This window comes from Embleya sp. NPDC020886 (genome assembly GCF_044333915.1).
GTDB lineage: Bacteria > Actinomycetota > Actinomycetes > Streptomycetales > Streptomycetaceae > Embleya.
Genome location: NZ_JBIRRX010000011.1, coordinates 74,013 through 129,941 on the forward strand (window position 1 = coordinate 74,013; position 55,929 = coordinate 129,941).

The 55,929-nt window shown below is 72.1% G+C and carries 50 protein-coding genes and 2 pseudogenes (1 of these 52 cut by a window edge); 25 read left to right on the forward strand and 27 right to left on the reverse strand.

Going from position 1 to position 55,929, the window contains the following annotated elements; genetic code table 11:
- Positions 1-380 precede the first annotated feature (380 nt).
- A complete protein-coding gene (locus tag ACH4U8_RS31945; protein WP_395781858.1) occupies positions 381-1,148 on the reverse strand; it encodes an SDR family NAD(P)-dependent oxidoreductase in 768 nt (255 codons plus the stop codon).
- A gap of 182 nt (positions 1,149-1,330) precedes the next feature.
- On the opposite strand from ACH4U8_RS31945, the gene ACH4U8_RS31950 reads away from it, so the two are divergent.
- Entirely contained in the window at positions 1,331-2,386 is a 1,056-nt protein-coding gene (locus tag ACH4U8_RS31950; protein WP_360321201.1) for a 2-dehydropantoate 2-reductase, read from the forward strand.
- 132 nt (positions 2,387-2,518) lie between these two features.
- On the opposite strand, the gene ACH4U8_RS31955 is transcribed toward ACH4U8_RS31950, so the two are convergent.
- Positions 2,519-3,490, reverse strand: a complete 972-nt coding sequence (locus tag ACH4U8_RS31955; protein WP_395781860.1) for a LysR family transcriptional regulator — start codon at positions 3,488-3,490, stop codon at positions 2,519-2,521.
- A 101-nt stretch (positions 3,491-3,591) separates the two neighbouring features.
- On the opposite strand from ACH4U8_RS31955, the gene ACH4U8_RS31960 reads away from it, so the two are divergent.
- A complete protein-coding gene (locus ACH4U8_RS31960; protein WP_395781862.1) occupies positions 3,592-4,287 on the forward strand; it encodes a type 1 glutamine amidotransferase domain-containing protein in 696 nt (231 codons plus the stop codon).
- 379 nt (positions 4,288-4,666) lie between these two features.
- Here the strand turns inward: ACH4U8_RS31960 and ACH4U8_RS31965 are convergent, their stop codons facing one another.
- Positions 4,667-5,923, reverse strand: a complete 1,257-nt coding sequence (locus ACH4U8_RS31965) for an MFS transporter (RefSeq protein WP_395782116.1) — start codon at positions 5,921-5,923, stop codon at positions 4,667-4,669.
- A 218-nt stretch (positions 5,924-6,141) separates the two neighbouring features.
- Between ACH4U8_RS31965 and ACH4U8_RS31970 the strand changes: the two genes are divergently transcribed.
- A complete protein-coding gene (locus ACH4U8_RS31970) occupies positions 6,142-7,362 on the forward strand; it encodes an ROK family transcriptional regulator (RefSeq protein ID WP_360321213.1) in 1,221 nt (406 codons plus the stop codon).
- A 21-nt stretch (positions 7,363-7,383) separates the two neighbouring features.
- Here ACH4U8_RS31970 and ACH4U8_RS31975 read toward each other — a convergent pair whose 3' ends face one another.
- Positions 7,384-8,229, reverse strand: a complete 846-nt coding sequence (locus ACH4U8_RS31975) for a serine/threonine protein kinase (RefSeq protein ID WP_395781864.1) — start codon at positions 8,227-8,229, stop codon at positions 7,384-7,386.
- 838 nt (positions 8,230-9,067) lie between these two features.
- Here ACH4U8_RS31975 and trpS point away from each other — a divergent pair.
- A complete protein-coding gene (gene trpS / locus ACH4U8_RS31980; protein ID WP_395781866.1) occupies positions 9,068-10,219 on the forward strand; it encodes a tryptophan--tRNA ligase in 1,152 nt (383 codons plus the stop codon).
- Positions 10,220-10,289: 70 nt separating this feature from the next.
- Here trpS and ACH4U8_RS31985 read toward each other — a convergent pair whose 3' ends face one another.
- The gene (locus ACH4U8_RS31985) at positions 10,290-11,918 is read right to left on the reverse strand and encodes an MFS transporter (RefSeq protein ID WP_395781868.1); all 1,629 of its coding nucleotides are present in this window, start codon (positions 11,916-11,918) and stop codon (positions 10,290-10,292) included.
- Between the two features lie 195 nt (positions 11,919-12,113).
- Between ACH4U8_RS31985 and ACH4U8_RS31990 the strand changes: the two genes are divergently transcribed.
- Positions 12,114-12,851 (forward strand): TetR/AcrR family transcriptional regulator, encoded by a 738-nt coding sequence (locus tag ACH4U8_RS31990; RefSeq protein WP_395781870.1) that lies wholly within the window; start codon positions 12,114-12,116, stop codon positions 12,849-12,851.
- A 383-nt stretch (positions 12,852-13,234) separates the two neighbouring features.
- Positions 13,235-15,364, forward strand: coding sequence for an MMPL family transporter (locus ACH4U8_RS31995; RefSeq protein WP_395781872.1), 2,130 nt, complete (start codon positions 13,235-13,237; stop codon positions 15,362-15,364).
- A gap of 133 nt (positions 15,365-15,497) precedes the next feature.
- On the opposite strand, the pseudogene ACH4U8_RS32000 reads toward ACH4U8_RS31995, so the two are convergent.
- The 5 genes and pseudogenes from ACH4U8_RS32000 to ACH4U8_RS32020 all read right to left on the reverse strand — a co-directional run.
- Positions 15,498-15,623: pseudogene (locus tag ACH4U8_RS32000) on the reverse strand (MerR family transcriptional regulator); the annotation flags it as partial.
- A 9-nt stretch (positions 15,624-15,632) separates the two neighbouring features.
- Positions 15,633-17,273: an ABC transporter substrate-binding protein gene (locus tag ACH4U8_RS32005; protein ID WP_379990283.1), complete on the reverse strand. Its 1,641-nt coding sequence runs from the start codon at positions 17,271-17,273 to the stop codon at positions 15,633-15,635.
- Between the two features lie 243 nt (positions 17,274-17,516).
- Positions 17,517-19,073 (reverse strand): alkaline phosphatase D family protein, encoded by a 1,557-nt coding sequence (locus tag ACH4U8_RS32010; RefSeq protein WP_395781874.1) that lies wholly within the window; start codon positions 19,071-19,073, stop codon positions 17,517-17,519.
- Between the two features lie 57 nt (positions 19,074-19,130).
- Complete coding sequence (locus ACH4U8_RS32015; RefSeq protein WP_395781876.1) at positions 19,131-19,352, reverse strand: hypothetical protein; 222 nt, start codon at positions 19,350-19,352, stop codon at positions 19,131-19,133.
- 225 nt (positions 19,353-19,577) lie between these two features.
- Positions 19,578-20,513, reverse strand: coding sequence for an NADP-dependent oxidoreductase (locus tag ACH4U8_RS32020; protein ID WP_360321240.1), 936 nt, complete (start codon positions 20,511-20,513; stop codon positions 19,578-19,580).
- Between the two features lie 125 nt (positions 20,514-20,638).
- Here ACH4U8_RS32020 and ACH4U8_RS32025 point away from each other — a divergent pair, with 125 nt between their 5' ends.
- Positions 20,639-21,622 (forward strand): helix-turn-helix domain-containing protein, encoded by a 984-nt coding sequence (locus ACH4U8_RS32025; protein ID WP_360321243.1) that lies wholly within the window; start codon positions 20,639-20,641, stop codon positions 21,620-21,622.
- Positions 21,623-21,726: 104 nt separating this feature from the next.
- Positions 21,727-22,521: an SGNH/GDSL hydrolase family protein gene (locus tag ACH4U8_RS32030; protein WP_395781878.1), complete on the forward strand. Its 795-nt coding sequence runs from the start codon at positions 21,727-21,729 to the stop codon at positions 22,519-22,521.
- Between the two features lie 45 nt (positions 22,522-22,566).
- Here the strand turns inward: ACH4U8_RS32030 and ACH4U8_RS32035 are convergent, their stop codons facing one another.
- Entirely contained in the window at positions 22,567-23,550 is a 984-nt protein-coding gene (locus tag ACH4U8_RS32035) for a DUF5937 family protein (protein ID WP_360321249.1), read from the reverse strand.
- Positions 23,551-23,639: 89 nt separating this feature from the next.
- On the opposite strand from ACH4U8_RS32035, the gene ACH4U8_RS32040 reads away from it, so the two are divergent.
- The 4 genes from ACH4U8_RS32040 (at position 23,640) to ACH4U8_RS32055 (ending at position 27,617) form a co-directional block, all read left to right on the forward strand.
- Positions 23,640-24,983: an MFS transporter gene (locus tag ACH4U8_RS32040; RefSeq protein WP_395781880.1), complete on the forward strand. Its 1,344-nt coding sequence runs from the start codon at positions 23,640-23,642 to the stop codon at positions 24,981-24,983.
- A 294-nt stretch (positions 24,984-25,277) separates the two neighbouring features.
- Positions 25,278-25,640 carry a YciI family protein gene (locus tag ACH4U8_RS32045; RefSeq protein ID WP_360321255.1) on the forward strand — a complete coding sequence of 121 codons (363 nt, stop codon included), beginning with the start codon at positions 25,278-25,280 and terminating at the stop codon, positions 25,638-25,640.
- Positions 25,637-26,887, forward strand: a complete 1,251-nt coding sequence (locus ACH4U8_RS32050) for an RNA polymerase sigma factor (protein WP_395781882.1) — start codon at positions 25,637-25,639, stop codon at positions 26,885-26,887. Before ACH4U8_RS32045 ends, ACH4U8_RS32050 begins: the two co-directional genes overlap by 4 nt.
- A gap of 163 nt (positions 26,888-27,050) precedes the next feature.
- Positions 27,051-27,617: a dihydrofolate reductase family protein gene (locus tag ACH4U8_RS32055; RefSeq protein ID WP_395781884.1), complete on the forward strand. Its 567-nt coding sequence runs from the start codon at positions 27,051-27,053 to the stop codon at positions 27,615-27,617.
- A 26-nt stretch (positions 27,618-27,643) separates the two neighbouring features.
- On the opposite strand, the gene ACH4U8_RS32060 is transcribed toward ACH4U8_RS32055, so the two are convergent.
- On the reverse strand, positions 27,644-28,156 hold the full coding sequence (locus ACH4U8_RS32060) for a VOC family protein (protein WP_360321264.1): 513 nt from the start codon (positions 28,154-28,156) through the stop codon (positions 27,644-27,646).
- Between the two features lie 139 nt (positions 28,157-28,295).
- Positions 28,296-29,363, reverse strand: coding sequence for a hypothetical protein (locus tag ACH4U8_RS32065; protein ID WP_395781886.1), 1,068 nt, complete (start codon positions 29,361-29,363; stop codon positions 28,296-28,298).
- 146 nt (positions 29,364-29,509) lie between these two features.
- On the opposite strand from ACH4U8_RS32065, the gene ACH4U8_RS32070 reads away from it, so the two are divergent.
- Together ACH4U8_RS32070 and ACH4U8_RS32075 are read left to right on the forward strand one after the other, a co-directional pair.
- Positions 29,510-33,916 carry a hypothetical protein gene (locus tag ACH4U8_RS32070; protein WP_395781888.1) on the forward strand — a complete coding sequence of 1,469 codons (4,407 nt, stop codon included), beginning with the start codon at positions 29,510-29,512 and terminating at the stop codon, positions 33,914-33,916.
- The gene (locus ACH4U8_RS32075; protein ID WP_360321273.1) at positions 33,913-34,782 is read left to right on the forward strand and encodes a hypothetical protein; all 870 of its coding nucleotides are present in this window, start codon (positions 33,913-33,915) and stop codon (positions 34,780-34,782) included. The genes ACH4U8_RS32070 and ACH4U8_RS32075 overlap by 4 nt, the downstream gene beginning before the upstream one ends.
- Here the strand turns inward: ACH4U8_RS32075 and ACH4U8_RS32080 are convergent.
- The 3 genes from ACH4U8_RS32080 to ACH4U8_RS32090 form a co-directional block, all read right to left on the reverse strand.
- Complete coding sequence (locus tag ACH4U8_RS32080) at positions 34,773-35,948, reverse strand: aminotransferase class I/II-fold pyridoxal phosphate-dependent enzyme (RefSeq protein WP_395781890.1); 1,176 nt, start codon at positions 35,946-35,948, stop codon at positions 34,773-34,775. The genes ACH4U8_RS32075 and ACH4U8_RS32080 overlap by 10 nt on opposite strands.
- Positions 35,949-36,255: 307 nt before the next feature.
- Positions 36,256-36,879 carry a GNAT family N-acetyltransferase gene (locus ACH4U8_RS32085; RefSeq protein WP_360321279.1) on the reverse strand — a complete coding sequence of 208 codons (624 nt, stop codon included), beginning with the start codon at positions 36,877-36,879 and terminating at the stop codon, positions 36,256-36,258.
- 35 nt (positions 36,880-36,914) lie between these two features.
- Positions 36,915-37,130, reverse strand: a complete 216-nt coding sequence (locus ACH4U8_RS32090) for a hypothetical protein (RefSeq protein WP_395781892.1) — start codon at positions 37,128-37,130, stop codon at positions 36,915-36,917.
- 399 nt (positions 37,131-37,529) lie between these two features.
- Here ACH4U8_RS32090 and ACH4U8_RS32095 point away from each other — a divergent pair, with 399 nt between their 5' ends.
- On the forward strand, positions 37,530-37,943 hold the full coding sequence (locus tag ACH4U8_RS32095; protein ID WP_395782118.1) for a DUF3224 domain-containing protein: 414 nt from the start codon (positions 37,530-37,532) through the stop codon (positions 37,941-37,943).
- Positions 37,944-37,964: 21 nt separating this feature from the next.
- On the opposite strand, the gene ACH4U8_RS32100 is transcribed toward ACH4U8_RS32095, so the two are convergent.
- The gene (locus tag ACH4U8_RS32100) at positions 37,965-38,678 is read right to left on the reverse strand and encodes a hypothetical protein (RefSeq protein ID WP_395781894.1); all 714 of its coding nucleotides are present in this window, start codon (positions 38,676-38,678) and stop codon (positions 37,965-37,967) included.
- 13 nt (positions 38,679-38,691) lie between these two features.
- On the reverse strand, positions 38,692-39,327 hold the full coding sequence (locus ACH4U8_RS32105; protein WP_395781896.1) for a TetR/AcrR family transcriptional regulator: 636 nt from the start codon (positions 39,325-39,327) through the stop codon (positions 38,692-38,694).
- Between the two features lie 148 nt (positions 39,328-39,475).
- Here ACH4U8_RS32105 and ACH4U8_RS32110 point away from each other — a divergent pair, with 148 nt between their 5' ends.
- The gene (locus ACH4U8_RS32110) at positions 39,476-40,234 is read left to right on the forward strand and encodes an SDR family NAD(P)-dependent oxidoreductase (protein ID WP_395781898.1); all 759 of its coding nucleotides are present in this window, start codon (positions 39,476-39,478) and stop codon (positions 40,232-40,234) included.
- 47 nt (positions 40,235-40,281) lie between these two features.
- Here ACH4U8_RS32110 and ACH4U8_RS32115 read toward each other — a convergent pair.
- The 3 genes and pseudogenes from ACH4U8_RS32115 to ACH4U8_RS32125 all read right to left on the reverse strand — a co-directional run.
- Positions 40,282-40,514, reverse strand: a pseudogene (locus ACH4U8_RS32115) (Tn3 family transposase); the annotation flags it as partial.
- A 213-nt stretch (positions 40,515-40,727) separates the two neighbouring features.
- Complete coding sequence (locus ACH4U8_RS32120; protein ID WP_395781900.1) at positions 40,728-40,928, reverse strand: DUF397 domain-containing protein; 201 nt, start codon at positions 40,926-40,928, stop codon at positions 40,728-40,730.
- Between the two features lie 242 nt (positions 40,929-41,170).
- On the reverse strand, positions 41,171-42,388 hold the full coding sequence (locus tag ACH4U8_RS32125) for a glycoside hydrolase family 1 protein (protein ID WP_395781902.1): 1,218 nt from the start codon (positions 42,386-42,388) through the stop codon (positions 41,171-41,173).
- A gap of 108 nt (positions 42,389-42,496) precedes the next feature.
- Between ACH4U8_RS32125 and ACH4U8_RS32130 the strand changes: the two genes are divergently transcribed.
- A complete protein-coding gene (locus ACH4U8_RS32130) occupies positions 42,497-43,105 on the forward strand; it encodes a TetR/AcrR family transcriptional regulator (protein ID WP_395781904.1) in 609 nt (202 codons plus the stop codon).
- 325 nt (positions 43,106-43,430) lie between these two features.
- Here the strand turns inward: ACH4U8_RS32130 and ACH4U8_RS32135 are convergent, their stop codons facing one another.
- Positions 43,431-43,826, reverse strand: coding sequence for a RidA family protein (locus ACH4U8_RS32135; protein WP_360309236.1), 396 nt, complete (start codon positions 43,824-43,826; stop codon positions 43,431-43,433).
- 137 nt (positions 43,827-43,963) lie between these two features.
- Here ACH4U8_RS32135 and ACH4U8_RS32140 point away from each other — a divergent pair, with 137 nt between their 5' ends.
- Positions 43,964-44,938 (forward strand): helix-turn-helix transcriptional regulator, encoded by a 975-nt coding sequence (locus ACH4U8_RS32140; protein WP_395781906.1) that lies wholly within the window; start codon positions 43,964-43,966, stop codon positions 44,936-44,938.
- A 148-nt stretch (positions 44,939-45,086) separates the two neighbouring features.
- On the opposite strand, the gene ACH4U8_RS32145 is transcribed toward ACH4U8_RS32140, so the two are convergent.
- Positions 45,087-45,515, reverse strand: a complete 429-nt coding sequence (locus ACH4U8_RS32145; RefSeq protein ID WP_379990614.1) for a nucleoside deaminase — start codon at positions 45,513-45,515, stop codon at positions 45,087-45,089.
- An 11-nt stretch (positions 45,516-45,526) separates the two neighbouring features.
- Positions 45,527-46,375 carry an LLM class flavin-dependent oxidoreductase gene (locus tag ACH4U8_RS32150; RefSeq protein WP_395781908.1) on the reverse strand — a complete coding sequence of 283 codons (849 nt, stop codon included), beginning with the start codon at positions 46,373-46,375 and terminating at the stop codon, positions 45,527-45,529.
- A 94-nt stretch (positions 46,376-46,469) separates the two neighbouring features.
- On the opposite strand from ACH4U8_RS32150, the gene ACH4U8_RS32155 reads away from it, so the two are divergent.
- A complete protein-coding gene (locus ACH4U8_RS32155; protein ID WP_360309228.1) occupies positions 46,470-46,934 on the forward strand; it encodes an Lrp/AsnC family transcriptional regulator in 465 nt (154 codons plus the stop codon).
- Between the two features lie 132 nt (positions 46,935-47,066).
- Positions 47,067-47,378 carry a hypothetical protein gene (locus ACH4U8_RS32160; protein ID WP_360309226.1) on the forward strand — a complete coding sequence of 104 codons (312 nt, stop codon included), beginning with the start codon at positions 47,067-47,069 and terminating at the stop codon, positions 47,376-47,378.
- Between the two features lie 84 nt (positions 47,379-47,462).
- Here the strand turns inward: ACH4U8_RS32160 and ACH4U8_RS32165 are convergent, their stop codons facing one another.
- Positions 47,463-48,020 carry a CGNR zinc finger domain-containing protein gene (locus ACH4U8_RS32165; protein ID WP_360309274.1) on the reverse strand — a complete coding sequence of 186 codons (558 nt, stop codon included), beginning with the start codon at positions 48,018-48,020 and terminating at the stop codon, positions 47,463-47,465.
- Positions 48,021-48,298: 278 nt separating this feature from the next.
- Between ACH4U8_RS32165 and ACH4U8_RS32170 the strand changes: the two genes are divergently transcribed.
- Positions 48,299-49,975, forward strand: coding sequence for an FAD-dependent monooxygenase (locus ACH4U8_RS32170; protein ID WP_395781910.1), 1,677 nt, complete (start codon positions 48,299-48,301; stop codon positions 49,973-49,975).
- Here ACH4U8_RS32170 and ACH4U8_RS32175 read toward each other — a convergent pair.
- Together ACH4U8_RS32175 and ACH4U8_RS32180 are read right to left on the reverse strand one after the other, a co-directional pair.
- Positions 49,954-50,601, reverse strand: coding sequence for a response regulator transcription factor (locus ACH4U8_RS32175; protein WP_360309222.1), 648 nt, complete (start codon positions 50,599-50,601; stop codon positions 49,954-49,956). The two genes, ACH4U8_RS32170 and ACH4U8_RS32175, sit on opposite strands and share 22 nt — an antisense overlap.
- Complete coding sequence (locus tag ACH4U8_RS32180) at positions 50,598-51,824, reverse strand: sensor histidine kinase (protein ID WP_395781912.1); 1,227 nt, start codon at positions 51,822-51,824, stop codon at positions 50,598-50,600. Before ACH4U8_RS32180 ends, ACH4U8_RS32175 begins: the two co-directional genes overlap by 4 nt.
- 124 nt (positions 51,825-51,948) lie before the next feature.
- Between ACH4U8_RS32180 and ACH4U8_RS32185 the strand changes: the two genes are divergently transcribed.
- From ACH4U8_RS32185 to ACH4U8_RS32200, 4 genes are all read left to right on the forward strand, one after another.
- Positions 51,949-52,875, forward strand: a complete 927-nt coding sequence (locus ACH4U8_RS32185) for an ABC transporter ATP-binding protein (protein WP_395781914.1) — start codon at positions 51,949-51,951, stop codon at positions 52,873-52,875.
- A complete protein-coding gene (locus ACH4U8_RS32190; RefSeq protein WP_395781916.1) occupies positions 52,872-53,714 on the forward strand; it encodes an ABC transporter permease in 843 nt (280 codons plus the stop codon). The genes ACH4U8_RS32185 and ACH4U8_RS32190 overlap by 4 nt, the downstream gene beginning before the upstream one ends.
- Complete coding sequence (locus ACH4U8_RS32195; protein ID WP_395781918.1) at positions 53,714-54,496, forward strand: ABC transporter permease; 783 nt, start codon at positions 53,714-53,716, stop codon at positions 54,494-54,496. Before ACH4U8_RS32190 ends, ACH4U8_RS32195 begins: the two co-directional genes overlap by 1 nt.
- 241 nt (positions 54,497-54,737) lie before the next feature.
- Positions 54,738-55,929 carry the 5' portion of a fibronectin type III domain-containing protein gene (locus tag ACH4U8_RS32200; RefSeq protein ID WP_395781920.1) on the forward strand. The gene runs 767 nt beyond the window's last position, so 1,192 of the gene's 1,959 nt are visible here — the first part of the coding sequence; its start codon is at positions 54,738-54,740; its stop codon lies beyond the right edge, outside the window.

Genomic DNA, 55,929 nt, shown 5'->3' on the forward strand with positions numbered 1-55,929 from the left:
GTCCGCCTCCGCGTCCGCCTCCGCGTCCGCCTCCGCGTCCGCCTCCGCGTCCGCCTCCGCGTCCGCCTCCGCGTCCGCCTCCGCGTCCGCCTCCGCCTCCGCGTCCGCCTCCGCCTCCGCCTCCGCCTCCGCGTCCGCCTCCGCCTCCGCGTCCGCGTCCGCCTCCGCGTCCGCCTCCGCGTCCGCCTCCGCCTCCGCGTCCGCCTCCGCCTCCGCCTCCGCGTCCGCCTCCGCCTCCGCGTCCGCGTCCGCCTCCGCCTCCGCCTCCGCGTCCGCCTCCGCCTCCGCGTCCGCGTCCGCGTCTGCGTCCGCGGTTTTGAGTGGGTTCGTGCCTGGCGCCGTTCCCGCGAAGGGGAGGGTGGCTGTGTTGGTGCCTGGGGTCAGGAGACGACCGCGCCGCCGTCGGCCGGCAGGACCACGCCGGTGATGAAGGAGGCGCCGGGGGACGCGAGGGTGGTGATGGACCAGGCGATCTCCTCGGGTGTGCCGATTCGGCCCATCGGGGTGTGCGCGAGTTGCCAGGCGCGGATGGTGGCGCGTTGTTCGGGCGTCCAGCCCTGGTGCTCGCCGATCGGAGTGTCGATCGCGCCGGGTGCGACCGCGACGACCCGGACCCCGCGCGGGGCGAGATCGACGGCCCAGCTTCGGGTGAGCAGTTCCAGGGCGGTCTTGGTCGCCGCGTAGAGCGAGTTGCCCGGCCAGGCGCGCTGCCCGACGGAGGTGGTGACGTTGACGACCACCCCGCCGGCGGCCTCCAGCAGCGGCAGCGCGGCCTGGGTGAGCAGGACCGGGGCGATCAGGTTGGTGGCGAGCAGCGGGTCGATGCTCTCGCGGGTGTAGCCGCCCAGGTGGCCGGTGCCGACGATGCCCGCGTTGTTGACGAGCACGTCGAGCCGGCCGTGCGTCTCGGCGATGGTGCCCACGATCCGCTCGACCTCGCCGGCGGCGGTGAGGTCGGCGGCGAGCGGGGTGATCCGGTCGTGGCCCGCCGAGGTCTCGGCGAGCGGTTCGGTGCGGCGCCCGACGGCGATCACGTGCGCGCCCTCGGCGGCGAAGGCGCGTGCGGCGGCCCGACCGATACCGGTACCGGCACCGGTGATCAGGACGACGCGGGGCGGGTGGGAGCCGGTGTCATCGAGGTTTGTCATGCCGTGATCGTGCAACCCTGCCGCCAACGACAGGGTCAAGCGACCGCACGCGAGCGGGGACGACCGGGCGGGCCCGAATGCCCGGAGACCGGGCGCCGGGCGCCTCGAACGCAGGTGCGGGCCGGGGGACGTACGCTTGCGGATTGATCCCTGGCTCTTGCATCCGTAGGCGGAGGCCGTACATGTCCCAACCCGCTCCACGTTCGCGGCCCCGACCCCGGATCGCGATCTTCGGCGCCGGCAGCGTCGGCTGCCAGCTCGGTGGTCGGCTCGCCGCCTTCGCCGACATCACCCTGATCGGCCGCCCCACCGTCCTGGACGCACTCGCGGACGGTTTGACCGTCACCGGCGCGGGCCGTCCCCCGACCGTGGTCGAACCGGAGCGGCTGACCCTGGCCCGGACGCCGGACGCGGTGGCCGGCGCCGACTTCGTGCTGGTCACCGTCAAGTCCGCGGCCACCGCCGAGGCCGGCCGCGAGCTGGCCGGTCGGCTCAGCCCGGCCGCGATCGTGGTCAGTCTGCAGAACGGCGTGCGCAACCCCGCCGTGCTGCGGGCCGCGCTGCCCGGGCATACCGTGCTGGCCGGCATGGTTCCGTACAACGTGCTGCGCACCGAGCCCGCGGTGTTCCATCAGGGCACGTCCGGCGCGCTGATGATCGACGCGAATCCCCGGGCCATCCCGCTCGTGGACGTGCTGGCCGAGGCCGGCATCCCGGTCCAGGTCCGCGAGGACATGCCCGAGGTGCAGCACGCGAAGTTGCTGATGAATCTCAACAACGCGATCAACGCGCTGTCCGGCCTGCCGCTGCGCGATCAGCTCGGGCAGCGCGACTATCGGGCATGCCTGGCGCTGTGCCAGGGCGAGGCGCTCACCGCGTTCCGGGCCGAGGGCATCCGACCGGCCAAGCTCGGTCCCGGCTCGGCCGCGCGCAATCGGCAACTGCTCGGGTTGCCCGATCCGCTGTTTCGTCGGTTGGCGGGTTCCGCGCTGCGGATCGACGCGAAGGCGCGTTCGTCGATGTGGGAGGACCTGCAACGGGGCCGGCGTACCGAGGTGGACAGTGTGCAGGGCGAGATACTCGCGATGGCCGAACGCAACGGGCTGACCGCGCCCGCCAACGCGCGTCTGATCGCGCTGATCCGCGAGGCGGAGACCGCGCCGGCGGGACAGGCCCGGCAGTGGAGCGGACCGGATCTGCTCGCCGAACTCACCACGGCGGTCGCGGACACCGCCTGACCGGCCGGCGCGGTCCCCAGTGGGGGGATTCGGGCGCGCGGAGCCGGCGGGTGGATCGCGACGCGCGGACTCGGGTGCGGGGATCGACCGTGCGGATCCGGACACGCGGCCCCGCGACGGGCCGATCGCGGATCACCAGGTGCGCGCCGCGCGGACCAGGTGCTGGTGGACCAGCATCACGTGCGGGTGGCCCGCCGTGCCCGCGCGGCGGACCAGGTAGCCGGTGTTGATCGGCGGGTCGTCCGGGGTGAGCAGCGCCACCAGCGCGCCGGACGCGAGCTCGCCCGCGCACAGGTAGCGCGGCAACACGGTCATGCCCGCGCCGGCGACCACCGCGGTCAGCACGCCGCGCAGGTCCGGGACGGTGATCGCGGCCCGTTCGGTCAGCCGGGTGCCGAACACGTGGCGCCAGTAGCGGCGGGCGATCGGCAGGTCCTCGGCATAGCTGACCAGCGGTACCGAGCGCAGCGCGGCGGGGCCCTCGGCGGCGACCCGATCCGGCCCGATGCGCTCGGCCCAGTGCGGCGCCGCGACCAGTACGAACTCCTCGTCCATCAGCGGGACGGCGGCCAGCGTGCGGCCGCGCGGCCGGGTGGTGGCCAGAACCAGGTCGTACCGGCCCGTGCGCAACCCGTCGAGCAGGTCGTCGGTGAGCCCCGGGGAGATCCGCAGCAATACGCCGCGCTCGATCAGCGGCGCGAGTACCGGCAACACCAGCACACACAGCACCTCGGCGGGACCGGCGATGTGCACCGGCTCGGCCGGGGTGTCCGCGCCGAATCGATCACGATCGGCCACCTCCGCCAGCGCGTCCAGCGGGTCCGCGACCCGAATGGCCAGGTCGTCCGCGATCGGCGTGGCGGCCACGCCGCGAGGCAACCGCTCGAACAGCGCCCGGCCCAATCGGCGCTCCAGGGTGCGGATCTGGGTGGTGACCGTGGGCTGGGACAGACCCAGTACGCGGGCGGCGCCGGTGAAGGAGCCGGCGCGGTGCACCGCCAGGAAGGTACGCAGCAGCGTCAGATCCAGGGGCCCGCGGCCGGCCGGATCCGGTATCGAGGCCGATTCGGCGAGCCGTGACCCATCGGAATCATCATGGCTCATGGTGGAGAGCCTATTTGAATGCCGATGGGTGGGCGATCTACGTTCGAGTCCGACGGCGCGACCACCGGCCGCGACCGGCCGATGCGATTGGGAGAAGACCCATGGCGAAAATCCTGTTCGTGCTCAGCGGTTCCGACCACTGGACGCTGGCCGACGGCACCCGGCATCCGACCGGCTTCTGGGCCGAGGAGGCCGTCGCGCCGTTCGAGGTGTTCAGCGCGGCGGGCCACGACGTCGTGGTGGCCACACCCGGCGGCGTGACCCCGACCGTCGACGCGGCGAGCCTGGCGCCGGAGGTGAACGGAGGGCCGGACGGCCTGGCCGCGATCACCGCCGGGCTGGAACGGTTCACCGCACTGCGTGCGCCGATCGACCTGGCCGACGTCGACCTCGCCGACTACGCGGCGGTCTTCTATCCGGGCGGCCACGCGCCGATGGAGGACCTGGCGGTGAACGCGGCCTCCGGGGCGCTGCTCACCGCGGCGCTCGACTCGGGCAAGCCGCTGGGCGTGGTCTGCCACGGGCCGGCCGCGCTGCTCGCGGCCGAACGCCCCGACGGCACCTCGCCGTTCGCCGGCTACCGACTGACCGCGTTCACCAACACCGAGGAGACCCAGGCCGGCTTCGCGGACCGGGCCGGCTGGCTCCTCCAGGACCGCCTGATCGCCCTCGGCGCGGACTTCCGAGAGGGCACCCCCTGGTCCCCCAACGTGGTCGTGGACCGCAACCTGCACACCGGCCAGAACCCGTCCTCGGCCGCTCCCTTGGCGACCGAACTCGTCAAGACCCTGAACTGACCCGACTCCTCGCACCACTGCCGCTGCCGCGCACTCCCGACCGAGGCCGACCGGACGGAGCCGCCCCTGCCGGGGGTCGAGCCGATCGGATCGGCCGGGTTCGCGCGGCAGCGGTCGTGCTCGTGGGGGCCGTCAGTGTTCCGGCGGGGCTGAGGTCGCCCTGTTCCCGCCCGACGCCGCCGAAGAGTCGCCGATGCCGGTGGGTGGGGCCGGTCGGATCGGCCGGGTTCGGGTGGTGGTGGCCGTGCCCGCCCGCGGTCTCTTCGGTGTTCCGGTGGGAGCGGGGAGGCCGTGGTCGGCGCGTTCCCGATCGATCGGACGAGGTTGTCCCCGTCGGTGGGTCGGGTTCGGGCGGTGGCGGTGGTGTGTGCCCGGGGTTTCATCGGTGCTCCGGCGGGAGCGGGGAGACCAGGGTCGCCGCGCCCGAGGGGGATGTGCCGATCACGGCTCGCCCGGCCGGAGAGGGGGACCCGGTGGTGGGGGCTGTCGCGGATACCGGGCCCGGGGTGGCCGGGGTGCCGGGCTCGGGGGCGGGTGCCCTCGGTGACGGGTCGAGCAGGTGGGCGGTGGGGATCAGGATCGCGGCGAGTACGGCGACCACCGCGAAGGAGACGCCCAGCGACGCGTGGTCGGCGATGCCGCCGACGATGGCGGGGGCGAGCAGGCCCGACGTGTAGGTGACCGTGGCCACGCCGGCGATGGACTGGCTCGGGTCCTGGCCGGTCCGTCCGGCCGCGGCGAAGGTCAGCGGCAGGACCGCGGCCACGCCCACGCCGAGCAGGGCGAAGCCGATCGCGGCGGGCCACGGGGAATGCGCGGTGGCGACCAGGACCGCGCCGGTCGTGGCCAGGACCGCGCCGCCCCGAACGGCTCGGACCACCCCGAACCGGTCCACCACCCGGCCGGAGAGCAGCCGGGCGACGGTCATCGTGCAGGCGAAGCCGGTGAACGCGAGCGCCGCGACGCCGGGGGAGGCGCCCGCGACCTCCCGCAGGTGTACCGCGCTCCAGTTCGCCCCGGCGCCCTCGGCGAAGACCGCGCAGAAGCCGACCGCGCCGATCGCGAGCACCGCCCGGGACGGCAGCGTGAAGCGGCGCGGGGCCGGGGCGCCGGCCGTGGGACGCGCGTCGAGCAGGTTGCGGCCGGCGATCCAGCCCACCGCGGCGAGCAGTACGGCCAGGCCGGCCAGGTGTACGCGGGCATCGAGCCCGGCGAACGCGGCGGCGGCCCCCAGACCCGCACCGACCAGCGCGCCGGCGCTCCACATCCCGTGCAGCAGCGGCAATGTCGAGCGGCCGACCCGCTGTTCGACCACAAGCCCCTGGGTGTTCATCGCCACATCGGACATGCCCGCCCCCACGCCGTACACCAGCAACGCCGCGCACAGCCACGGCAGGCCGGGGGCGGAGGTGGGCAGCAGCGGCACCGCGCACCACAGCGCGATCAGGCAGCGCAACGCGGTTCGGCCGCCGTGCCGGTGGACCAGCGACGCGGCCACCGGCATGGCCAGCGAGGCGCCGACGGCGGGGGCGGCCAGGGCGACGCCCAGTTGGCCCGGGCTCAGGTCGAGGTGTTCCTGCAGCCACGGCAACCGGGAGGCGAAGCCGCCGCCGACCGCGCCGTGCACGGCGAAGATCAGGCTCGCCGCGACCCGAGCCCGACCCGCCTCGGCGGCTTCGGTCCCGCCGTCAGCCCCGACCCCGAGCCCGGCTCCGGCCCCAACTTCGGCCTCGACTTTCGAAGATGCTGCATCGGGCGCACCGATGGCGTCATGAGACGTGGAAGTCTGCGTCATGGTGCGATAAATTATCAGGCAGGGTTCCTGAAAAAAAGAGTCTGCGAGGATCGGTAGCCATGACCACCGCCCGGGCCGCGACAACCGCCCCCTCCGCGACAGCGCTCCGCACCGCGACGCCGAGCACGGCCCGCGCGATCAACGACCGGCTGGCCCTGGATCTGCTGATCGAACACGGCCCGCTGACCGCCTCCCAGCTCAAGACCCTCACCGGGCTGTCCCGCCCGACCGTCGCGGATCTGGTCGAACGCCTCGGCGGCGCGGGCCTGATCCACCTGGTCGGCGAGGCCGGCGAACGCCAACGCGGCCCGAACGCACGCCTGTACGGCATCGTCGCGGAACGCGCCCACATCGCCGGACTGGACGTGCGCGTGGGCGGCGTCGAGTTGGCCGTCGCCGATCTGGCCGGCCGCACCGTCGCGACCGGCGCACTCGCCATCCCCGCCGACCGCGACCCGGCCCGAGCCCTCGCCGACATCCTCGGGCTGCTGGACGACGCCGCCGCCCGAGCCGGAGCCGACACGCTGCACACGTTCGGCATCGGCGTGCCCGGCCTGGTCGATCCGGCCTCCGGCAACCTGCGCTCGTCCTGCTTCCCGCCCGGCTGGCATGCCCCCCTGGTGGCCGCGCTCCGCGAACGCGGCCGGGTGCTCCTGGAGAACGAGTCCAACCTCGCCTGTATCGCCGAACAACGCCTCGGCGCGGCCCGGAACCTGGACACGTTCGTCCTGGTCTGGCTCGGTCAGGGCATCGGCGCGGGCGTGATGCTGGACGGCCGACTGCGGCGGGGCGCCTCCGGCGGCAGCGGCGAACTGGGTTTCCTCCCGGTCCCGGGCACCGGCCACCGGCCCTCGCGGGTGGACTGCTCGGGCGGCTTCCACACCCTGGTCTCGGGCCTGGCGATCGAGGAACTGGCCGCCGGGCACGGCTTCACCGGCAGCGCCGAGGAATGTGTGCGGGCGGCGGCCGAACAGGTCGACGCGGGGCAGGACACGGGAGCCGGCGCCGCGCTCCTGGACGAACTCGCCGCCCGGGTCGTGGTCGGGGCCGCCGCGCTGGCGGTCATCCTGGACCCCGGCTGCGTGGTGCTGGGCGGCGAGACCGGACGGGCCGGCGGTACGGCGCTGGCCGATCGGGTCGAGGCCCGACTCGCCGAGGCGACGCCGCTGAGCACGCGGGTGCTGGCGGGTTCCGTCCCCGGCAACGCGATTCTGGACGGCGCCGTGCTGACCGCCCTCGACGATGCCCGCGACGAGCTTTTCGGCGGGCGGCAGCGCTGACGGCCCGGGACGCGCCCCGCGTCAGACCCGGTGGGTGCCGGAGAGCAGGCCCGCGGGCGCGACCGCGCTCCACGCGTCGAAGAGTTCGGTGACGTTGGGGTAGCGCTCGGCCGGGTCGCGTCGGGTCGCCCGCTCCACCACCGCGAGTTGGGCCAGCGTGCCGCGCCAGGCCCGCTCCTCGTCGCCCGCGTCCAGCAGCAGGCGCAGGGTGCGGCCGAGCAGGAACACGGTGCCCGCGCGGGTGACCAGCGCGCCGCGGCGGCTGTGCTCGGGCGGCATGTAGCGGGTGGACCCGGACAGCCGGGCGGTGTCCAGCACGAACGGCGCGCTGCGGTACTCGTCCAGATCGATCAGGTGTACCCGGCGGGCGGCGAAGTCGTACAGCACGCAGCCGTCGTACCAGTCCACCCCGACGTAACCGGCCGCGTCGATCAGGCGGTGCGCGTCCAGGATCGCGTCCAGCGCCGCGTGCACGTCGTGCAGCGGCAGGGCGCGAAAGCGGGCGAGCGGCGAGGCCGCGCCGGTGCGCAACTGTTTGCCCGCGCGCTTGAGCGTCGAGTGGTACAAGACCTCGCCCGCGCGCCACGGCCCCACCGTCACCGGCACGCCGTTGGCGCTGAACGAGTGCAACACCGGCACGATCGCCGGATGCCGGACGTGCGCGTGCAGGTCGATCGCGCGGCGCAGGCACAGCGCGGACGCGGCGTTGGGGCCGGTCTTGACGAACCAGTTGCCCTCGACGTGCACACCGTAGGAGACCGCACCCGAGTCCTGGTCGCCGAAGGTCGTGTGCACGGTTCCGATCGAGCGCAGGAAATCGGCGGGATCCTGTGCGGTGTCGATGGCGTCGAGCAGTGGGTGCGGCACGGCGGTGGGCCTTTCCTGGCGGGTGTTCCGGACCCGCCGCCCGAGGGTCGGCAGCGTGGACGGATCGAGCGTGTGGGCATCGGGTCCTTACAGCGACGGTAGCGCCCTCGGGAAGGGCGATGGGCCGTTTTCGGCGGAAGCCCCGCAGATGAGGGGCTCGGCCGGGGAGATCGGGCGGCGCAGCAGAACAGGATTTCGGGGGATCCTGTCGGGAAACACGGCAATTGTTCGACTCGGCCCGACGAGGCGGAGCGCGGTGAATCCGCCACGTCCCGCCTCGCCCGCCGCACCGCGGAGGGGCACCTCCCCAAAGGTCCTCCGCAGGGCTATTCACTTCGGTCCGGGCGGATTTCCCGCTCGAGCGCCGATCCGCAGTCGGTGATCGGGCGTGGGGACAAGGGAGTTGCCCGAGCGTCGGCGTCGGGCCCGGGCGAACCGGTCGTCGGCCGACGCGGATCCCGGCGCGGGCGAAGCACGCACCTCGGCCTCGACCCGTCGGGGCGGGCGCGGGCGGACAGGCGCGACGTCGCCCGCCGGAATGTTGCCACGGTAGACCGGAAGGCGCGCGGCGCAACAGGCGATTACCGGACACATGCGCCGAGTTCGGCCCTGTTCGGCGAAGGTGCGGGCAAGCCGTCCGGATGGCGGGGACGGGCGCTATGGTGGAGGCATGCAGCAGGTAGACGTAGTCGGTCGCAGTTGGTGGCGCTCCACTTAGGAGCGACCACCATTCGTGCATGACCAGGGTCGTTCGGACGGACGGCCCTTTTTTGATGCCCTGATCCGGGGACGGCGCCGTCGGGACGGCGACCCACCCCACCGATCGGGAGAAGACATCATGACCATCACGCCGAACATCGAGGGCGACGCGACCGCCCGAACCACGACCACGAGCGCGCCGACCACCACGATCGACCCCGGCGAGGCGGCGGGTGTGATCGAGACCACCGCCGCGCAGGCCCGGAGCGCGCTGCTCGAAGAGCGCATTCGCCGTGCGCCCGAGCGTTTTCGGGTGCTCACCGGCGACCGCCCGACCGGGCGCCTGCACCTGGGCCACTACTTCGGCACCCTGGACAACCGGGTGCGCCTGCAGAACCTCGGCGTCGAGGGATACCTGATCATCGCCGACTATCAGGTACTCACCGACCGCGACGTCGCGGACCACCTGGTCGAGCACGTCGAGGGCCTGCTCCTGGACTACCTGGCCGTCGGGATCGACCCGGACCGGACCACGATCTTCACGCACAGCGCGGTCCCGGCCCTCAACCAACTGTTGTTGCCGTTCCTCAGCCTGGTCTCGGTCGCCGAGTTGGGCCGCAATCCGACGGTCAAGGACGAGATCGCGCACTCGCGACAGGCCGCCGTCAGCGGGCTGATGTTCACCTATCCCGCGCACCAGGCGGCCGACATCCTGTTCTGCAAGGGCAACGTGGTCCCGGTCGGCCAGGATCAGTTGCCGCATCTGGAGCTCACCCGCACCATCGCCCGCCGATTCAACGACCGTTACCCGACCGGCGGACATCCCGTCTTCCCCGAGCCCGAGGCACTGTTGTCGGCCGCGCCGCTGCTGCTCGGCACGGACGGCACCAAGATGAGCAAGAGCCGGGGCAACTCGATCGCGCTCGCGGCCACGGCGGACGAGACGGCCAAGCTGATCCGGGGCGCCAGGACCGACGCCGACCGGCACATCACCTACGACCCCGAGACCCGCCCGGAGGTCTCCGGCCTGGTCCTGCTCGCCGCGCTGTGCCAGGACCGGGACCCGCACCTGGTCGCGCGGGAGATCGGTACGGCGGGCGCCGCCGCGCTCAAACGCACCGTCACCGAGGCGGTCAACGAGTTCCTGGCCCCGATCCGGGCGCGCCGGGCCGAGTACGCGCGCGACCTCGGCCAGGTCCGGCGCGTCCTGCACGCGGGCAACGAGCGGGCGAACGCGGTGGCCGACGCGACCCTGCGCGAGGTGCGCGGCGCGATGGCGAACCTGTATTGAGCGCTCGCCACGCCGGGAACGGGCGCCCCGAGCAAGCCCGTTCCCGGCATCGGCCGGCGCCCCCACCCGCTCAGGCCGCGACCTTCGCCGGCGAGCCCACCGCGTCGCCCACCACGATCTCGGGTCGATCCCGCATCAGATACGCCACCAGCACCGCCGATCCGAGCAACATCGCCGAGCCGGTCCACAGCGCCAGATGCAGGCCGTCCATGAACGCCGTCGTCGCGGCCTCGCGCACCGGGGTCGGCGCTGCGCCCAGATGCCCGATGCCGCCACCACCGCCCGACGTACTGGCATCGACGATGCGACGAGCGTCGTCCGCCGGAACCTGCTCGTCGGCCAACAGCTCGGTCAACCGGCTCGACAGGCGCCCGGTGAGCACCGCGCCGAGTGCGGCGATGCCGACCACGCCGCCCAGTTCGCGCGCGGTGTTGGTGACCGCCGAGGCCATCCCGGCGCGGGCCGGTTCGACCCGGGACATCACCGCGACCGAGATCGGCGTGAAGCACAACCCCATGCCCGCGCCGAGGAACGGCAGGACCCAGAAGAATTCGAGGTAGGACGCGTCCTTGCCGTAGAAGGAGAGTCCGCCCAGCGCGACCCCGCACAGGGTCAGCCCGGTCACCAGCGGTACGCGCGGCCCGATCCGGCCCGCCAACTGCCCGGAGATCGGCGCCGCGATCATGATCGCCAACGTCGAGGGCAACGACGCGAAGCCCGCCCGGGTCGGCGTGTACCCGAGCACGTCCTGCATGTACAGACCGAGGAAGAACAACGCGCCGAACATCCCGAAGCTCACCGCGAAGCCGCCCCATATGGCGGCGCCGATCACCCGGTCGCGCAGGAAGCCGAGGTCGAGCATCGGTTGGGCGACCCGTAGTTCGACACCCACGAAGGCGATCAGCGCGACCGCGGCCAGTGCGGCGGCGCCGAGCACCCGGGTCGAGGTCCAGCCCTGGGCCGGGCCCTCGATCAGCGCGAACACCAGCGCCCCGACGGCCGGTACCCCCAGCAGCAGTCCGGGCAGGTCGAATCGGCCGCGGCGCTCCGCGAATTCGGGGAGCACCCAGGAGCCGACCAGGATCCCGGCGACACCGACCGGCACGTTGATCCAGAACACGCTCGCCCAGCCGAACGCGTCCACCAGCGGACCGCCGATCGCCGGACCCAGCGCGAGCCCGGCGCCGGAGACGCCCGACCAGATGCCGATCGCGCGGGCCCGCTCCCGCTCGTCGGTGAACACGTGTCGGATGATCGACATGCTGCCGGGCAACAACAGCGCGCCGCCCACGCCCTGGATCGCGCGTCCGGCGATCAGCGCCGGGAGCGAACCGGCCAGGGCACAGGCGATGGAACCCGCGGTGAACACGCCGAGGCCGATCAGGAAGACCCGGCGCCGGCCGTAGCGGTCGCCCAGGGTGCCGCCGGTGAGCAGCAACGCGGCGAAGACCAGGCTGTAGCCCTCCATCACCCATTGCAGTCCGCTGACCCCCGCGTCCAGGTCGCGGTCGATGCTGGGCAGCGCGTTGGACACCACGACGTTGTCGAGCATGGCCACGAACAGCGCGATGCACAGGGTGGCCAGGATCAGGCCCTTGCGCGGCGCGCCGGCCTGCGCCGGGGCGGCCGTCGGTGCGCCGCCCGGGGTGCTCGGCGGGGGTTCGGGTCCCGGTATCGGACCGGGGGAATCGGGTGCCATGACCTCTCCCTAACAGTGTTAGTGACTGTCTAACGGTGTTAGATTGCACTCCGGTGGGCATCGGCGCAAGGGGATTGATGCGCATCCCCGGGCACAACCGCCTCAATGAGGAAGACGAATGACCTGAATGCGTTGGAGGATTGACCGCACGGGCTCGGCGGCGACGCTCGCCGGAGTGGACGACGAGGAGTGGGCATGACGGGCAAGGGCCGGGCGCCGGCGGACGGTGCACGACGGCGGCCGGCGGTGACCCTCGACGCGTTGGTCCGGGCGGGGTTGGTCGTGCTGGAGCGCGACGGCCTGGACGCCCTGTCGATGCGCTCGGTGGCGGCCGAACTCGGCGTCCGGGCCCCGTCGTTGTACTGGCACGTGCGGGACAAGGAGGAACTGCTCGACCTGCTCGCCGACGGGCTGCTCGGCCTCGGCGTGCCCGCGCTGCCGCCCATCCGCGGCGACTGGCGGATCGAACTGCGCGAATTGGCCTGGGCGTTCCGTGCGTTCCTGAATCGGCGGCGGGATTCGGTGCGGGTGCTGATGGGCCGCTTCCCGGCCGGTCCCGGGATGGCCGCGGTGATGGAGCATCAGCTCGCCATGCTGGATCGGGCCGGGTTCAACCGGCAGGACGCGGCGTACATCACCTACGGGCTCAGCACGCTGGTGACCGGGTTCGTGTACGGCGAGCAGCGGCCGATCTCGGCGGCGGTGGTCGCCGGGGTGCCCGTCCGCGAGGCGGTGACCGCGATCGGCGACACGATCGCGGCCTTCCCGGCGGACACCTACCCGCATCTGGTGGCGACCGCGCGCGAACTCACCACACCGCACATCGACGAGCGGTTCGAGTTCGTCCTCGAACGATTCCTGGACGGCCTGGCCGTGCTGCCCCGGAACCCGAAACACGACCAGGGAGGGACGGGCACGGCCGAGCACGCCTGACCGACGGGTCGGTCGGCGGTGATCGGCGGCGCGGAAGGCTCCCCGAAACCGGCCCGCGTCGTCGTGTGATTGCCGATCACCCCTATCGATTCGGTGAGTTCACCGGGTATTAACCCGCCTTGCACGCAACTGGGCGTTAATCGGTGGACGGTGGGACCGTCCATCCGGGACAATCCGCCATCGGACCGCCGGCAAGCGATGAGTTTCGGGGCGCCGCGCAGTCCGAACTCCTGTATGAAACACAGCAACTTCGACACCGACCGGTTGGCCCCGGGCGGGGTCGCGGACGGTTCCGAACGCCCGGTCGCGGGGTCTGGCGCGGAACCGATCCATCGTCGATCGACCGCTGCTTCCTTGGAATCAGCCCATTAGCTGGGGGAAACATGAACCGGATCAAGGCGCTCGCGGCGTTGCCGTGCGGCCGTCGATCCAAGTGGGTCGTGCTGGCCTTGTGGCTGGTGTTGCTCGTGGTGGCAATGCCGCTCTCGGCCAAGCTGACCGACGCTCAGAACAACGAGGTCTCGTCGTGGCTTCCCGCCGAGGCCGAGTCCACCAAGGTGATCAACGAACAGAAGGACTTCCGCCCGGACACGACGGTGCCCGCCGTCGTGGTCTACGAGCGGACCGCCGGCCTGTCGCCGGACGACACCAAGGCGATAGCCGACGACCGGGCCAAGTTCGCCACCGCCAAGGGCGTGACGAACAAGGTCGAGGAACCGAGGTTCGAACCCAACAACAAGGCCGCCCAGGTCCTGGTTCCGATCACCATCAAGGACGGTGGCTGGAACGACCTCGGTGACGCGGTCGACGAGATCAAGAAGAGCCTGAAGGACAATCCGGACGGGCTCAAGGCGTACGTCACCGGCCCGGCCGGTCTCGGCTCCGACCAGGCCGCCGCGTTCGAGGGCATCGACGGCACGCTGTTGTACGCGACCCTCGGCGTGGTCGTGTTGATCCTGCTGTTCACCTACCGCAGCCCGGTGTTGTGGCTGCTCCCGGTGATCTCGGCGGTCGCGGCGCTGTTCACCGCGCAAGCCGTGGTGTACCTGTTCACCAAGGCCGGTCTGGTCGTCAACGGCCAGAGCGCGGCGATCCTGACCGTGTTGATCTTCGGCGCGGGCACCGACTACGCGTTGTTGCTGATCGCGCGATACCGCGAGGAACTGCACCGGTACGAGGATCGGCACGAGGCGATGGCGGCGGCGCTGTTCCGCGCCGGACCGGCGATCGTGGCCAGTGCCGCGACGGTCGGCGTGGGCATGTTGTGCCTGATGGCCGCGGAGATGCAGTCCACCAAGGGCCTGGGCCCGGTCTGCGCGCTCGGCGTGCTGGTCGGCCTGGTCGCGATGACCACGCTGCTGCCCGCGCTGCTGGTGATCGTCGGCCGCTGGGTGTTCTGGCCGATCCGCCCGGCCTACGAGCCGGACGCGATCACGCACGACGAGAACGGCCTGTGGGCCAAGGTCGGCCGGCAGATCTCCCGCGGTCCGCGCCTGGTGTGGATCGTCACCGCGGTCATTCTCGGCGTGATGACCATCGGCCTGAGCAACCTCAACGGTGACGGCATCGCCAACAAGGACTCGTTCACCAACAAGCCGCAGTCGATCACCGGCCAGGAGATCTCCGAGCGCTACTTCCCGGCGGGCTCCGGCGACCCGATCGTGGTGATCGGCCGGGAGTCGGCCGCGACCGCGCTGATGCAGACGCTCCAGGCGACCCGAGGGATCGCTCCCGACGGCGTCCGGCAGACCGGCGCGGCGAACGGCCGGGTGCAGATCGAGGGCGTGATGAGCGCGTCGCCCGACTCGGCGGCGGCCAAGGACACCGTCAAGCGGGTCCGCACCGCGATGCACGCGGTTCCGGACGGCGCGGCGAAGGTCGGCGGTGGCACCGCGACCCAGATGGACGTGGCCAAGGCGTCCGAGCACGACGACAAGGTGATCATCCCGCTCATCCTGCTCGTGGTGCTGATCGTGCTCGGGCTGCTGCTGCGCGCGGTGATCGCCCCGCTGGTGCTGATCGCCACCGTGGTGTTGTCCTTCGCCGCGGCGCTGGGCATCAGCGTGTTCACCTTCGAGCACCTGCTCGGCTTCAAGGGCACCGACGTGGGCTTCCCGCTGTTCGTGTTCGTCTTCCTGGTGGCCCTGGGCATCGACTACAACGTGTTCCTGATGAGTCGGGTGCACGAGGAGTCGAAGAAGCACGGCACTCGGCGCGGCGTGCTGATCGGCCTGTCCGCGACCGGTGGCGTGATCACCTCGGCCGGCCTGGTGCTGGCCGCCACGTTCGCGGTGCTCGGCACGCTGCCGATCGTCTCGTTCGCCGAGATGGGCTTCACCGTCGCCCTGGGCGTGCTGCTGGACACCTTCATCGTGCGCTCGGTCCTGGTCACCGCGTTGGGCCTGGACATCGGCCGCAAGATCTGGTGGCCCAGCAAGCTCGCCCAACGTCCGGACGAGGAAACCCCCAAGCCCGACGCCGACGGCGACCGCGAGGGCGTCCTGATCGGCTGAGCCGGCACCACGGCGCCGATCCGCTGATCGGAGCCTGCTGAACGAGGGTGGTGGACGAACACACGTCCACCACCCTCTTCGCGTTCGCGTGCGCCTCGGCGACCTCGGCCACGGTGACCTCGCGGGCCAACACCCGTCGGATGGTCTCCAGATCGATGCCGAGGTCGCGCAGCGTGCGCACGAGTTCGAGGCGGACCAGCGCGTCGAGGTCGTACAGCCGGTAAGTGCGATCCCCGATCCCCGGGCGTGGCCCGGGGATCGGTACCGGTCAGCCCTTGAGGCCGACGCGGTCCATCAGGACCATGCCGTCGTTGGTCAGGACCATGCCGACCACCGCCGAGCGGTGGAAGGCGGTCACCACCGAGGACTGGTAGGTCCACAGGGGGGCGTCCTGCTTGAGTTGGGCGGCGACCGCCGTGTACGCGGCCTTGCGTTGGGCCGGGTCGTTGGTGGTGCGGGCCTTGTCCAGGTTCTGGTCGACCGTGGGGTTGGCGTACAGGAGGTAGTTGTTCGGGCTGGTGCTGTAGAGGTTCACGTACAGGCCGGGTTCGGCGTCCGAAAGGTAGTAACTGAACATCGCCGCCTGGTAGTTCTTGTTGATCACGATGTCCGTCTGGTACGCGGCGATCGGCATCGGGGCGAGCTTGACGGTGACGTTCTTCAGGCCCTGGAGCGAGGTCATGATGTATTCGGCGGTCCGCTGCGCGTTCGCGTTCTGCGGGATCGAATAGGTGAAGTCCAGCGGCTTGCCCTCGGCCGCCAACTCGTTCAGCAGCCGCTGCGCCTCCGCACGGTCGGTGGACTGAACGGTCTCGGTACCGGGCTCCACCAGCGGGCTGTCCGGCGGGAAGATGCTCTTGGTGGGCGTGCCGTTGCCGCTGAAGGAGATCTTGTTCACCTCGTTCGCGTCGAGCGCGAGCTGCACGGCGCGGCGGGCGCGGACGTCGTCGAACGGCGCACGCTTGTTGTTGAAGAAGAGCGACTCGCCGCCGATGATCGTGACGACCTTGGTCTCCAGGCCCTTCTGCTTGGCCTTGACCGGGTCCTCCGCGTTGACCGAGACCTTGAGGTCCGCGCTGCCGGAGAACACCGTCTCCAGGGCCTGGGTGCTGTCCTGGATAATCTTGAACACCACGGTGTCCGCGTACGGCTTGGCCGCGCCCTGCCAGTAGGTGGGGTTCTTGACGAAGGTCATGTGGTCGCCGTTGGTCCACTCCTTGAACGTGTACGGGCCGGCGCCGACCGGGTTGCGGGCGAAACCGGTCGGATCCTTCTTGTACGCCGTCGGCGAGACGATGAAGGCCAGGTTCGAGGCGACGATGTGGTCGAAGTTGGCGTTCGGGCCGTTCAGGGTGATCCTGAGCGTGGTCGGGTCGACCACCTCGGTCGCCTTGACCGCCGCGATGGTGCCCGCCTGGTACGACTTGCGCGCCGGTGCGGCGTGTTCGTCCCAGGTGAACTTCACCGCCGCGGCGTCGTAAGGGGTGCCGTCGGAGAACTTGACGTTCGGCTTGAGCTTGAGCGTCCAGGACGCGGCGCCCGGGTCCGGGGTCAGGCTCTCGCCGATCTGCGGCATCACCTTGCCGGTCTTGGCCTCGTGCCAGAACAACGAGTCGTAGACCGTGTTGAGCCGGGTGTTGTCGGTATACGAGTTGCTCAGCGCGCCGAACGGGTCCATCGAGCGCATATCGCTGGCCATCGCCACGGTCAGCGTGCCGCCGGTCTTGGGCGTCACGGTGGAGGTGTCCGCGTCCTTGGCCGCCTTGTCGTCACCGCCACCGCCACACGCGCCGAGCAGCAGGCACGCGGCGACGGCGGGGACGGTGGTACGGAAGGCGCGCCCGGTGATGGGCCTTCGGCCCGGGCGGCCCGGGCGGACGGAGTCCGGTATCTCGCGTGCAGTGTCCATGCCTGTGCCTCGCTTCGATCTGGTGGGCCGACCCCCGAGGGGCAACCGGGGGCGGAGCATAATCGAAGCCGCGAACGATCTTTGTCGCGCTTTTTCCGGTAGTGATGGATGTTTCGTCCGAAGCGGCCGACCCGGCGGACACGTGTGTACAGCGACGCCCGAAGGCCCTCGTCCGAGGTGAATTCCAGGGGACGAGGGCCTTCGGGGCGGGTGCTTCGCGAGTGGTTCGCGCCGGCTTCGGCGTCAGCGCACCGGGCGCAGCGTCTTGCTCCACAACACGGTGGACGCGCCGTCGCGCAGGTTGACCGTCAGGTTGCCCGAGGGGCCGTCGATCTCGACCTCGCCGAAGTGCTGGAAGCCCTCCAGCGGCGAGTAGTTGGCGCGCGGGGGAGCGTGCACGAACTCGGCCTTGGGGCCGAACGTGCCGTCCAGCGCGTTGGGCCCGAACGCGCCCGCGTTCAGCGGGCCCGAGACGAACTCCCAGAACGGGTCGAAGTCCTTGAACGCGGCCCGGGACGGGTCGTAGTGGTGCGCCGCGGTGTAGTGCACGTCGGCGGTCAGGAACACGATGCCGCGCACGCCGCGCCGCTGCGCCGTGCGCAGGATCGTGGCGAACTCCATCTCGCGGCCCAGCGGCTTGCCCGGGTCGCCCTGCGCGACGCCCTCCTGCGCGGTGGCGCCGTCCGGCACCACCAGGCCCAGCGGCAGGTCGTTGGCGATCACCTTCCAGGTGGCCCGGCTCTGCGACAGGCCCTCGATCAGCCACTGGCGCTGCCGGTCGCCGAGCATGCCGCGCTTGGGGTCGGCGTAGCGGTTGTCGTCGTTGGGGTCCTTGTAGGTGCGCATGTCCAGGACGAACACGTCCAGGTGCCGGCCGTAGGAGAGCTTGCGGTAAACCCGGTCGTCGCCGATCGGCACCCACTCGCGAAACGCCTGCTTGGCGCGCGCGGCGAGCACGTCGACGCGCTTCTCGGTGTAGCGGGCGTCCTCCAGGATCTGGCCCGGATACCAGTTGTTGCGCACCTCGTGGTCGTCCCACTGGTTGATCTGGGCGACCTCGGCGGCGAACGCGCGGTAGTTGCGGTCGAGCAGGTTGTAGGCGAACTGGCCCCGGTATTCGGTCAGCGACTCGGCGACCTTGGACTTCTCCGGGGTGACCACGTTGTGCCAGATCCGGCCGTCGGGCAGCGGGACGCTCTCCACCAGCGGGCCGTCCGAGTAGACCGTGTCGCCGCTGTTGAGGAAGAAGTCCGGGCGCAGCCGGCGCATCTGCTCGAAGATCGTCATGCCGCCGATGTCCGGGTTGCTGCCCCAGCCCTGGCCGACGGTGTCGCCGGACCACACGAACCGCACGCCGGAACGGCTGCGCTCGCTCGGCGCGGTGAGCAGCGAACCGGTGACCGCCTGGCCGGCCGCACCGCGCTCGCCCTCGACTCGGACCCGGTAGTGGATCCGCCGCCCGGACGGCAGATCGCGCAACCGGACCCGCCCGGTGAGGTCGCCGTCCGGGGTCAGCCACGGGCCCCGCACGCGGTGTGCGTCGCGCAGGTCGGGCCGAGTGCCGTATTCGACGATCAGCCGACCGGGCCGGTCGGCACGCCCCCATACGATCGCCGAGGACGCGGTGGCGTCGCCGCTCTGCACGCCGTGGCTCAGGCTCGGCCGGCCGGAGGCCACGTACGCGGGCGCGTCCGACGTCGTGGCCGAGGCCGAGCCGGCGCCCACCACGGGGGCGATCGCCAGGCCCGCGCCGACGACGGAGCCGGTGCGCAGCAGGGTCCTTCTGTCCACTGAGGTCATGGACAAGTGTGTAGTGGCGCCGGGCGACGTATCGGCGAACGCGGGTTGGCCGGCTCGTCAAGTCTGGTCGGCGGGCCGGGGGTCGGCGGCGGTACCCCGCTCGCGCCACGGAGCCGGCGGAGGCAGCGGGAGCCCGAGCAGCAGCCCCACCGCCGGCATGCCGCCGAGGACCACCACCAGGTCCGCGCGCGGGTGACAGAGCACCGTCCGCCGCTCGGCGGCCTTCGTCGTCCGCGCGGACGTGTGTGCCGAAGCGGGTGCGGATTGCTCTTCGGCCATGGCGGGTGCTCCCTTCCCTGCGGTGGCGGTCGACGTCGTCCGCCTTCGTCCCGATGCCGGGGAGGCACGCTCGACGCCCGCAGCGGCCGAAGGTCGATCCGGCGCAGACTCATGTCGGGAGTTCGCCGCCGAGCGGCGGTCGGTAGGGACGATCGGCGGCCCACCCGCAGCCCACCCGACGGGACCGGCCGGCGGTCGACCGGACCGGCCGACCCGCCGACCGTCCTACTCGACCACGGTCAGCACGATCTTCCCGGAGGTGCGCCCGCTCTCGCCCAGTTCGTGCGCCTTGCCCGCCTGCTCCAGTGGCAGCACCGCGTCGATCACCGGCCGCAGCAACCCCGCCTCGACCAGCGCCGCGATCTCCTTCAGCCCGCCCTGATCCGGCTCGACGATGGTGAACGTCGCCCGCCGCCCCGCCGCCTCCGCCACCGGCCCCAACGCGACCTCCGCCGGCGACGCCAGCGAGACCACCAGCCCGCCCGGCCGCAACGTCCGCAACGAGCGCGGCCCGTACTCGCCGCCGATCGTGTCCAGCACGACGTCCACGTCCTTGACGGCCTCGGCGAAGTCGACGCTCGTGTAGTCGATCGTTTCGTCTGCACCCAGGCCGCGCAACAACTCGTGCTTGGCCGCGCGGGCGGTGCCGATCACGTACGCGCCGCGGGCCTTGGCGACCTGGACCGCGAGATGGCCCACCCCACCCGCGGCGGCGTGGATCAGCACCCGCGCGCCCGGCCGTACGTCGGCCGCGTCCACCAGCGACTGCCACGCGGTGAGCGCGGCCACCGGCAGCGCCGCCGCCTCCACATGCGACAGGCCGGCCGGCTTGCGGGCCAGATGCCGGGCCGGCGATACGACGAACTCGGCGTACGTACCGGCCGGTTGCGGCAGTCGGGGCATGCCGAACACCGCGTCGCCGGGCCGGAACACGCTCACCCCCAGGCCCACCGACTCGACCACGCCGGACACGTCCCAGCCCAGCGGGACCGGGGTGTCACCGAGCAGGCCGCCGGTGCCGCGGTGCCAGTAGTCGGTCGGGTTCACGCCGGCCGCGTGCACCCGCACCAGCACCTCGGAGGGGCCCGGCGTCGGGCGCTCCACCTCGACCACCTTCAGTACCTCGGGCCCACCCAGCGTGTCCTGTCCGATGGCGCGCATCGTCATCACGTTCCCCTGCTCGTGCCGTGGTTCGACCGCCGCGTCCGGCGGCGTGGGCACAACTCTGCCGCCGGCCCGAACAGCCATCGAGTGGCCGGGTGGCCAATGTGTGAAAGGATCCGGCCATGCATCGAGTCGTGGTCCTGGCCCTGGAAAACGTCTATCCCTTCGAACTGGGCATCCCGGTCCGGATCTTCGGCACCGCGACCGGCGCCGACGAGGAACCGCTGTACGAGGTGATCACGTGCAGCCTCGACGGTCGGCCGGTGCGCACCAGCGCCGACTTCGCCATCGCCGTCGAGCACGGCGCCGAGGTGCTGGCGACCGCCGACACCCTGGTACTTCCGCCGTTCACCTGCGGCGTGGACGAGAACGACCGACCCGACTGGCTCCCGGCACCACTCGCCCGGGCCCTGGCCGGACTGCGGCCCGGCACCCGGATCGTGTCCTTCTGCACCGCGTCCTACGTGCTCGCCGCCGCCGGCCTCCTCGACGGCCGGCCGGCGACCACGCACTGGAACGAGGTCGACCAGTTCCGCAAGCGCTTCCCGCACATCGAGCTCGACCCGGACGTGCTGTTCGTCGACGACGGCGACATCCTCACCGCCGCCGGGGTGGCCGCCGGCATCGACCTGTGCATGCACCTGCTGCGCCGCGACCACGGCAGCGAGGTGGCCAACCGGGTCGCCCGGCGCTGCGTGACGCCGCCATGGCGCGAGGGCGGGCAGGCCCAGTTCATCGAACGCCCGGTGCCGGAGCCGTCCTCGGCCACCACCTCGGCGACCCGGGCGTGGGCGCTCGAACACCTGCACCGCCCGCTGTCGTTGGCCGAGTTGGCCGAGCACGCGCGGATGAGCGTACGCACCTTCACCCGGCGCTTCCGGGACGAGGTGGGCATGACCCCGGGCCAGTGGTTGACCCGGCAACGGGTCGAACACGCCCGCCGGCTCCTGGAGACCACCGACCTGAGCGTGGACCGGATCGCCGACCGGGCGGGCTTCGGCACCGGCGCCTCGCTGCGCCAGCACCTGGTGGCCACCATCGGGGTGCCGCCGATGACCTACCGCCAGACCTTCCGCACCCACGAGCCGGCGCCGATGCGCGGGTGAGACACCGAGCCCGGCGCGCGTCCCACGGGTGAGGGCGATCAAGGCGGCCCGGATTCCGGCCGATACCTCCGACAACGTGCCCACGTTCCGGAGGAGATCCACTCGTGCCGTCGCCGTCCCGTGTCGCCGCCATCGCCGTCGCCGCAGCCCTCACGTTCGCCGGAACCGTCGCCCGACCGGCCCCGGCCGCACCCCTGTCGCGATACGCCGCGCTGGGCGACTCGTACAGTTCCGGCGTCGGCGCGGGCGACTACCTCGCGGACGGCGGCGACTGCAAGCGCAGCGCGAACGCGTATCCATCGCTGTGGCAACGCGCGCACGGCGCGGCCGAGTTCGCCTTCGTGGCCTGCTCCGGGGCGACCACGGCCCAGGTGCGGGACCGGCAACTGGCCGCGGTGACCGCCGACACCACCCTGGTGACGATCAGCGCCGGCGGCAACGACGTCGGCTTCGCCGACACGATCACGACGTGTGTGGTCGGCAGCGACCGGGACTGCTCGGCCGCGGTGGCCAAGGCCACGGCGTACGCCCGGGAGAAGTTGCCGGCCGACCTGGACACGACCTACGCGCGGATCCGCAGCCGGGCCCCGCACGCGCGGCTCGTGGTCTTCGGGTATCCGCGCCTGTTCGAAACGGGTAGCTGCCCGCTGGGGCTGAGCCTGGCCAAGCGGCGCGCGCTGGACGACGCGGCCGACGTGCTGGTGGACATCACCAAGGCCCGGGCGGCGGCGGGCGGCGCGGAATTCGCCGACGTCCGGGGCCGGTTCGCCGGGCACGGGGTGTGCGGGGCGGACGAGTGGCTGCACGGCCTGACGCTGCCGGTCGACGAGTCCTACCACCCGACCGCCACGGGCCAGGCCAGGGGCTACCTGCCCAGCCTGACCACAACCACCGACTGAGCCTGCCGCCGGGGCGGGGCGTCCCGGCCGAGAAGCACCGACCGCCTAGCCTCTCCCGTCGGCCAATACCTCGCCGAGCGTGGTGCGCCGGTACTGCACCGACCGGCCCACCCGCAGGCCCGTGATCAGGTCGGCCCGACGCAGCACGGCCAGGTGGTCGCCGACCGTGCCCAGGCCCAGGTTGAGCCGAGCGGCGAGTTGGGTGGTGGTGGCCGGGCCGGCCAGCGCACGCAGGATCATCGCGCGCGTGGCGCCCAGCAGATCGGCGAGCGCCTCGTCGTCCGAGCGGGCCGGGGCGCCCAGCAGTTCGGCCACGCCCCGGGCCGGATACACGATGGCGTACGGCCACGGCGGTTCCACGTAGACGATCATCGAGCCGAACGCGGACGGCACGAACAGCAGCCCGGCGCCGTCGAGCCGCACCGTGTCGGGCTGCTCACGGGAAACCTCGATCACGCCTTCGTCGCGCCACCGCAGCCGAGGCGACAGGTCGCCCAGCGCCGCACCCCAGCCGTACGCCGCCAACCGCCCGGCGGTGCGCACCAGATCGTGCTCCAGCACCGCGCGCAGCGCCGGCCACTCCGGCTCGACCAGGCTCGTCCACGCCGCCTCGATCGCGTCCGCCAGCCGCCCCACCACATCGGGGGAGTCGAACACCGCCCGCGTCGCCGCCGAGGGCGCGCGCAACCCGACCAGGTTGCGCGCCAGCTCGGACCGGGCCCGGTCCAGGGAGGTGGCCCGCAGTACCGCGAGTTCGTCCCCGATCCCGGCCGGCGTGCCCGACGGCGGCGGGTGCAGGAAGTCCGCGTTGTAGCCGCCGCGCCGGTACAGCGACGCCATCGCCGCGATCGCCGGCCGCTCCCGACGCAGCCGGTCGTACGCCGGCCGCAGCCGCTCGATCCACGGCCGCAGCGGCCCGGCCTGGTGGCTTCCCGACAACGTCCGCAACACCCACACCACCTCGCCCAGCGGCGAGATGCCGAACCTGCTGCGCGCCATGTCGGCCGGCCCGACCTCGATCCTGAGCATGCCTCGCGCCTCCCGCCGACAGCCTCCCAGGTTTCGGCTGTCGCCGAAAGCATGGCCGGCGCAGCACGCGGTGCGGCACGCTCGCCCGCATGATCGGCGACGACGTCAAAGCGGCGACCTATCGCGAGGTCTTCGCGGTCGGCGCCTTCCGGGTGCTGTTCGGTTCCTTTGTGCTGCTGTTGATCGGCGACACCGTACGGATGCTCGCGCTCGCCGTGCTCGTCTACGAACGCACCGGGTCGCCGGCGCTGTCCGCGCTCGCCTATGTCGCCGGGTTCGTCCCGCAGGCGTTCGGCGGGGCACTGTTGCTCTCGCTCACCGACCGGGTGCCGGTGCGCGCCGCGATGGCCGGGTACGACCTGGTCCGGTGCGTGCTCGCGCTGGTGCTCGCCGCCGACGTGTTGCCGGTGTGGGCGGTCCTGCTGCTGCTCGCGAGCGTCGGGCTGGTCAGCCCGATCGCCGGGGCCGCGCGTCAGCGCACGCTGCCCGAACTGCTGCACGGCGACGCCTACGTGCTCGGGCGGTCGGTGTTCGGCATGGCCGCCGGCGCGATGCAGGTGCTCGGCTTCGCGGTCGGCGGTCTGCTGCTCGCCCTGGTCGGATCCGGTGGCGCGCTGCTGTTCGCGGCCGCCGTCGCGCTGGCCTCCGCCGCGGTGGTGCGGTTCGGCCTGCCGGCCGCGCCGCGCCCCGAGCGCACCGGGTCGGCCCGGACCGAGGGCACGGTACGCGCGACCTGGCGAGTCAATCGCGAACTGCTCGGCGACCGGACCGTGCGCGGCCTGTTGCTGGCCCAGTGGATACCGGCCAACCTGACCGCCGCCGCCGAGGGCGTGATCGTCCCGTACGCGCCCGACCACGCCGGTGTCCTGTACGGCTCGGCCGCCGGCGGGATGTTGCTGGGCGACCTGCTGGTGGGCCGCTTCGTCCGCCCGGCCCGGCGCGAACGCCTGACACCGTGGCTGGCCCTGCTGCTCGGCGTCCCGCTGGTCTTCTTCGCCGCGGGCCCGCCGCTGTGGGTCACGGCCGGCCTGTTCGTGGTGTCCAGCGCGGGGCTGTCCTACCAACTCGGCCTGCAACGCCGCTTCCTGGACGCCATCCCGAAGGCCGGCACCGGGCAGGCGATGGGCCTGGCGATGACCGGCACGATGACCCTCCAGGGCGTCGCCATGGCGGGTGCGGGGGCGCTGGCCGGCGTGCTCGCCCCCGGCCACGTGATCGCACTGGTCGGGCTGGCCTCGCTCACCGGCACGCTGGCCATCCATCGGGTGTTGCGCCCGCAGGCGAGTCCACGGTCGGGGGCGGTCGGGGCTGCGCCAACGGTTGCGCCCGCGGCGTCGGTCGCCCCCGGGGCGCCGGTCGTGCCCGTCGTGCCGGTCGTGTCCGAGGTGCCGGCCGCGCCGGTGCGCGGGACGGGGCCGACGCAGGCCGGCTGATCGGGGCGGGCCCGACTCGCCCCGCGCGGCCCGGCTCGCACCACGGCGCCGGCGCGTCGGCGGCGGCCGTTGCGGGCAGTCGGGTCGGGTACGGCCGGGTGGGTTCGTCTCCGGTGGATCGGTCCGACATTCTTTCCGCCGGGGATGTCGAGAACCGTCGGTCCGCTCCGACCCGGATACGAGCGGCCCGCCCGGCGAATCGGCGAAACGATCCCGAGCGGCCGATCGGACCACGCCGATCGGTCCGGAACACCCGGCCCGACCGAACCGAACGAGAGCGACCAGGAGTCACCGATGAAGTTCATGCTGCTGATCCACAACCGCCCGGGCTTCGTGGAGGATCTCTCCGACGCCGAGCGCACCGAACTGTTCGGCGAGGTCGACGCGCTGATGGCCGAGCTGACCGCGTCCGGGGAACTGCTCGGCGGCGAGGCCCTGGCCGACCCCACGCAAACCCGCACCGTGCGGGTGCGGGACGGGGTGCCGGCGGTCACCGACGGCCCGTTCGTGGAGGCCAAGGAGCACTTCGCCGGCTATCTGCTGGTCGAGTGCGACAGCACCGAGCGGGCCGTCGAGATCGCCGGGCGCTGGCCGGACGCCCGCTACTGGGCGATGGAGGTCCGCCCGGTGATGACCGAGTCCGGGACGGAGATGTGAGCGCGGACGCGCACGTCGAGGGCCTGCTGCGGGAGCTGACCCCGCAGGTCCTCGGCGTGCTCGTCCGCCGACACGGCCAGTTCGACGCGTGCGAGGACGCGGTCCAGGAGGCGCTGCTCGCCGCCACCGTGCAGTGGCCGGTGGAGGGCGTCCCGGACAGCCCGTGGGGCTGGCTGCTCACCGTGGCCGACCGGCGGCTGATCGACCACTGGCGCAGTGAGCGGGCCCGACGCAACCGCGAGGAGCGGCTCGCCGCGCAGGCCCCGGCCGACGAGTACGTCTCGCCCGCACCCGACGACGACGCGGGCGGCGATCGGGACGACACGCTGACCCTGCTGTTCCTGTGTTGCCACCCGGCGTTGACCGGCGCCTCGCAGGTCGCGTTGACGCTGCGCGCGGTCGGCGGCCTGACCACCGCGCAGATCGCCGGCGCCTTCCTGGTGCCCGAGAGCACCATGGCGCAGCGGATCAGCCGGGCCAAGCAGCGGATCAAGGCCGCCGGCGGTCGCTTCGGCCGGCCGGGCGGGCCGGAGCCGATGGAGCGGTTGGGCGCGGTGTTGCAGGTGCTCTACCTGATCTTCAACGAGGGCTACACCGCCGGCTCGGGCCCGGACCTGCTCCGTACCGACCTGACCGCGGAGGCCATCCGACTCACCCGCGCGGTGCGCCGGTTGCGGCCGGACGACGGCGAGGTGTCCGGGTTGCTCGCGCTGATGTTGCTGACCGATGCCCGCCGGACCGCGCGCACCGCCGCGGACGGCGAGTTGATCCCGCTGGCCGAGCAGGACCGGAGCCGCTGGAACGCGGAGGCGATCCGGGAGGGCACCGAGCTGGTCACCGACGCGCTCACGTGGGGGCCGCCGGGCCCGTACCAGCTCCAGGCCGCGATCGCCGCGGTGCACGCGGAGGCGGCGCGCGCCGAGGACACGGACTGGCCGCAGATCCTCGCGCTGTACCGGCTGCTCGACCACCTGTCGCCGGGCCCGATGGTCACCCTCAACCGCAGCGTCGCGACGGCGATGGTGCACGGCCCGCGGGCGGGCCTGGAGTTGCTCGACACGCTGGCCGGGGACGACCGGATGACCGGGCACCACCGGGTCTGGGCGGTGCGCGGCCACCTGCTCGAACTGGCCGGCGATCGTGAGCCCGCACGGGCGGCGTACCGCGAAGCGGCCCGCCGGACCACCAGCCTGCCGGAACGCCGCTACCTGGAGATACGCGCGGCGCGGGTGGTCGACGGCGGATGATCTGCGCCGGCGTCCGCCGCCGGGATCCTGGCCGCGAGCGCGCCCTGGTGCGGAAGTCCGTCGAGAACTTCTTCCGAAGAGCCTCCCGGGGATGTCGAGGACCGGCGATCGATTCCGACCTCGTGGTGAGGACACCGAAGACCGGCACGATCGGGAGCCCGAAATGCGCAAGATCCTCTACATGGTCCACCAGTCGCTCGACGGTTGCATCGAGGGCCCCAACGGCGAATTCGACTGGCCGATGATGACTCCGGAGCTGTCCGACTTCGGGCAGACCCTCCACGACGGAGTCGACACGTTCCTGTACGGCCGGGTGGTGTGGGAGATGATGTCCGGCTATTGGCCGATCGCCGAGAGCATCTCCACCGATCCGCACGACCTGCGGTTCGCGCCGATCTGGCGGGCGGCCCGCAAGGTGGTCGTCTCGACCACGTTGGACCGGGCCGAGTGGGGTGCCGAGGTGATCGGCAGGAATCTCGCCGAGGACATCACCGCGCTCAAGCGGGAGCCCGGCAAGGACATCCTGCTCAGCGGCGGCGCCGGGCTCGCCAACGCGCTGACCGCGCTCGGCCTGATCGACGAATACCTCATCTTCGTGCACCCGGTGATCCTGGGCGGCGGCAAACCGGTCTTCCGGCCCGACGACGCCCGGCACCCGCTGACCCTGGTCGACTCGCGCACGTTCGACGCGCGCACCGTGCTGCTGCGCTACGCCCGCGCGGGCGAGTAGCGGTGCTCCCTCGCGCGTCGCGCGGCTCAGCCCGGGAGTTTGCCCGCCGCACGATCGGCGAGCCAGGCGTCGAAGGCGGCCCGCCCCTCGATGGCGTCCTGCTCGATCAACGGGCGGGACTGGTGGGTGATTTCCAGATGCACGCCGTTGGGATCGAAGCAGTACACCGAGTACCAGACGCCGTGATGGTCGATCGGGCCCCGGACCTCGACCCCGTGCCGGCGGATCTGCTCGGCCATCGCGTCGACTTCGGCGACGGAGTCCACGGCGAGCGCGACGTGCCGGGTCCACGATTCGAGACCGTCGGGCACGGGCGTGTACGCCTTGGCCACGTCGAAGAAGGCGATGCACTCGCCGCTCGCGAGCGCGTAGAAGACGTGCAGGAAGGGCGCGGTGACCTCGCCGCCGCTGGTGGTTCGGGACTCCTCGCGAAGCGCGCCCGCGAGTTCCGCGCCGACCGCCTCCGTCCAGAAGCGGTGGGTCGCGGCCAGGTCTCGGGTCTGGTAGGCGAGATGGTTCAGGGCCACCGGTACGGCCATGACGTGCTCCTCTTCGCTCGACGGTGAGCAATTTCAGTGCACCATGCACGATATCGACGAACCGGCCGTTCGCATACCGTCACGCCCCGATCACCGCGAGGCGGTGGCGGGACGCCGGGTGCGACGGCCGGTGCCCGGATCAGCCCGAATGCAGGCCCAGCCCGTAGAACTTCACGTCGAACGCGCCCACCCGTTCGCCCTCGCCGCCGATGATCAGGTCCTCGGGGCCGGGGACGCCGGCGGCACGGGCGGTGGCGACCAGCAGTTCGGCGGTCGCCCGCGCGGCCACCTCGCCCGGACCGCCGGCGTCGTGCCGGGCGGGCGGCTCGGCGTCCGAGGGCCACCAGGCGCGCGTACCCGGGTGCTCCTCGGCACTGCCCCAGCCCAACGCGTGCGCATCCACGCCCGCCGGCGGGAAGGAGCCGATCACCAGCCGATCCCGGCAGACCAGGTCGAACAACATCGGCGCACCGTTCTCGCCGGGGACGCGCCCGTAGACGTTCAGGGCGAGCCCGACGTCCAGCGCGGTCGTCTCGGCGGGCAGCGAGCCGAGGAAGTCGGCCAGCACGTCGGTCAGTTGCTCCCAGTCCCGGGCGTACCAGCCGCCGGGCAGGCCGAGTCCGCCGTTGGCGGCCACCCGGCGGTGACCGAAGAAGCCGGTGATCGCGCCCGGTTCGCCGTGGCCCTGACGCCAGAACCAGTTCTCCACGGGCTCGGTGGGCAGCAGCACCAACTCCGGCCCGGCCCGACCCGCGCGCAGTTCCAGCGTGTCCGGGTCGCCACGCCAGCGCCGGTAGGGCGTACCCCAGCGCGCACCGCCGTCGTAGTACGGGCCGAGTCCGCCGTACACCCCCATGATCGACGCCTCGCCGAGCGCGTCCGCGACCTGCTCGGCCGCCTGTCGAAACGCGAGCGCCTGGGCGGCCGGGTCCGGAGCCGGCAGGGCCAGCGGCACGGCCAGTTCGACATAGTCCTCACCCGAGGTGAAGTCCTTCTCGAACCGGCCGACCGGACGCAACCGCGCGCTCCCGGACGGCAGATCGGTGCCGGTCGGCGCGGCGTCGGCGGCCCCCGACCAGGTCCAGCCCAGCGCCGCGACCAGCGCCTGCATCCCCTGCCGCGACCAACCACCCGTCGGTGCGTCGAGCAACCGCCGAGCGAGCCGGGCCACCTCGCCCTCGTGGTACCGCACTGCGTCTTCCGTCATGCGCCGATCATTTCCCACGTCGGTGACATCCGCTCCGGTGGGTCCGTGGGCGGGGCCCGACGTGCCACCGAGCTGCGGAAACCCCGTACAGGGCTGCGGTGTTGCCCTCTAGGCTGAGTGCTCGGACCGGCAGGGGGAGCTGGGGCATGGCGAATCCGGCGCGGCGCGCGCTGGTGGTCGGGGTGGCGGGCAGCCCCCGTGACGACCCGGGCGTGGAGGCGCCGGACGCGCTGCCACACCTGGCCTACGCGCCCGAATACGCCCGCCGAATCCGCGAATTGCTGCACACCGCCTATCGATACGACCCGGCCCAGCCCGCGCGCGACCCCGCCGACAGCGCCGGCGCACTGGACGAGGCGGTGCGCGCGGTGCTGGGCGGCGGCCCGGGACTCGCGGTGGTGCACCTGCTCGCACACGGGCAACGGGGCCGCAGCAGCGGCGGTCTGTACGTGGTCGGCGGCGACGGCGACCGGGTCGACACGGCCGTGGACCAGTGGCTGGCCCGCCTGGAGGACGACGAGGGCGACACGGCACCGACCGTGCTGTTCCTCCTCGACCTGTGCTACGCCGGGGACGCGGCCAGGCTGCACTGGCAGCAACTCCTGCGCACGCCCCGACGACGGGCCTGGGTGGTGGCCGCGTGCCAACCCGGAGAGCCGTCCTACGACGGCCGATTGAGCCATGCCGTGATCGAGGTGCTGACCGGGTTCCGCGACGGCACGCTCGCCCTGGACGCCTCGTTCGAGTTCATCCCGTTCGAGCGGTTCTGCCAGGAGGTGGCCGCGGCCGTGGCACGCCGCGCCGAGGGCACGTACTACCGCCAGGAGGTCGCCACTCCGCTCGTGCCGATCGGCGAGAACCTCGCGCACCTGGCGTTCTTCCGCAACCCGCGCTTCGACGTGCGTCGGCACGCGCTGCGCACCGGCATCGACCCGACGCTGATTCCGCTGCTCGACGAAGCGCCCCAGACCCGGTTCGTGCTGGACGAGGCGGTGGACGAGCCGCACTTCGTGGGCCGGGCCGGCGGCCGCGACTCGTCCGGCGATACGGACGAGCCCGGCGCGCCCGGGCATTTCCAAGGACGCAGCGCGGAGGCGGCCCGACTCGCCTGGTGGCTCGCGGGCGCGGAATCGGCCCTCCAGGTGGTCACCGGCAAACCGGGCGTGGGCAAGTCGGCGCTCCTGGGCGTCCTGGTCTGCGCGGCCCATCCCGAACTGCGGCTGCGCACCCGATCGGTATGGACCACCCTCGGCGGCGCCGTGCCGCCGCTGATCGACGATCTCGCCGTGGTGCACGCGCGCCGCCGGACGCTCTCGGAGATCACCGCCGCGCTCGCCCGGCAGTGGGAGCTGACGGATCGATCGGGCGCCCGACCGGGCCGGCTCCTGGCCGCCGAACTCGCCGAGCGGGCCGAGCCACCGGTGCTGATTCTCGACGCGCTCGACGAGGCGGAGGGGGCGGAGGAGGTGATCCTGTCCCTCCTGCGGCCCCTGCTCACCACGCGCCGCGCGGACGGTCGGTCGAGCTGTCGGATCATGATCGGCTGTCGGCGCGAGGCGCGCCTGGCCGAACTGTTCGCCCTGGCCGAGCGGCACGGCGACGTGGTCGACCTGGACACGGTGCCGCGGGTCGCCTTGCGCACCGATCTCGTGGACTACATCAACAGCCTGCTCTTCACCGATGCGAACCGCGCGACCGCGCACAACTGGGCCAACTCCCATGCCCTGGCCGCGTCGATGGCGTCGGCACTGACCGAGGGCGCCGGGGCGGACCACGAGCCGCCGGAGTGGGGCGAGTTCCTGGTCGCCCGGCTGTATACCCGGCACCTGTTGGGCATTCGGTCGATACCGGCGACGCAGGCCGCGGCCCGGGAGTTGGGCGCCCGGATTCCGCGGACCCTGAGCGGAGTGCTGGACCTGGAGCCGGCCCAACAGCACAATCCGTGGATCCGGGCCACGTTGACCGCGCTCGCCTACGCCGGAGGCGAGGGCATGCCGATCGACATCCTGCGCGTGGCGGCACCCGCCTTCCTGGCGTCGACGCGGGACGCCGTGGGTCATCCGGCCGCCGCCGTCGAACTCGCCCTGCGCCGGGCCCGGTTCTACCTGCGCTGCAACGCCGACCCGCTGGGCAGGCCGCTGTACCGCCTGTTCCACCAGGGCCTGGCCGACGCGCTGCGGGCCGACTCCGAGGCGGCCGACCCCGATGCGGTGCGCGCCTTGTGGGCCGGGCTGCTCGGCTCGGTCGCGGCCGGGGCCGACGGTCGGCGCGACTGGGCGGCAGCGGCGCCGTATCTGCGTCGGCACGCGGCTCGGCACGCACGCGAGGCGGGCGAACTCGACCCGTTGCTCGCCGACACCGATTTCCTCGTACATGCGGAACCGGCGGCGCTGGCCGAGGAATTGCGCTCCGCGGAACGGACCCCGGTGGGCGCGTGGGTGTACCGCACCAGTTACGGCGCGCATCACCGGGCCGGCCCCGAGGAGCGGCGGCAACTGCTGGCCGTCGACGCGGCGCGGCACGACGCGCCGGAGTTGTCGGAGGGCTTCTCGCGGGACCTGCCCTGGACGGTGGCCTGGGCGGCGGGTCGGCCGCTCGGCGGCGCCCTGCGCTCCACCCTGACCGGACTGGGCGGAGCGGTGATCGGCCTGGCGATCGTCGAGGTGCGGGGCAGGGCGTGTGTGCTGAGCGGATCGACCGACGGGATCGTCCTGCTCTCGGATCTCGCCACGAGCACCGTCCTGTTCGATCTGCGCGGCCATGGCAACCACCCCGTCCGGGTGGCCGCATGCCGCATCGGCGGGCGGCCACACGCGGTCACCGGCACGGCGGACGGTCTACAGGTGTGGGACCTGTGCACCGGTGCCCTGGTCCGGGAATGGCGGGGGCACGCCACGGGTGTGGAGAGCCTGACGGTCGCCCCCGATGCATCGGTGTTGGTCACCGCCCACGGCAAACGGCTGACCTGGTGGGACCCGGTCGGCGGGGAGCGGATCGCGGATACGACCCTGGCGCGCTCGGTGGGGCGGTTGGGGTTGTGGGACCTGGACGGGCGAACCCACGTGGTGGGGTGTGTGCGGGGCGAGGTGTGGCTGTGGCGACTGGAGGCGCGGAGGATCGTCTTCGTCCGCGTGTTGACCCGCTTTTCCGGTGATTCGGACGACCGCGATTTCGTCACCGCCCTGTCACCGGTGCGTGGTGCCCGCCGGCCGACGTTGCTGATCGGGCGGGCCGACGGGAGCGTGGCCATGGTCGACCCGTCGGACGGTGATCGGGTTCGCGGCCTTGGTGAAGGGCACATCGACGGGGTGACCGCCGTGGCGATGCCCGATGCGGACGGTGGGTGGGTGGTGAGTGCCGGCAGCGACGGAACGGTTCGGGTGTGGGATTCCGCGAGTGGACGGTGCGCGTCGGTGCTCGCGGGTCATACGACGGCGGTGCCGTCACTGGCCGGATACGCCGACTCGGCGGGGTTGACGGTGGTCAGCGGCGGGCAGTTGGGTACCGCCCGGGTATGGCGGCTTGCCCCGGAAGTCGCCGACGAGGGTGCCGCTCTCGGCGTCCATCGCGGTCATGCCCAACCGGGACATCCGCTGCGCGCACGGAGTTTGGCCGTAACCGATGCCGAGTCGGGTGGATTCGGCATCTCGGAGAGTGCGGACGGCACGGTCTGCGTCTGGGATCCCGGAACAGGGCTGATCCGCCACACCGTCGACACCGGCGAACTCCACGACATCGCCTGTTTCGGGATGGCCGGCCGGCCGGTCGTCGCGGGTGTGCGACCCGAGGGTGGAGTGGCCGTGTGGGATGCCCGAACCGGGGCCCTGTGCAGCGACTCGGACGAGTCGGTGGCCGGAATGGCGGCGGTGGCGGGAATCGTGCTGGAGGGCAAGGCCCACGTGTTGACCGGCGGTTGGGGTGGCCGGGTGGATCTGTGGGACGCCGGGTCGGGTATTCGGCGGCGCACGTTGATACCGGAGACCGTCGACGGTGCGACGACGCAGTGCTTCGCGGTCCTGCCGGACCCCCGCACGCCCTTGGTCGCGATCGGCGATGCCGAGGGCGGGGTTCGGCTGTTCGCGCCGACGCCGGACGGGCCGGTACGACCACGACTGCTCATCACCCATCCCGCCCACATCAACACACTGGTGTTCATCGACCTTCCGCAGGGTCGAGCCCTGGTCGGTGCGGGCGGCGACGGCGTCGTCCGGATCACCACACTCGACGGTGCCCTCGTTCGCGAACTCGTCGGCCACGCACGGCCCGTGCTCGCCCTGGTCGGGATACTGCTCGAAGGCCGTCCGCATCTGCTCACCGGCGGTGCCGACCGCACCATGCGCCTGTGGGAGCCGAGTTCCGGCCGGGAGTTGTACCGCTACACGTTTCCGGACGGCGTGCGATCCCTCGAAGTGACGCACAGCGGCGATGTGTTGGTCGCCACCGGCAACGAATTGTTGCTCCTGCGCCCCGATCGGGCCGTGTTCGACCTCGCCCGTGTACCGGCCCCGGAGACTCCGGGTCCGTTCCGCAACAACCCCCGGGAGTCCCGATGAGTGCGATCGTCGCCGTGCACGGCGTGGGCAACCACGAGGCGGGCGCGGCCCCCGACGTGGTCGCCGCCGCGCGGGCACGGACCTGGGGCGCGGCCCTGGCGACGGGCCTCGGGCGACCGGCGGCCGAACTCGACGTCGCGTTCGCCTATTACGCCCACCACCTGTATCGCGGGCAACCGGTCGCCCAGGGCGGCCCGGACGAGGACGCCTTCGATCGGTTGGCGCCGGCCGATCCGGCGCTCGCGGTGTTCGCCGAGCAGTGGTTGGCGGCGCTCGACCTGCCCCCGGCGACGGTGCAGGGCCGACTGACCGTGCCACTGCGGCAGATCGCCCAGGTCGTCGCCGAGCGATTTCGGCTCGACGGGCGGCTGACCCACCTGTTCATGTCCCTGTTCGTCCGCGAGGTGACCGCCTACCTGCGGGACGTGGACGCGCCGGCGCGGATCGCCGCGCGGGAGGAGGTGGCCGCGTGCATCGCCGCGCACCGGCCGCGCGTGGTGATCGCGCACTCGCTCGGCAGCGTCGTCACCTACGAGGCACTGCACGCCCACCCCGAATCGGAGGTCGAACTCCTGGTCACCCTCGGCTCGCCGCTGGCCCTGCCGCACGCCGTGTTCCATCGGCTGCGGCCGACGCCCACCCCGACGGGTACCCGCCCGCCCGGCGTGCGGCGCTGGGTGAACGTGGCCGATCACGGCGATCCGGTCGCCATTCCCCGGCCGTTCAGCGCGCACTTCCCGGACGTCGACCTCGATCTGGCCGAGAGCGTCGGCCTGTTCGCGTTCCACCCGGCGGTGAAGTACCTCGGCTCGGCGGCGGTGGCCGCGACCGTGGCGCCCTACCTCGCGGCGTCGTCTCAGGGCTGATCGCGGGCGGCGCGGGGCCCCTCGTCCCGGTCCGGGGCAGGGCGGCGGCGGCCCGGCCGGCGCCTCGTGAAGGAGCGCATCTGCTCGCGCGCCCGGTCCTCGACCAGCGCCGTGAGCCGATCCAGGCCCTCGTCGATGCCGGTCGGCCCCAGTGCGCCGGCGGCCAATCGCAGGCGATGCGCGGGCCCGACGCCCGGATCGTAGAAGTGCGCCATCGGCGTCCACAACACGCCGTACTCGCGAGCGGACAGCTCCAACAACGCGTCGTCGACCACGAACGGCACGGTCAGCACGACGAAGCCGCCCCCGTCCGAGCAGTGCCAGTGCACCCGGTCCGCCGTCGGACCACGCCCGAACCGGGCGGCGAGGCCGTTCGCCAGCCGCGTGGGATGGCGCCGATCCGCCCACCGGGACCGGGAGTCGGCGGCGCGCGGACGGCTCGTACCGGTGCCGGCTGGCCGAAGCATCGCGGACGAGAGCGCCGTCGACGCGCGCTCGGACCGGGTCGGCAGGTCGACGAACGGGCCCACCGGTCGGCCGGTATCGGTGTCCACGACGCGGGCGATGCGTGCGCCCAGCGGGCCGGATCCGGCGAACTGCCCCGGATTCAGCACCCGTTGCCGGGTGTCCAGGGCGGCCAGGGTCGGTGGCCGGTGCCGTCCGGCGGCGTGCACCAGCCCGTACGGGTCGTCCTCCAGGACCAGCAGGTCCAACTCCTGGGCGGCGGACAACAGATCGCGCCGGGCCGGCTCGTCCAGGCTGACCCCGGAGGAGTTCGCGAAGTCCGGGACCAGGTACAGGGCGCGTGGACGCAGGCCGGCCGCACGGGCGCCGTGCACCTGCGCCGCGAGGTCGTCCAGGTCGACACCGCGCGGGCCGTCCGCGACCGGGAGCACGGGCAGGTCGGCTCGCCGGGCCGCGTCGGTGAGCCCGAGGTAGGTGGGGGTGAGTGCGAGCACCACGTCCCGATCCGAACCACGCAGCGCCCGCAGCGTCAGGAACAGCGCCTGTTGGCCGCCGCCGGCGAGCGAACCGCCTTCGTACGGGCGGCCGGTGGCGAAGGAGAGGGCCTCCGGGTGACGTTCGGCCACCTCGTTCAGCACCCTCGTCGAGCGCAGCACCGGGTCCGCGAGCGCGGGACGACGTGCGCCGCCGAAGTGTGTCATCGCGGTCCCCCCTCCGGTCGGTCGCCGCCGTGCCACGTTCCGGTACCGCCCGGCGCAGCACCGCGAAGGTCGCGGGCTGTAGCGCCCGTTGGGGCCGCCGTTGGCGACGAGGCTAGGAGGTGGTGGGGCGGGACGGGCGTCATCTGAGGAAAACGTGAGGTTCGCGGGGGCCGATCTCCCCCGGGGCCTTGCGTCTTCGGTCGCTCCGTCCTCGGGTGCTTGGTTGCGCGGCCGGTTCGGCGCTTGGCCGTTTCGACGTTCGGCCGTTTCGCTGCGTGGACGTTTCGACCCTCGGCCGCTTTGCTCCTCAGGCGCTTCGGCCGGGGCGCCACATCGTGGTCACCACGTGGCCGGTGTCGAGGGTGACGGTGCCGAGCGGGGCGAATCCGGCTCGTGCGTAGCGTGCGTGGTTGGCCGGGTTGCACGACTCCAGGTAGGCGGGCGCGCCCAAGGCGTCGATGCGCCTCAGGCTCTCGGCGAGCAGGCCCATGCCCAGCCCTCGGCCTCGGTGGTCGTCGTGGGTGGCGAGCAGGCTCAGGAAGAAGTGTGGCTCGGCCGGCTGCGCGGCGCCCAGCAGTTCCAACACCCGCAGCACCGCGTCCGCCGTGGCCCTGTCGCTGTTGGCGAGCAGGTACGTCTCCAGGCCGGCCGCCTCCTCGGCCGACAACTCCGAGCCGCCCGGCGGGATCCACAGCGCCGCCGCCTCGACGTGCTCGGTCACCAACGTCCACGGATAGCGCTGCGAGGAGGTCGCGAACAGCCGCCACATCGCCCCCGCCTGCTCGGCCCGCCGTTCGACGTTCGCGAACGCCGGTCCCCACATGGGGTCGTCGAAGAACGCGGTGGTCAGGGCGGCGACGATCGCGTCGATGTCGTCGACCGTCGCCACCCGAGCGGGTACGGGCGTGAATCCGGCGCTCACAGTGCTCACGCTGCCCAACCTACGCCCCGTCCTCCAGACCGGACCTACGCGGTCGCGGAGTGCAGGTCCGGACTGAGGAAGGCGAACACCGAGTGCGGGTGACAGCCGCTGAAGAGCAGCCGGATGACGATGATCGCCATGGCCTCCAGGTGGCGGGTCTGACCGAGGTCACCCACGTCCAGCGGCCGGCCGCCCACATCGGCGATGAGCAGGCGGGCCGCTTTTTTGTTGGGCGCCTTTGGCGCCGGCTCGCGAGGCACCACTTTTTTGTTCCGTCGCGGGCTCCTCCACAAAAAAGTGGCCCCTCGCTCGTGACTTCGTGTCCCTGCGCTTCGCTCCGGGCCACGAAGTCAACGTTTTGCGGCTCCGCCGCTCTCCGCGCTTCGCGCGTCGATCACGGGGGCGGGCTGGGTCGGGGGCGCTGACGCGCCGGGGGTGGGCGCGGCGGGGGAGCGGTAGTTCGAAGAGAGTCCGACCGTAGGGCGGAACCGGTCCACCTTGTCGAGGTGTGCGGGCTCGTCGAGAGAGCAATGGTGCGCTTGGCGGGCTCCGTACGGGCGGGGCCTGGCAATGGCGGTGAGGCCAAAGCCTGTTCCTGTCCGGCGGATCATGGATGGATGCTCGGGGGCGATGTCGGTGGTGGGGCCTACGATCCGGGGATGCGAGCTTCAGGAACGTTCAAGGTTGCCGAGTTCATCCCGACTTCGTTGCCGAGTCCCGCGATCGAGACGGCGCTGCCCGTCGGTGTCGCCACCATGGAGAAGCAGTACGAAGGCGAGATCGCCGGCCGCTCTGCGACCCTGTTCACCGCCGCGTTCGACCAGTCCAGCGGGGCGGGGACGTATATCGCCATGGAGTCCTTCGAGGGGACGCTCCACGGGCAGGCGGGCACCTTCAATTTCGCGCACTCCGCGACCACTGCGGGTGAAGGGAGATCGGACGAATTCTTCATTGTCGTCCCCGGCAGTGGAACGGCTGCGTTGGCTGGGATCACCGGGACCGGGGGCATCAGAGTCGACGCGGACGGCACCCACCGGATCTGGTTCGACTACGGCCTCGGGGAACGTCGGTAAAGCCGTTGGCGCTGAGAACGATCATGGTCCGGTCCGCGTGAGCGTGCTGACACGGTTCTCGTACTCGCGGCGGGCCTTGCGCTGTGCCGGGACCGCGGGAACGCCGTGGCCGCCGTCGAGCGGCCGGCAGCGGGCGAGGAACCGGCGGTGCACGGCTGGGGCGGCGCCGACGCGCAGGGTGTAGCCCTGGCCACGCCTTACGGTCACCCCCTGATCGAGCGGATCCCGCTCGGCGGGCTCCGGATCGGCCGCACGGAGGAAGTCGGCGACGTTGCCCGGCATGTCGAGGGCGACCGGCAGTTCCGGCGCCGGGACGTCCTCCTCGACGGCGGCGTGGTCGGGCATGAGGTCGGCGACGGCCGTACGGATCGCGCCGCGGCTGACGCCGTGGTCGCGGGCGAGGGCGGCGATCGAGCGGCCCTCCGGGTAGGCGGTACGGACGCTCGCAGTCTTCGCGGCCGCCGCGGCGGGCGCCCGCCCTTGTTGCCCTTGGCCGGCGGCGCGCAGGCCGTCGTAGGTCGGCTCCCGCTGGAGGTCGCGCCGGAGTTCGCCGGCGGCGGCGAGGGTCTGCACCATGAACTTCACCGTGGACAGGAGCTCGCCGGTGCGCGGGTGGCGGGCGGTGAGGTCCATCGCGGAGAACGCGCCGTCGTGGATGCGGAGCGCGAGGCGCTCGCGGTGGAGGACGTCGAGCACGTCGAGGATGTGCCCCGTGCCGCGAACGAGGCGGAACATCTCGGACTTCGGATCAGGCCGGTCGATCGGAGGTGTAGCGGGCGAGCATGGTCTCTACGGCCTGCTCGACGGCGTGGCGGATGTCGGAGGCTGCGGGGTTCCAGTCGGTCAGCAGCATGCGGGGCCACAGGACGTAGTTGGCGATCATCCCGAGGAACTGGTTGGCGGCGCTCTCGGCGTCCGGGACGTCGGCGTTACCGGCCTTGTGCTCCGACTCCAGGTAGTGCTGGACCGAGGTGAAGTAGGGCAGCTTGCCGAGCTGGAACTGCATCCGTCCCAGTTCGGGGAAGCGGGGCAGCTCGGCGATGACGATGCGGAACAGGGCTGTCATGCCGGGCCGGCCGATCAGGTCGGCGTAGCGGTGGCCGATGGAGGTCAGGCCGGAACGCAGGTCTCCGGCCTGAGGCCGTGCGACGGTGCCTCCGGCGTCACGCTGCCAGGACTCGGTGACGATGGCCTCGAAGAGGGCTGCCTTGGTGGGGAACTGCTTGAACAGGGTGGACTTCGAGACTGCCGCCCCTTCGGCGATGCGGGCGAGGGAAGTGCCGTCGTAACCGCGGTTCAGGAAGAGGTCCGTGGCTGCGGAGATGATCGCCTCACGCTTTTGCTGGGCGAGGCGGCGGTGATGCGCGGAGAGCTCTGCGGCCATGCGTTCAGTATGCCCTAGCTCCGAGGCGAGTCACTTGACTCGCCTCTTTTCGCCTGACTACGGTGCGGTGGAAAGGCGAGTCAAGCGACTCGCATCTGATTGCGCGCCCGCCGTCTCTCGGGTGCCGTGCGATGAGGGAGCAGCTGTGATGACAGTCGACAGGATCGCTTTGGTGACCGGTGCGAACCGTGGCCTGGGTCGGAGTACGGCTCTTGCCCTGGCGGCGCGCGGGGTGCGGGTCGTGGTCACCCATCGCGGTGACGCGGCCGGGGCCGAGGAGACGGCGCAGCAAGTGCAAGCTGCGGGCGGGACTGCCGCAGTCGTGCGTCTCGACATCAGCGATGTCCCCTCTTTCGGAGCCTTCGCTTCCGAGCTGAGCGGACTGCTTGAGCGCTGGGGGGCTTCGCGGCTCGATATCGTGGTCAACAACGCGGGGGTGGGTGTCTTCGGCCCGCTGGAAGCTGTCACGGCCGACGACTTCGACACGGTGTTCGGCACGAACGTGCGGGGCACGTTCTTCCTCATCCAGTCGCTTGTGCCGCTGCTGGCGCAGGACGCCCACGTCATCAACGTCTCGTCGTCGTTGACTCGCCACACCAGTCCCGCGATCTCGGTCTACTCCGCCTCGAAGGCCGCCGTCGAGGCCCTGAGCCGCACTCTGGCGGCAGAACTCGGCCCCCGCGGCATCCGGGTCAACTCCATTGCCCCGGGGCCGACCGCCACCGACTTCAACGGCGGTGCCATGCGGGATGACGCCGAGATGCGCCGGGGTCTCGCCGGGCAGACCGCGCTCGGCCGCGTCGGCGAACCCGAGGAGATCGGCGACGCCATCGCCACGCTGGCGTCCGAGGGCCTGCGTTGGATGACCGCCCAGCGCATCGAGGTCTCCGGCGGTGCCCTCCTTTGACCACCCGGGCGAGCCTGTGCCGGGCCGCAGGCAACGACGGGCCGGATTCATTCCGCGCCGGTCTCGTCTTCATCCGGTTCCGACCGCGTCCGGGTCGCGGAGCGGGTGCAGGGCGCCGGCGGATGGGACGCTCGGGGTGAAGTTGTAGCGGCGAGCAGGTTCAGGTCGCGGTGCTTGAGCGGGAGAGCCTGGCGACGTCCTCCTCCCGGAGCTCGTGGCCCTCGGCCTGGAGCTGGACGACGGCGGCGTCGATGTAGCGGGTGGTCCAGAGCACGATAGCCACCTGCTCCGGCACACACACCACGCACGCGTCCCGGTCCACCGCGCCCCGCGGCAGGCCGGAGTCGGCGTACACCGCCTTGCGCCACGCGGGCGGCACCACTGGCCCGGCTCCGCAGGTCGCTGGGGGACTACGCCGAGGATGGAACTACAGCCTCACCGCACCACGAAGCCCCGCCATAGTGTGGGATGACGGGTTCGAGCGGTGCGAGCGTCAGACCGTGCGCAGCGTCGACAACAGCGCCGACCAGGACGCCGGGGCGACGGTCAGGTGACCGACGCTCGGATCCTTCGAGTCACGGACCGGGACGATTCCGCAGCCGGGGGCGACTTCGACACATGCACCGTTATCATCGTTGCTGTGCGACGACTTGAACCAACCTGCGTCGTTCACGTCGGGGGCAGTTCGGATCATGTTCTGTGCTCCTTGATTGCCGCCATGATCAGGTCTGCCGATTGCCCCGGCGTGAGGGCTTCGGCCATGATTCGATTGGCGCTTGCCGCTCGCCGACTCGGCCCCCGGGCCTGGCTCGCGACTCGGGTCGGCTGGTTCGCCGCGCTCGCGACCTGGCCCGGTTCCCGGGCCCGGCCCACGACCCCCGCCCACCGCCTCGCCGTGCCGCGCCCCCCGAGTCGGATCACCCCGACCGCCCGCCGTCACCCCCGCGTTCGTGGCAAGGATCCCGAACGGCCCACGTCTGCGAGCCACTTGGCCGAGGGCTTCGGCGTTCGGGTGAATGTCTGTCGGTCCACCGCGATCAGGCCGAAGGTGGGTCGATAGGAGCCCCATTCGTAGTTGTCCAGCAGGGTCCAGTGCAGGTAGCCGCGTACGTCGATGCCGTCGGCCAGGGCTGCGGCAAGGCCGGCCAGGGCGCCGGTGGTGTAGGCGATGCGGCGGGTGTCGTCGTCGGTGGCGATGCCGTTTTCGGTGACGATCAGCGGGACCGGGCCGACCACCGCTGCCGTGTGGCGTAGTGCCTCGCCCAGTGCTCGGGGGTAGAACTCCCAGCCGGTGAGCGTGCGTTCGGCGTCCTCGGCGGTGGGAATCGGGCCGTCCGGGCCGATTCGGGTGCGGGTGTACGACTGCACGCCGACCCAGTCGTCGTCGCGCGCCGCTTCCAGGAAGACGTCCTCGCGGGATCGACGGTACGCGGCGGCCACCGCCTCCGCGCCCGGGAGCGGCTGGTAGACCTGGTTGGCGACGGACCAACCGACCCGGATATCGGGCGAGATGGCCTTGATCGCGGCGCGGGCCCGATGGTGGGCCGAGATCAGGGCGTCGGTGGTGTCCGCGTCCGGTTCCGGGAGGCCGACGCTCGGCATCGCGTCCATCCCGAGTTGCCGGATCGCGCCGAAGATCGCCACCATGTTGGGCTCGTTGATGGTGCACACATGCCGGACGTCGGTTGCGATGATCGGCGCGATCACCTCGACATAGCGGACGAACAGGTCCACCGCGCCGGCCGCGGTCCACCCGCCGCGCTCGGCGAACCAGCGCGGCACGGTGAAGTGGTTCAGCGTGATCAACGGGCGCAGGCCGCGTTCGATCGCACCGTCGACCATCCGGCGGTAGTGCGCGATCTCGGCCCGGGAGAACTCGCCCGGCGCGGGTTCGATCCGAGCCCATTCGATGCCGAAGCGGTAGTCGGTGAAGCCGAGTTCGGCCAGCAGATCGAGGTCTTCGGGCCAGCGGTGATAGCTGTCGGCGGCGTCGCCGCTGGGCTCCCCGATGTGGCCGTGGCCGCCGTGTTCCAGGGCCCACCAGTCACTGTTGACGTTGTTGCCCTCGATCTGGTGGGCGGCGGTCGAGGCGCCCCACAGGAAGCCGTCGGGCAGGGGTACGGGGGTGGCGGCGTCGTCGGCGTCGGTACTCATCCTGGCGGGGCCTCTCTCGGCTCTGGGGGGTGAGCGCCACGATAATCCTTAAAACCTTGAGTGTCGAGGTTTTAAAGAAGGCCGCAGGTCCGGCATAGAGTGGTCGCCGTGAGTACCCGAGGCCCGCGGGGTCCCTACCGGAAGAGCGCGGACAAGCGGCAGCAGATCCTGGACGCCGCGCTCACCGCCTACGCCGAGGCCGGCAGCCGCAAGGTCACCGTCCGCGACATCGCCGAGCGGGTCGGCATGACCGACGCCGGCGTCGTACACCACTTCGGCGGCCGGGAGGCGCTGCTCACCGCGGTGCTGGCCGCGCGCGACGCGGCCGATGCGGCGACCTACGGCGATCTGGGCACGGCCTCGCCCGCAGACCTGCTGACCAACAACGCCCGCACCCCCGGCCTGGTCAAACTCTTCGTCGACCTGGCCGCGGCCGCCGCCGAACCCGAGCACCCGGCCCACGACTTCTTCACCGAGCGCTACACCCACCTGCGCACCCGCATCGCCGATTCCCTGGAGTCCTACACCCCCACCAGCCCGGGCCCGGCCGCCGACACCGACCCCGCCTGGACCGCCCGCATCCTCCTCGCCGCCGTCGACGGCCTCCAACTCCAATGGCTCCTCAATCCCGAAATCGACATGGCCGGCGACATCGAAACCCTCTGCAAGGTCCTCCTGGCCGCCCTCCCCGACCGGCAACCGGCCCCGGAGCGCTGACAACAGAGCCACTGGCACGGCGCCACCGACACAGCGCCACCGACGCGGCCGCACCACCCCGACGCCGGCATCCGTCCAGCAGCAGGCGGGCGGCCACGTGCGGCGATCGTGCCGACCAGGACCCGCCGTCGAAGCCACCGGCCCCGGACGCCGATCGTCATCATTTCGACCACCGAACCCACCCACGCACCCAACCCACCTGCCACCCCCGCCCGTTCGACCGGAAGCACTACCACCGGCCGGACCGGCGACCCGTCCGGCGGCCCAACCGGAGGCGCCGAGGCCGCACTTCGACCGACGGCCTACCGAACGCGCCGAAGCCGCATCACGCGACGGCCGTCCCCTCCAACTCGACCATCAGCGTCGGGATCGCCAACCGTGTTACCTCAAGCATCGTGCTCGTCGGCGCCACCGCGGCGGCGCCCAACCGCGACGCCAGCACGCCGTAGTGCCGGAAGAGCAGATCGACGTCCGTGGTGTAGACGTTGAGCCGGACGAGGTTCGCCAGCGACATGCCGGCCTCGCCGAGAACGGCCTCCAGATTGTCCAGACTCAGCGCCAACTGCGCCGCCATGTCACCGTCATGTTGCGGCTTTCCGTCACCGCTCATCGCGGTCTGGCCGGAGCAGTACAGGGTCCGGCTCTCCCCGGAGACGATCTCACCTTGGTTGAAGCCCAGTTCCACCGACCACGTCACCGGGTTGACTGCCGTTCGCTCCATTGCCCCATCAGCTCCATTCGATTCGTCGGAAGTACGCACGTCCGTCGGTTCGCAAACCACCGCCGTCGACGTCTTGTGGACGAGCCTGCCAACAAATCACGACACCTCCTGTCGTGTATTCCGAGAAATTTCTTGCCATGCGCGCCGATCGTTTGGTCTCGCTGGTGTTGCTGCTGCGCCGGCACGGTCGCCTGACCGCCGCCGCGCTGGCCGATGAGTTGGAGGTGTCCACACGCACCGTGCTGCGCGACATCGAGGCACTGTCCGCAGCCGGCGTTCCGGTCTACGCCGAACGCGGTCGGCACGGCGGGTTCGCCTTGTCGCCCGGCTTCCGGACCGAGCTGACCGGCCTGAATCACGACGAGGCCCTCGCCCTGCTGACCGCCGGATCGGCGCGCGGCGAGCAGGTGTTCGGCCTCGGCTCGGCACTCGCCTCGGCCATGCGCAAGGTGGTCGACGCGCTGCCCGAGGGGCATCGGGCCACCGCGAGCGACGCGGCCCAGCGATTTCTCGTCGACCCGGAGACCGACCTGCTCTCCCGCCGGCTGGTCACCGAGGAGGTGCCCGACACGACCATGATCGAGGTCCGGCGCGCGGTGCTCGCCGGACACCGGCTCCGCATCCACTACGCGGCCGCGGACCAGCCGCCCCAATGGCGCACGGTGGACCCGATCGGCCTGGTCACCGTACGCGACCGGGCCTACCTGCTGGCCACGAGATCCGGCGCGGACCGCACCTACCGGCTGTCCCGGATGTCGGCCGCCGAGGAACTCCCCGAACCGGCGCAGCGACCGAACCGGGTCGATCTGGACCGGGTCTGGCGCGAACGCTGCGCGCAGTTTCTGTCCGGCGACGACCAGGTCACCGCACTGGTACGGGTGAACCCGGAGCGACGGGAGGACCTGCTGAACACCGCGCTGGCCGTCCGCGCCGAGGAACCCGACGCGGACGGTTGGCTGCGGCTGGAGGTGACCTATCAGGATTCACGACACGCCGAATGGGCGCTGTGGCAACTCGCCACGGACGCGGAAGCCCTGACCCCGCAGTCGTTGCGCACCTCCCTGCACGACCGGGCCGCCGCGATCGCCACCCGCTACGAGGTCTCGCCCTGAGCCACGAAGCACGGAAGCACCAAGCACCGGAGCGCCGAAGCCCAAGCGCCCAAGCGCCCAAGGCGCGCCAGGCGTTGGTAGGGCGCAGCCCGGAGCACAACAGCAGCCGAACCCCGACGACGCCATCGAGGCGCGGGTGCCGTGCGGGTCAGCGGTAATAGCCCGCGACGACCTCCCGCACCTCTTCGAGCAGCGCCGGCCCGATTTCGGGCACGGCGGGCTGGTCGGGGGCCGGCCTGATGTCCAGGAGCTGCTCGGCGGACAGGGCGAACACCACACGGCGCAGTCCGGCCCGCCGGATGACCGCCGCGCACATCTCGCAGGGCCGGCAACTCGTGTACATCGTGGTCTCCGCCGCCGTGGCCGCGTCCAACTCTCGTGCGGCCCATCTGGCGAGCTTCAATTCCGGGTGTGCGGTCACGTCCCGGTCGGTGAGTGTCGTGTTGTGCGCCTCCGCCAAAATCGTTCCGTCCGGCGCCGCCAGCAGCGAACCGAAGGGCGGGTTTCCGCCCGCGCGGGCCTCGGCCGCGAGTTCGATGGCCTGCCGGAGGAGGGCGTGGTCGTCGGGCGTGGTCATGATTGCTCCGTTCACGTGCGGGGGGTCTGGAACCGGGCGGCCACCTCGGCGAGTGCCTGCCAGGCCGCCTGTGGGTGGCGGGTCTCCCGGGGATCGCCGCCGTACGGGTCGAGGACGACGGTTTCGGCGCCCAGCAGCCGCAGTTGTTCGAGGTCGTCGACGATCTGGTCGATCGTGCCCTCTCCGGCGAGTCGTTGCGATCCCTCGACCGGCGCCGTGGTGGTTCGGAGCACGATCCGCGGGGCGAATCCGGGCACCGGGAGTGCTTCCTCGTCCGCGAGGGCCGCCAGCCTGCCCACGGCTTCGCGCAGCCAGGGCATGGTGCAGCGCAGCGGATGCCACGCGTCCCCGAGCCGTACGGCCCGACGCAGCCCCGCGTCGCTGTGCCCACCGACCCAGATCGGGATCGACCGGTTTCCGTAGTCGGCCGTGTCCGCCCAGGCCGCCCGAACGGCCCGCAAATGCTCGTCGGTCAGTCGGCCGCGTCGTTCGAACGGGACCCCGAGCGCGGCGAACTCCTGGCGCGCCCAGCCCACCCCGACGCCCAGGACGAACCGGCCGTCGCTGAGCTCGTTCAGGTTGGCCGCCATTCGGGCGGTGAGCAGCGGATGCCGGTAGGGCGCGATGAGGACCGTGGTGCCGAGCCGGATCCGGGTGGTGATGCCGGCCAGCCAGGACAGGGTGGTGAACGGCTCGTAGAAGGGGGCCGGATATTGCCGGGCGACGTCGGGCGTGACGGCGATGTGGTCCGAGACCATCAGTAGGTCGAAACCCAGGTCTTCCACGGTCCGGGCCCAGTTGCGCAGGACTCCCGGATCGGTGCCGGGGCCGAAATTGAGGACGTTGACTCCGATCTTCACGACATCGAGCCTAGCCGGCCGGGACGGGTGGCCAGAAGGGAATCCGGCCTGTTCAGACGCGGTTCGGCCGTGGATCCACCGGTAATCTCGGCGAATGACCGAGAATCTTGACGCGACCGACTGGGCGATCCTGGACGAGGTTCAGCGGGACGGCCGGATCGCCTATACGGAGCTGGCCCGGCGGGTGAATCTGAGCGCGTCGGCGACGACCGAGCGGGTGCGGCGGCTGGAGGCGGCCGGCGTGATCACCGGCTTTCGGGCGGAGGTGGATCTGGAGCGGACCGGCTACGCGGTGCTGGCCGTGGTCCGACTGAAGTATCCGGGCACCCGGCACGAGCCGCTGCGCCGACTGCTCGCGGAGCGCTCGGAGATTCTGGAGTGCCTGCGCACCACCGGGGACGACTGCTACGTACTGAAGGTGGCGGCCACGTCGATGTCCCACCTGGAGGAACTCGTCGACGCGTTGGCCCGGTTCGGGAGCACGACCACCAACCTCGTGCTCAGCCGGACACAGCCCTTCCGCGGCCCACGCGAGCCTCGCCCGCACCCGGTGGGATAACCGTCGCCACGACGCGGGCCCTGACCCACGACGCAAGCCCTGACCCACGACCCGGGCGCCACGCGCGTGGCCCGAGCGTCGGCCGGGTCGCCTGTGCGGTGTGGCCGGACGGGTTCCGGATAGGTTTCGGCCATGACTGCCTCAGCCCCCCGTCCGACGCCGAATCGGGGCTCCGGCGGCCGACCGCCCGCGGCGGGCGGCCCGCTCGCCCGGCGGCTGGCCCCCGCGGGGATCGCGCTGCCCATCCTGATCCTGGCCGGCACGTTGTGTGCCGTGGCCGCGGACATCGACCTGGGCGGCGCCCGCGCGCTCTGGATCCCGGCCGCGGCCGTCTGCGCGGCGATGGCCGCCGTCGCGTGGGCCGACATCCTGCGGGTCGTCCACCGCCGCCGCCCGACACCACGACCCACCCCGACCGCGACCGCACCGCAGGACACGCCCTGACCGCCCGGGCGAACGGGGCCCGGCGCCTCCGCCGTATCGATCGGCCGGTTCCGGGTGACCCGTACCCGATGCACCGGAAGGGCCCTATTCGGCCCGGTTCGTCGTCGTCGATTTGTGGGCGCGGTGGGTGGCCACGCGTACTCGGGTCGCGCAGCGGGTGGTGCAGTAGCGCTGGGGCGCGCGGCGGCCGGTGTCGATGAAGTAGTCGGCGCAGTCGGGAGCGGCGCATTGGCCCCAGGCGCAGCCGCCCCGTTCGCTGAGCCACAGGCCGAGTGCCAGGGCGGCGGTGGAGAGCAGCCAGTGCGCCGGATCGGCGGTCCGGGGCGCGCGGGCGTGCAGGGACCAGGGGCGGCCGGGCAGGCGGACCAGGTGGGGCTGTGCCGGGTAGCGGTCCAGGAGGTCGTTGATCGCCTCGGCGGCCCGGTCCTCGTCCCGGGTGGCCAGGATGCGGATCAGGTGGGCGGTGGCCTCGCACAGTTGCCGGGCGTCCGCTGCGGAGAGGGTGAAGGCCGGGCCGCCGTGGCGTGTCAGCAGGGCCTGGAGGTCGGCCGGCCCGGTGTGCGTGTCGGCTTGCACGGTGTTGGCCAACTCGGCGATGAAGTGCAGCCCTCGGGGGTTGGCCTTGGCCAGGTTCTCGGTCATGGTCACGTCTTCGACTCTCGGGGCGGCCGGGGTGTCGGCTCGGGATCCGCGGCTCGGGTCCGTGGGTTGGGATTGTGGAGAGTACGCCCCCTCCCTCGTCGTGTGTGTCGAGGTCGGGAGTTCGGCGAACCGATGCCATCCGATGGTAACGTCGAAACATCAAGATGAACGTTACTCGATGCATCGGTCGCGTCCACCGCGCCGAGAAGCACGTCTGGAGCGCCGTGAATCCGACGACGACCGAATCGACGAAGGCCGTACCGACGACGACCGTTCCGGTGGCGACCGGACCGACCGCGACCCCCGTCCTGATCGTCGGAGGCGGCCCCGTCGGCCTGACCCTCTCCGCCCTGCTGTCCGATCAAGGCGTCGATCACCTCCTCGTCGAAGCCCACCCGACCACCGCGCACCACCCGAAGGCCCGGGGGATCGCCGCCCGTTCGATGGAGATCCTGCGCCGCCTCGGGCTCGAAGCCGAGGTACGCCGAGCCGGCCTGCCCGCCTCGCAGGTCTTCTTCTATCGCGGCCGGGACCTGGTCGACCCCGATTTCGTGCGAACCGGCGTGGTCCCCGCAGATTCGCCCGACGCGCCGCAGCCGGAACGCACCCCCGCGCCCGGCCTGATCTGTTCGCAGGACGTGCTCGAACCGATCCTGCTCGGCCGGGCGCGGGCCGCGGCGGGGGAGGACCGGATCCGGTTCGGTACCCGGCTGGTCTCCTGCACCGACGAGGGCGATCACGTACGCGCCGTCCTGGTGGAGCGTGCCGGCGGTCGGCGGTACACCGTGTGTGCCGACTGGCTCGTCGGTTGTGACGGTGCGGGCAGCCCGGTGCGGGCCGGTGCGGGGATCGGGATGCAGGGCCCGACCGGCCTCGGCCACTTCCTCAGCGTGCGATTCGATGCCCCGCTCGGCGCGGTGGTGGCCGACCGGGCGAGCGCCTCGTACTTCCTCACCCCACCCGGGCGCGGCGGTTTCATGGCGGTCGACAACGACCGCCGATGGATCCACCAGTACCCCTTCGACCCCGAACAGGCGCGGGACGACGAGGACTTCACCGACCCGCGCCGCCTCGAAGAGCTGATCCGGGTCGCCGCCGGCATCGCCGATCTGGACGTGCGGGTGCGCGACACGATGGTCTGGCGGATGGACGCCCGCCTGGCCGACGCCTACCGCAGCGGCCGGATCCTGCTCGCGGGCGACGCGGCGCACGTGATCCCGCCGACCGGTGGGCACGGGATGAACACCGGGATCGGCGACGCGGACAACCTGGCCTGGAAGCTCGCCGCCGTGGTCGCCGGCCGCGCCACACCCGCGCTCCTGGACAGCTACCAGGCCGAACGCCGCGCGCCGGCCCGCGAGGTGATCGAACTGTCCCGGGCCAACGCCGCGGCCCGGTCCGGCTACCGCATCGACGACGAACTTCTGCTCGACGTCGTCTACCGCTCCACCGCCGTCGTCCCCGACCCCGACGACCCACACCGACCCGAGTCCTTCCTCGCCCACGGCCGCGCGCCCGTCGGCCCCGGCCACCGCCTCCCGCACACGCGCCTGATCGGGCCGCCGGGGATCACCTCGACCCTGGACCTGCTCGCACCGGCGCCCGGCTTCACCCTGATCATCGGCGCGGACGAGCCGGCCTGGCGACGACAGGCGGAGGTCGCCGAGGCGAGCGGGTCGACGGTCGTGGTGCGCGTCCTCGACGGAGGCCCGGTCCGGGAACGGGAGCCCGGCACCTTCCAGCGCGTCTGCGGCGTCCCGGCGACCGGCGCGGTCCTGGTCCGGCCCGACGGCCACCTCGCCTGGCGCGCACCGCACCCGCCCGCCGGCCCCGAACTGCTCGCCGTGCTCCGGCGCGTGTTGTCGGCTCCGACCCGCCCGACCCCACCGGGTGCCCACCCGCCCGCGCCGGACGACGACTCACGATCCAGAACTCACACCAATCCCGACTCGTAGGCCACGATGACCAGTTGCACCCGGTCCCGGGCGTCGAGTTTGGCCAGCAGGCGGGCCACGTGGCTCTTCGCCGTGGCCACGCTGATGTAGAGGTCGGTGGCGATCTCGCCATTGGATCTGCCGCGTGCGATCAGGGTCAGCACCTCGCGTTCGCGCTCGGTGATGCCGTCGAGCTCGCGGCTTCGCCGGGTGGGCGCGGGGGCCCGATCGACGAACCCGGCGATCAGCCGGCGGGTGACGGCCGGCGCGATCAGCGCGTCGCCGGCCGCGACCACCCGGACCGCCGCGATGATGTCCTCCAGCACCATGTCCTTGACCAGGAACCCGCCCGCGCCGGCCCGCAACGCGCCGTAGACGTTCTCGTCCTCGTCGAACGTGGTCAGCACGACCACGCGCGTCGACGCCGATTCCGCCGTGATGATCCGGGTCGCCTCGATCCCGTCCATCACCGGCATCCGGATGTCCATCACCACCACGTCCGGATCGAGGTCGCGGGCCAGCCGCACCGCCTCGGCTCCGGTACCGGCCTCGCCCACCACGTCGATGTCCGCGATGTCGGCGATCAGCATGCGCAGGCCGGCGCGCACCACCGGCTGGTCGTCGGCCAGCACGACCCGGATCGTCATATCGGCAACCTCGCGGCGACCCGGAAGCCGCCCTCCGGCCGTGGCCCGGAGCTGAACCGCCCGTGCAACAGGCCGACCCGCTCGCGCATGCCGGCGATGCCGTAACCGCTCCCGGGCTGCCGGGTCGCCCGGCCGCCGCCGTCGTCGACGATCTCGATGGCCAACTCGTGCGTCCCGTAGTCCACGGACACCCGACAGAGTCGCGCGTCCGCGTGGCGCAGCACGTTGGTCACCGACTCCTGGACGATCCGGTACGCGGACAACTCGACCTCGGTGGCCAGCGGGCGTCGTTGCCCCGACCACCGCACGTCGACCCGCACCCCGGCATCGGCCGTACTCGCCACCAGCCGCTCCAGATCCGCCAGGCCCGGTGCCGGCGCGAGAGACCGCGAATCGGGCCCCAGGCGCGCCTGTTCGTGCCCGTCCGCCGCCGACCCCCCGCCCGGATCCGGCTCCCGCAGCGCGCCGAGCAGATGCCGGAGCCCGGTCAGCGTCTCCCGACTCGTCGTCTCGATCACCCCCAGCGCCTCGCGCGCACCGTCCGGTTGGGTCGCGATCACCCGCTTCGCCGCACCCGCCCGGATCGCGATCGCGCCGATGTGGTGCGCGACCAGATCGTGCAACTCGCGGGCGATCCGCAACCGTTCGGCCTGCACCGCCGAAATGGCCGCCTGCGCCCGCAACGCGTCGGCGTGGTCCTGCCGCAGCCGGATCCAACTGCCCAGGATCCAGCCGGCCGCGGCGGCCACCGCGAGCGTGGAGGAGGGGCCGGTGAGCACGGTGAAAGCCTTGCCGACGGGTACGAAGGCGGTCGCCATCAGGGCCCATCCGGTCAACACGCCGACCAGCGCCCCGGCCGCGACCCGACGGGTGCAGCCGACCGCGATGTGGAAGACCAGTACGTCCGCCGCCAGGAACAACGGCCACGAGCGCATCCCGAACGTCCGGGCCACGAACGCCTCGCCCAGCAGCAGCCCGAGCACCGGCAGCGGCCGCCGCCCGGCCCAGCCGATCGGCAGCGCCAGCACCACCGCCAGGCCCACCAGCAGCCACCGCCCCGGACGCAGGAAGTGATCCGGCGCCAGGAACACCGGATGCAAGGGCTGCGGCATCGTGCCGTACACCAGCAGCGCGAACGCGGGCACCGCAGACCGACTCAGCGTGGTCAGCGCACCGGGCGACAACCGGGACGGCGGGGCGGCAGGCTTCAGGGTTCGTTGCACCTCGCCGATGCTAGCCGGCACCCCCGCCGCCGGAATCAGCCCACGGGCTGCATCCCATGGGCGCAACCCCACCCGGGCCGTGGGCCGATGTGCGCACGCCCCGGCCACCGGCAGGCTCGACGGCGTGATCGAATTCCACGAATTGACCAAGCGCTACGGCCGCGGTGCCCCGGCCGTGGACCGCCTGACCTGCTCGGTGCGGCCCGGCCGGGTGACCGGCTTCCTGGGCCCCAACGGGGCCGGCAAGACCACCACGCTGCGGATGTTGCTCGGCCTGAACACTCCGACCGGCGGCACCGCGACCATCGACGGTCGAGCGTTTCGCACGTTCGGCACCGGACTGCGGCACGTGGGCGCGTTGTTGGACGCGAACGACGTGCACAAGGGCCGGACGGCGAACGTGCACCTGGCAGCCCTGGCCCGCAGCAACGCCCTGCCCCGGGGCCGGGTCCGGGAGGTGCTGGCCACGGTCGGCCTGAGCGCGGCCGGCGCGCGGCGGATCGGCGGCTTCTCGCTCGGCATGCGGCAGCGGTTGGGCATCGCCACCGCCCTGCTCGGCGACCCGCCGGTGCTGCTGTTCGACGAGCCGACCAACGGCCTGGATCCGGAGGGCATCCGCTGGGCCCGCGGGCTCTTTCGCGAATTGGCGGCCGAGGGCCGGACCGTACTGGTCTCCAGTCACCTGATGAGCGAGATGGAACACACCGCGGACCACCTCGTGGTGATCGGCGCGGGTCGGCTGATCGCCGACGAGTCCCTCGCCGACTTCGCCGCGCGCGCCGACGCCGGCGTCACCGTGCGCACCCCCGACCCGGAGGCCCTGGCCGGCGTGCTCACCGACGCCGGCGCGTCGGTACGCCGGATCGGCCCCGACACGCTCGCGGTGGCCGGACCGACCGCCGCCCGGGTCAACGAACTCGCGTTCACCCACCGGGTGATGGTCCACGAGGTCATGGCCCGCGGCGGGTCGTTGGAGGAGGCGTTCATGCAACTCACCGCCGAGAGCGTGCAATTTCGCGCCGCCAGTTCCGAAGGAGGCGCACGACGATGACCACCACCACACCCGCCGCGACCCCGTCCGCCACGGCCCCGGCCCGCCGGCGCGACCTGATCGCCGCCGAATGGCTCAAACTCCGCTCGCTGCGCTCGACCCCGATCGTGCTCGCCCTGCTGGTGCCGCTGTACGTCTACTTCGCCTACGACGCGGCATCGATCACCCACGACGCCTGGCCGACCCTGTCCGCCCGGCAGAGGCAGGACGTCGACCCGGGCCATGACGCCCTACCCTTCCCCAGGTTCCTGCTGCTGATGGCCACCGCCGGCACGATCGGCGCGATGACGATCGCCGGCGAGCACGCGAGCGGACTGATCCGGACCACCTTCATCGCGGTGCCGGCCCGAGGTCGGGTCCTGCTCGCCAAGATGGTCGTACTGAGCGGCGTGCTGGCCCTGCTCGGCCTGATCATCGGCATCGGTGCCTGGGGCGCGACCTTCGTCGCCTACTCGGACCGGATCACCGGCTTCTCCTTCGGCACCCCGGGCGTCGTGCGCAGCATCGCGGGCACCACGGTGATGGTCCCGATGTGCGCACTGATCGGCGTGGCGGCGGCCATGATCGTCCGCCACACCGCCGGAGTCGTGTTCGCGGTTCTGGTCTTCTTCCTGCTCGGCCCGGTGGCGATCAGGGGGCGGCTCCCGCTGCTCGATGCCGCATCGAGCGCACAACTGGTCAACGCCATGCCGGCGTACGCCTGGGGACGCCTGACCATCATGACCCAGGGACACATCGTGGAACGTATCCCCTCGATCGCGGCGGCCTGGACCGCGCTCGCCGGTTGGGCACTCGCCGCGATCCTCGTGCCGATGTTGCTCCGCCACCGGGACGTGTGATGCGACCCGCCCATCCCGACGCCGGTCCCCGCTTCGGTGACCTGTTCGCCGCCGAATGGCTCAAACTCCGCGGCCAACGCACGATGTTCCTCCCGCTGCTCCTGGCACCCCCGTTCGCCGCGGGCCTCACCTGGCTGACCTGCTCGCGGGTGCAGGTGATCGGCGCGCGCGGACGCGCCGACCTCGATCGACTGGGCGCCTCGTTCAACCACGGGATCTGGGGCGTGCTGATGATCGGCGCCGGCACGGTCGGCGCGCTGTTCCTCGTCGGCGAGTTCACCGGCGGCCTGATCCGCACCACGTTCGTCGCCGTCCCGGACCGGCGCCGGGTGCTGCTCGCCAAGGCGGCCGTCCTGACCACGGTCACCTCCGCCGTCGGGGTGCTCGCGGCGGCGGCCTCGTTCGGCATCGCGCAGGTCGTGTTGTCCGGCGAGGGCCTGGGCATGTCGATCGGCTCGCCCGGCGCGGCGCGCGGATTCGCGGCCGCGGCGTTGCTGTTGCCGGTATCCGCGCTGGTCGGCCTGGCCGTCGGCGCCCTCCTGCGCGGCCCCGTCGCCGCGTTGGGCACGGTCTTCGCGGTGTCGGTGCTGCTGCCCGAGTTCGTGCCCGCCGACGGCAATCCCGTTCTGGCCGAACTGCGCGGTGTGCTGCCGCGGATCGCCTGGACGACGCTGGTCGACGCGGACGCCGGCTCGTCGGCCCGAGCCTGGTCGGCGTTCGCCCTGTGGCCGGTCGCCGCGCTGCTCGCCGCCGCCGTCGTGCTCGGCCGGCGCGACGTCTGATCCACCGCCGCGCCCGCTTCGGCGCACGGCAAATCCGGTCGTGGGGACGGGAATCGGGGCACTGCGGAGCGTAACCGGTTGGGGACGGCGAGGTAAACGGGCCCGGATCGGGTGGAAAACCTTGACACGCTCTATTGGTCTGGACCACTTTGGCCTAGACCAATATGCGCGCAGGGCGGGCTGTCGCGCATGCAGCGGTACCACGTCCACCCACATCGCTTCTCCACGCACGGAGGCAGTAGTGGCACGCGTTTCGCATGTTCCGCGAGCGAAGTCCCCTCGCCGCGGACGCCCCACCCTCGCCGCCCTCGCGGCGTTCACCCTGGCCGGCGCCGGTCTGACCGTCGCCGTGGCCGGCAGCGCACAGGCCGCCGACAACCTGGTGAGCAATCCCGGCTTCGAGGACGGCCTTTCCGGTTGGACCTGTTCGGCCGGCTCCGGCGCCGCGGTGAGCACCCCGGCGCATACCGGCACCGGCGCGCTCAAGGCCACCCCGGCGGGCGCCGACAACGCCCGATGCGCGCAGACCGTCACGGTGTTGCCGAACTCGGCCTACACGCTGAGTGCCTGGGTCCAGGGCAGCTACGTCTACCTGGGCGCGACCGGCACCGGCACCACCGACCCGTCCACCTGGACACCGGGCGCCGGAACGTATCAGCAACTCACCACCACGTTCCGCACCGGCCCCTCGACCACCTCGGTCACCGTCTACACACACGGCTGGTACGGCCAACCCGCCTACTACGCCGACGACATCACCCTCGCCGGCCCCGGCGGCAACACCCAGATCCCGGCCGTCCCGACCGGCCTGGCCGCGGGTGCGCCGACCGCCACGAGTGTCCCCCTCTCGTGGAACTCCGTCCCCGGCGCGACCGGTTACAACGTGTACCAGAACGGCACCAAGGTGCAGTCGGTCACCGGGACCAGCGCGACCGTCACCGGCCTGACCGCGAACACCGCGTACGACTTCCAGGTCAGCGCGAGCAACTCGGCCGGCGAGTCGGCCAAGTCGGCGTCGGTCACCGCGACCACCACCGGCGGCGGCACCCAGATCCCGGCCGTCCCGACCGGCCTGGCCGCCGGCACCCCGACCTCGTCGAGCGTGCCGCTGTCCTGGAACTCCGTTCCCGGCGCCACCGGTTACCACGTGTACCAGGACGGCACGAAGGTGCAGTCCGTGTCCGGGACGAGTGCGACGGCCGTCAACCTGACCGCGTCCACCTCCTACAACTTCCAGGTCAGTGCGAGCAACTCGGCGGGTGAGTCGGCCAAGTCGGCCGCGGTGACCGCGACCACCGGCACCGGTGGCGGCGGCGGCCAACTGCCCAAGCACGTGCTCACCGGCTACTGGCAGAACTTCAACAACGGCGCCACCATCCAGACCATCGCCCAGGTGCCCGCCGAGTACGACATCATCGCCGTCTCGTTCGCGG

Bases quoted from the DNA above. Each gene is read 5' to 3' on its own strand.
- ACH4U8_RS31945 (WP_395781858.1), bottom strand. From the start codon at position 1,148: ATGACAAACCTCGATGACACCGGCTCCCACCCGCCCCGCGTCGTCCTG.
- ACH4U8_RS31950 (WP_360321201.1), top strand. From the start codon at position 1,331: ATGTCCCAACCCGCTCCACGTTCGCGGCCCCGACCCCGGATCGCGATC.
- ACH4U8_RS31955 (WP_395781860.1), bottom strand. From the start codon at position 3,490: ATGAGCCATGATGATTCCGATGGGTCACGGCTCGCCGAATCGGCCTCG.
- ACH4U8_RS31960 (WP_395781862.1), top strand. From the start codon at position 3,592: ATGGCGAAAATCCTGTTCGTGCTCAGCGGTTCCGACCACTGGACGCTG.
- ACH4U8_RS31970 (WP_360321213.1), top strand. From the start codon at position 6,142: ATGACCACCGCCCGGGCCGCGACAACCGCCCCCTCCGCGACAGCGCTC.
- trpS (WP_395781866.1), top strand. From the start codon at position 9,068: ATGACCATCACGCCGAACATCGAGGGCGACGCGACCGCCCGAACCACG.
- ACH4U8_RS31985 (WP_395781868.1), bottom strand. From the start codon at position 11,918: ATGGCACCCGATTCCCCCGGTCCGATACCGGGACCCGAACCCCCGCCG.
- ACH4U8_RS31990 (WP_395781870.1), top strand. From the start codon at position 12,114: ATGACGGGCAAGGGCCGGGCGCCGGCGGACGGTGCACGACGGCGGCCG.
- ACH4U8_RS31995 (WP_395781872.1), top strand. From the start codon at position 13,235: ATGAACCGGATCAAGGCGCTCGCGGCGTTGCCGTGCGGCCGTCGATCC.
- ACH4U8_RS32005 (WP_379990283.1), bottom strand. From the start codon at position 17,273: ATGGACACTGCACGCGAGATACCGGACTCCGTCCGCCCGGGCCGCCCG.
- ACH4U8_RS32010 (WP_395781874.1), bottom strand. From the start codon at position 19,073: ATGACCTCAGTGGACAGAAGGACCCTGCTGCGCACCGGCTCCGTCGTC.
- ACH4U8_RS32015 (WP_395781876.1), bottom strand. From the start codon at position 19,352: ATGGCCGAAGAGCAATCCGCACCCGCTTCGGCACACACGTCCGCGCGG.
- ACH4U8_RS32020 (WP_360321240.1), bottom strand. From the start codon at position 20,513: ATGCGCGCCATCGGACAGGACACGCTGGGTGGGCCCGAGGTACTGAAG.
- ACH4U8_RS32025 (WP_360321243.1), top strand. From the start codon at position 20,639: ATGCATCGAGTCGTGGTCCTGGCCCTGGAAAACGTCTATCCCTTCGAA.
- ACH4U8_RS32035 (WP_360321249.1), bottom strand. From the start codon at position 23,550: ATGCTCAGGATCGAGGTCGGGCCGGCCGACATGGCGCGCAGCAGGTTC.
- ACH4U8_RS32040 (WP_395781880.1), top strand. From the start codon at position 23,640: ATGATCGGCGACGACGTCAAAGCGGCGACCTATCGCGAGGTCTTCGCG.
- ACH4U8_RS32045 (WP_360321255.1), top strand. From the start codon at position 25,278: ATGAAGTTCATGCTGCTGATCCACAACCGCCCGGGCTTCGTGGAGGAT.
- ACH4U8_RS32055 (WP_395781884.1), top strand. From the start codon at position 27,051: ATGCGCAAGATCCTCTACATGGTCCACCAGTCGCTCGACGGTTGCATC.
- ACH4U8_RS32060 (WP_360321264.1), bottom strand. From the start codon at position 28,156: ATGGCCGTACCGGTGGCCCTGAACCATCTCGCCTACCAGACCCGAGAC.
- ACH4U8_RS32065 (WP_395781886.1), bottom strand. From the start codon at position 29,363: ATGACGGAAGACGCAGTGCGGTACCACGAGGGCGAGGTGGCCCGGCTC.
- ACH4U8_RS32070 (WP_395781888.1), top strand. From the start codon at position 29,510: ATGGCGAATCCGGCGCGGCGCGCGCTGGTGGTCGGGGTGGCGGGCAGC.
- ACH4U8_RS32075 (WP_360321273.1), top strand. From the start codon at position 33,913: ATGAGTGCGATCGTCGCCGTGCACGGCGTGGGCAACCACGAGGCGGGC.
- ACH4U8_RS32080 (WP_395781890.1), bottom strand. From the start codon at position 35,948: ATGACACACTTCGGCGGCGCACGTCGTCCCGCGCTCGCGGACCCGGTG.
- ACH4U8_RS32095 (WP_395782118.1), top strand. From the start codon at position 37,530: ATGCGAGCTTCAGGAACGTTCAAGGTTGCCGAGTTCATCCCGACTTCG.
- ACH4U8_RS32100 (WP_395781894.1), bottom strand. From the start codon at position 38,678: ATGTTCCGCCTCGTTCGCGGCACGGGGCACATCCTCGACGTGCTCGAC.
- ACH4U8_RS32105 (WP_395781896.1), bottom strand. From the start codon at position 39,327: ATGGCCGCAGAGCTCTCCGCGCATCACCGCCGCCTCGCCCAGCAAAAG.
- ACH4U8_RS32110 (WP_395781898.1), top strand. From the start codon at position 39,476: ATGACAGTCGACAGGATCGCTTTGGTGACCGGTGCGAACCGTGGCCTG.
- ACH4U8_RS32120 (WP_395781900.1), bottom strand. From the start codon at position 40,928: ATGATCCGAACTGCCCCCGACGTGAACGACGCAGGTTGGTTCAAGTCG.
- ACH4U8_RS32125 (WP_395781902.1), bottom strand. From the start codon at position 42,388: ATGAGTACCGACGCCGACGACGCCGCCACCCCCGTACCCCTGCCCGAC.
- ACH4U8_RS32135 (WP_360309236.1), bottom strand. From the start codon at position 43,826: ATGGAGCGAACGGCAGTCAACCCGGTGACGTGGTCGGTGGAACTGGGC.
- ACH4U8_RS32140 (WP_395781906.1), top strand. From the start codon at position 43,964: ATGCGCGCCGATCGTTTGGTCTCGCTGGTGTTGCTGCTGCGCCGGCAC.
- ACH4U8_RS32145 (WP_379990614.1), bottom strand. From the start codon at position 45,515: ATGACCACGCCCGACGACCACGCCCTCCTCCGGCAGGCCATCGAACTC.
- ACH4U8_RS32155 (WP_360309228.1), top strand. From the start codon at position 46,470: ATGACCGAGAATCTTGACGCGACCGACTGGGCGATCCTGGACGAGGTT.
- ACH4U8_RS32160 (WP_360309226.1), top strand. From the start codon at position 47,067: ATGACTGCCTCAGCCCCCCGTCCGACGCCGAATCGGGGCTCCGGCGGC.
- ACH4U8_RS32165 (WP_360309274.1), bottom strand. From the start codon at position 48,020: ATGACCGAGAACCTGGCCAAGGCCAACCCCCGAGGGCTGCACTTCATC.
- ACH4U8_RS32175 (WP_360309222.1), bottom strand. From the start codon at position 50,601: ATGACGATCCGGGTCGTGCTGGCCGACGACCAGCCGGTGGTGCGCGCC.
- ACH4U8_RS32190 (WP_395781916.1), top strand. From the start codon at position 52,872: ATGACCACCACCACACCCGCCGCGACCCCGTCCGCCACGGCCCCGGCC.
- ACH4U8_RS32195 (WP_395781918.1), top strand. From the start codon at position 53,714: ATGCGACCCGCCCATCCCGACGCCGGTCCCCGCTTCGGTGACCTGTTC.